50 protein-coding genes (1 of these 50 cut by a window edge) are annotated in these 51,119 nt (G+C 61.4%); 26 read left to right on the plus strand and 24 right to left on the minus strand.

From position 1 onward, the window contains the following. From ACYUCQ_RS12795 to efp, 10 genes are all read right to left on the minus strand, one after another. Positions 1-729: the 5' portion of a class I SAM-dependent methyltransferase gene (locus ACYUCQ_RS12795; protein WP_460254926.1), read on the minus strand. Its footprint begins 60 nt before the window's first position; only the first 729 of its 789 coding nucleotides appear in the window; its start codon is at positions 727-729; its stop codon lies beyond the left edge, outside the window. A 121-nt stretch (positions 730-850) separates the two neighbouring features. Then, positions 851-1,180 (minus strand): hypothetical protein, encoded by a 330-nt coding sequence (locus tag ACYUCQ_RS12800; RefSeq protein ID WP_460254927.1) that lies wholly within the window; start codon positions 1,178-1,180, stop codon positions 851-853. 55 nt (positions 1,181-1,235) lie between these two features. After that, positions 1,236-1,961 (minus strand): N-acetylmuramoyl-L-alanine amidase, encoded by a 726-nt coding sequence (locus ACYUCQ_RS12805; protein ID WP_460254928.1) that lies wholly within the window; start codon positions 1,959-1,961, stop codon positions 1,236-1,238. Next, entirely contained in the window at positions 1,948-2,724 is a 777-nt protein-coding gene (locus ACYUCQ_RS12810) for a TerB family tellurite resistance protein (protein ID WP_460254929.1), read from the minus strand. Before ACYUCQ_RS12810 ends, ACYUCQ_RS12805 begins: the two co-directional genes overlap by 14 nt. A 45-nt stretch (positions 2,725-2,769) precedes the next feature. Further along, positions 2,770-3,498 (minus strand): transcriptional repressor LexA, encoded by a 729-nt coding sequence (gene lexA, locus ACYUCQ_RS12815; RefSeq protein WP_460254930.1) that lies wholly within the window; start codon positions 3,496-3,498, stop codon positions 2,770-2,772. 164 nt (positions 3,499-3,662) lie between these two features. After that, the gene (locus ACYUCQ_RS12820; protein ID WP_460254931.1) at positions 3,663-4,610 is read right to left on the minus strand and encodes a peptidoglycan-binding protein; all 948 of its coding nucleotides are present in this window, start codon (positions 4,608-4,610) and stop codon (positions 3,663-3,665) included. 1 nt (position 4,611) lies between these two features. After that, on the minus strand, positions 4,612-5,757 hold the full coding sequence (locus ACYUCQ_RS12825; protein WP_460254932.1) for a flagellar motor protein MotA: 1,146 nt from the start codon (positions 5,755-5,757) through the stop codon (positions 4,612-4,614). A gap of 9 nt (positions 5,758-5,766) precedes the next feature. Beyond that, complete coding sequence (locus ACYUCQ_RS12830; protein ID WP_460254933.1) at positions 5,767-6,444, minus strand: hypothetical protein; 678 nt, start codon at positions 6,442-6,444, stop codon at positions 5,767-5,769. A gap of 32 nt (positions 6,445-6,476) precedes the next feature. Next, positions 6,477-7,307 carry an inositol monophosphatase family protein gene (locus tag ACYUCQ_RS12835; protein ID WP_460254934.1) on the minus strand — a complete coding sequence of 277 codons (831 nt, stop codon included), beginning with the start codon at positions 7,305-7,307 and terminating at the stop codon, positions 6,477-6,479. 6 nt (positions 7,308-7,313) lie between these two features. Continuing rightward, positions 7,314-7,880 (minus strand): elongation factor P, encoded by a 567-nt coding sequence (gene efp / locus ACYUCQ_RS12840; RefSeq protein ID WP_460254935.1) that lies wholly within the window; start codon positions 7,878-7,880, stop codon positions 7,314-7,316. Positions 7,881-8,245: 365 nt separating this feature from the next. On the opposite strand from efp, the gene ACYUCQ_RS12845 reads away from it, so the two are divergent. The 9 genes from ACYUCQ_RS12845 to ACYUCQ_RS12885 all read left to right on the plus strand — a co-directional run bounded on the left by ACYUCQ_RS12845 (position 8,246) and on the right by ACYUCQ_RS12885 (position 15,395). Continuing rightward, positions 8,246-9,022, plus strand: coding sequence for a heme ABC transporter permease (locus ACYUCQ_RS12845; protein ID WP_460254978.1), 777 nt, complete (start codon positions 8,246-8,248; stop codon positions 9,020-9,022). Beyond that, the gene (locus ACYUCQ_RS12850) at positions 9,019-9,171 is read left to right on the plus strand and encodes a heme exporter protein CcmD (protein WP_460254936.1); all 153 of its coding nucleotides are present in this window, start codon (positions 9,019-9,021) and stop codon (positions 9,169-9,171) included. Before ACYUCQ_RS12845 ends, ACYUCQ_RS12850 begins: the two co-directional genes overlap by 4 nt. Beyond that, the gene (gene ccmE / locus ACYUCQ_RS12855; protein WP_460254937.1) at positions 9,168-9,686 is read left to right on the plus strand and encodes a cytochrome c maturation protein CcmE; all 519 of its coding nucleotides are present in this window, start codon (positions 9,168-9,170) and stop codon (positions 9,684-9,686) included. Before ACYUCQ_RS12850 ends, ccmE begins: the two co-directional genes overlap by 4 nt. A 6-nt stretch (positions 9,687-9,692) precedes the next feature. Further along, positions 9,693-11,675, plus strand: coding sequence for a heme lyase CcmF/NrfE family subunit (locus tag ACYUCQ_RS12860; RefSeq protein WP_460254938.1), 1,983 nt, complete (start codon positions 9,693-9,695; stop codon positions 11,673-11,675). Between the two features lie 9 nt (positions 11,676-11,684). Continuing rightward, positions 11,685-12,248, plus strand: coding sequence for a DsbE family thiol:disulfide interchange protein (locus ACYUCQ_RS12865; protein WP_460254939.1), 564 nt, complete (start codon positions 11,685-11,687; stop codon positions 12,246-12,248). Continuing rightward, positions 12,245-12,769, plus strand: a complete 525-nt coding sequence (locus tag ACYUCQ_RS12870; RefSeq protein ID WP_460254940.1) for a cytochrome c-type biogenesis protein — start codon at positions 12,245-12,247, stop codon at positions 12,767-12,769. The genes ACYUCQ_RS12865 and ACYUCQ_RS12870 overlap by 4 nt, the downstream gene beginning before the upstream one ends. Beyond that, the gene (gene ccmI / locus ACYUCQ_RS12875; RefSeq protein WP_460254941.1) at positions 12,766-13,527 is read left to right on the plus strand and encodes a c-type cytochrome biogenesis protein CcmI; all 762 of its coding nucleotides are present in this window, start codon (positions 12,766-12,768) and stop codon (positions 13,525-13,527) included. Before ACYUCQ_RS12870 ends, ccmI begins: the two co-directional genes overlap by 4 nt. Next, a complete protein-coding gene (locus ACYUCQ_RS12880) occupies positions 13,524-13,709 on the plus strand; it encodes a DUF1674 domain-containing protein (RefSeq protein WP_460254942.1) in 186 nt (61 codons plus the stop codon). The genes ccmI and ACYUCQ_RS12880 overlap by 4 nt, the downstream gene beginning before the upstream one ends. A gap of 66 nt (positions 13,710-13,775) precedes the next feature. Further along, positions 13,776-15,395 carry a GMC family oxidoreductase gene (locus ACYUCQ_RS12885; RefSeq protein ID WP_460254943.1) on the plus strand — a complete coding sequence of 540 codons (1,620 nt, stop codon included), beginning with the start codon at positions 13,776-13,778 and terminating at the stop codon, positions 15,393-15,395. Between the two features lie 2 nt (positions 15,396-15,397). Here the strand turns inward: ACYUCQ_RS12885 and pcaDC are convergent, their stop codons facing one another. The 5 genes from pcaDC to ACYUCQ_RS12910 form a co-directional block, all read right to left on the minus strand. Further along, positions 15,398-16,546 (minus strand): bifunctional 3-oxoadipate enol-lactonase/4-carboxymuconolactone decarboxylase PcaDC, encoded by a 1,149-nt coding sequence (pcaDC, locus tag ACYUCQ_RS12890; protein WP_460254944.1) that lies wholly within the window; start codon positions 16,544-16,546, stop codon positions 15,398-15,400. Positions 16,547-16,606: 60 nt separating this feature from the next. Beyond that, on the minus strand, positions 16,607-17,797 hold the full coding sequence (locus tag ACYUCQ_RS12895; RefSeq protein ID WP_460254945.1) for a phosphoglycerate kinase: 1,191 nt from the start codon (positions 17,795-17,797) through the stop codon (positions 16,607-16,609). After that, the gene (gene gap / locus ACYUCQ_RS12900; RefSeq protein ID WP_460254946.1) at positions 17,798-18,811 is read right to left on the minus strand and encodes a type I glyceraldehyde-3-phosphate dehydrogenase; all 1,014 of its coding nucleotides are present in this window, start codon (positions 18,809-18,811) and stop codon (positions 17,798-17,800) included. A gap of 40 nt (positions 18,812-18,851) precedes the next feature. Further along, positions 18,852-20,888: a transketolase gene (tkt, locus tag ACYUCQ_RS12905; protein WP_460254947.1), complete on the minus strand. Its 2,037-nt coding sequence runs from the start codon at positions 20,886-20,888 to the stop codon at positions 18,852-18,854. 160 nt (positions 20,889-21,048) lie between these two features. Next, entirely contained in the window at positions 21,049-23,775 is a 2,727-nt protein-coding gene (locus ACYUCQ_RS12910; protein ID WP_460254948.1) for a glycosyltransferase, read from the minus strand. Between the two features lie 168 nt (positions 23,776-23,943). On the opposite strand from ACYUCQ_RS12910, the gene ACYUCQ_RS12915 reads away from it, so the two are divergent. Continuing rightward, the gene (locus tag ACYUCQ_RS12915) at positions 23,944-25,242 is read left to right on the plus strand and encodes a hemolysin family protein (RefSeq protein WP_460254949.1); all 1,299 of its coding nucleotides are present in this window, start codon (positions 23,944-23,946) and stop codon (positions 25,240-25,242) included. Here the strand turns inward: ACYUCQ_RS12915 and ACYUCQ_RS12920 are convergent. The 3 genes from ACYUCQ_RS12920 to ACYUCQ_RS12930 form a co-directional block, all read right to left on the minus strand. After that, positions 25,214-26,692 carry an MFS transporter gene (locus ACYUCQ_RS12920; protein ID WP_460254950.1) on the minus strand — a complete coding sequence of 493 codons (1,479 nt, stop codon included), beginning with the start codon at positions 26,690-26,692 and terminating at the stop codon, positions 25,214-25,216. The two genes, ACYUCQ_RS12915 and ACYUCQ_RS12920, sit on opposite strands and share 29 nt — an antisense overlap. Positions 26,693-26,784: 92 nt before the next feature. Next, positions 26,785-27,936, minus strand: coding sequence for a DUF2125 domain-containing protein (locus ACYUCQ_RS12925; RefSeq protein ID WP_460254951.1), 1,152 nt, complete (start codon positions 27,934-27,936; stop codon positions 26,785-26,787). Positions 27,937-28,036: 100 nt separating this feature from the next. Further along, positions 28,037-29,356, minus strand: coding sequence for a serine hydrolase (locus tag ACYUCQ_RS12930; RefSeq protein ID WP_460254952.1), 1,320 nt, complete (start codon positions 29,354-29,356; stop codon positions 28,037-28,039). 483 nt (positions 29,357-29,839) lie between these two features. Here ACYUCQ_RS12930 and ACYUCQ_RS12935 point away from each other — a divergent pair, with 483 nt between their 5' ends. From ACYUCQ_RS12935 to rpsI, 7 genes are all read left to right on the plus strand, one after another. Then, positions 29,840-30,337, plus strand: a complete 498-nt coding sequence (locus ACYUCQ_RS12935; RefSeq protein WP_460254953.1) for a phasin family protein — start codon at positions 29,840-29,842, stop codon at positions 30,335-30,337. Between the two features lie 88 nt (positions 30,338-30,425). Then, the gene (locus ACYUCQ_RS12940; RefSeq protein ID WP_460254954.1) at positions 30,426-33,473 is read left to right on the plus strand and encodes a glycosyltransferase; all 3,048 of its coding nucleotides are present in this window, start codon (positions 30,426-30,428) and stop codon (positions 33,471-33,473) included. Further along, positions 33,470-35,002 (plus strand): acyl--CoA ligase, encoded by a 1,533-nt coding sequence (locus tag ACYUCQ_RS12945; RefSeq protein WP_460254955.1) that lies wholly within the window; start codon positions 33,470-33,472, stop codon positions 35,000-35,002. Before ACYUCQ_RS12940 ends, ACYUCQ_RS12945 begins: the two co-directional genes overlap by 4 nt. Before the next feature lies 1 nt (position 35,003). Beyond that, the gene (locus ACYUCQ_RS12950; protein WP_460254956.1) at positions 35,004-35,981 is read left to right on the plus strand and encodes a 2-dehydropantoate 2-reductase; all 978 of its coding nucleotides are present in this window, start codon (positions 35,004-35,006) and stop codon (positions 35,979-35,981) included. 4 nt (positions 35,982-35,985) lie between these two features. Further along, positions 35,986-36,939 carry an NAD-dependent epimerase/dehydratase family protein gene (locus tag ACYUCQ_RS12955; protein WP_460254957.1) on the plus strand — a complete coding sequence of 318 codons (954 nt, stop codon included), beginning with the start codon at positions 35,986-35,988 and terminating at the stop codon, positions 36,937-36,939. An 81-nt stretch (positions 36,940-37,020) separates the two neighbouring features. Next, entirely contained in the window at positions 37,021-37,488 is a 468-nt protein-coding gene (gene rplM / locus ACYUCQ_RS12960; protein WP_460254958.1) for a 50S ribosomal protein L13, read from the plus strand. Between the two features lie 2 nt (positions 37,489-37,490). Next, entirely contained in the window at positions 37,491-37,976 is a 486-nt protein-coding gene (rpsI, locus tag ACYUCQ_RS12965) for a 30S ribosomal protein S9 (RefSeq protein WP_460254959.1), read from the plus strand. A gap of 68 nt (positions 37,977-38,044) precedes the next feature. Here rpsI and ACYUCQ_RS12970 read toward each other — a convergent pair whose 3' ends face one another. The 5 genes from ACYUCQ_RS12970 to paaA are packed head-to-tail and all read right to left on the minus strand — an operon-like array spanning position 38,045 to position 41,680. Continuing rightward, positions 38,045-39,121, minus strand: coding sequence for a 2Fe-2S iron-sulfur cluster-binding protein (locus ACYUCQ_RS12970; RefSeq protein WP_460254960.1), 1,077 nt, complete (start codon positions 39,119-39,121; stop codon positions 38,045-38,047). A 24-nt stretch (positions 39,122-39,145) separates the two neighbouring features. Further along, positions 39,146-39,610: a 1,2-phenylacetyl-CoA epoxidase subunit PaaD gene (paaD, locus tag ACYUCQ_RS12975; RefSeq protein ID WP_460254961.1), complete on the minus strand. Its 465-nt coding sequence runs from the start codon at positions 39,608-39,610 to the stop codon at positions 39,146-39,148. After that, complete coding sequence (gene paaC, locus ACYUCQ_RS12980) at positions 39,604-40,395, minus strand: 1,2-phenylacetyl-CoA epoxidase subunit PaaC (RefSeq protein WP_460254962.1); 792 nt, start codon at positions 40,393-40,395, stop codon at positions 39,604-39,606. Before paaC ends, paaD begins: the two co-directional genes overlap by 7 nt. Position 40,396: 1 nt before the next feature. Then, the gene (gene paaB / locus ACYUCQ_RS12985) at positions 40,397-40,690 is read right to left on the minus strand and encodes a 1,2-phenylacetyl-CoA epoxidase subunit PaaB (RefSeq protein WP_460254963.1); all 294 of its coding nucleotides are present in this window, start codon (positions 40,688-40,690) and stop codon (positions 40,397-40,399) included. Positions 40,691-40,696: 6 nt separating this feature from the next. Next, positions 40,697-41,680 carry a 1,2-phenylacetyl-CoA epoxidase subunit PaaA gene (paaA, locus tag ACYUCQ_RS12990; RefSeq protein WP_460254964.1) on the minus strand — a complete coding sequence of 328 codons (984 nt, stop codon included), beginning with the start codon at positions 41,678-41,680 and terminating at the stop codon, positions 40,697-40,699. 181 nt (positions 41,681-41,861) lie between these two features. Here paaA and ACYUCQ_RS12995 point away from each other — a divergent pair, with 181 nt between their 5' ends. The 6 genes from ACYUCQ_RS12995 (at position 41,862) to ACYUCQ_RS13020 (ending at position 48,022) form a co-directional block, all read left to right on the plus strand. Beyond that, positions 41,862-42,203 (plus strand): hypothetical protein, encoded by a 342-nt coding sequence (locus ACYUCQ_RS12995; protein ID WP_460254965.1) that lies wholly within the window; start codon positions 41,862-41,864, stop codon positions 42,201-42,203. A gap of 125 nt (positions 42,204-42,328) precedes the next feature. Next, a complete protein-coding gene (guaB, locus tag ACYUCQ_RS13000) occupies positions 42,329-43,870 on the plus strand; it encodes an IMP dehydrogenase (RefSeq protein ID WP_460254966.1) in 1,542 nt (513 codons plus the stop codon). A 3-nt stretch (positions 43,871-43,873) separates the two neighbouring features. Further along, a complete protein-coding gene (locus tag ACYUCQ_RS13005) occupies positions 43,874-45,154 on the plus strand; it encodes an RsmB/NOP family class I SAM-dependent RNA methyltransferase (protein WP_460254967.1) in 1,281 nt (426 codons plus the stop codon). Then, complete coding sequence (locus tag ACYUCQ_RS13010; RefSeq protein WP_460254968.1) at positions 45,151-46,446, plus strand: MFS transporter; 1,296 nt, start codon at positions 45,151-45,153, stop codon at positions 46,444-46,446. Before ACYUCQ_RS13005 ends, ACYUCQ_RS13010 begins: the two co-directional genes overlap by 4 nt. 2 nt (positions 46,447-46,448) lie before the next feature. Further along, positions 46,449-47,222, plus strand: coding sequence for a TatD family hydrolase (locus ACYUCQ_RS13015; RefSeq protein WP_460254969.1), 774 nt, complete (start codon positions 46,449-46,451; stop codon positions 47,220-47,222). Next, positions 47,219-48,022: an MBL fold metallo-hydrolase gene (locus ACYUCQ_RS13020; RefSeq protein WP_460254970.1), complete on the plus strand. Its 804-nt coding sequence runs from the start codon at positions 47,219-47,221 to the stop codon at positions 48,020-48,022. The genes ACYUCQ_RS13015 and ACYUCQ_RS13020 overlap by 4 nt, the downstream gene beginning before the upstream one ends. A 45-nt stretch (positions 48,023-48,067) precedes the next feature. Here the strand turns inward: ACYUCQ_RS13020 and ACYUCQ_RS13025 are convergent, their stop codons facing one another. Further along, entirely contained in the window at positions 48,068-48,682 is a 615-nt protein-coding gene (locus tag ACYUCQ_RS13025; protein ID WP_460254971.1) for a hypothetical protein, read from the minus strand. Between the two features lie 206 nt (positions 48,683-48,888). Here ACYUCQ_RS13025 and ACYUCQ_RS13030 point away from each other — a divergent pair, with 206 nt between their 5' ends. From ACYUCQ_RS13030 to ACYUCQ_RS13040, 3 genes are all read left to right on the plus strand, one after another. Then, positions 48,889-49,500 (plus strand): hypothetical protein, encoded by a 612-nt coding sequence (locus ACYUCQ_RS13030; protein ID WP_460254972.1) that lies wholly within the window; start codon positions 48,889-48,891, stop codon positions 49,498-49,500. Between the two features lie 149 nt (positions 49,501-49,649). Further along, positions 49,650-49,967, plus strand: a complete 318-nt coding sequence (locus ACYUCQ_RS13035) for a DUF167 domain-containing protein (protein WP_460254973.1) — start codon at positions 49,650-49,652, stop codon at positions 49,965-49,967. Positions 49,968-50,357: 390 nt separating this feature from the next. Then, the coding region (locus ACYUCQ_RS13040; protein ID WP_460254974.1) for a DNA cytosine methyltransferase at positions 50,358-51,119 on the plus strand (762 nt) is incomplete at its 3' end.

Below are 51,119 nucleotides of genomic sequence, written 5' to 3' on the forward strand. Positions count from 1 at the left end.
CGCCCAGGCGGGTAGGTTCTTGAAAAATATGTGGAAATTATCGCTGAGGCTGACATAGTTGAATTGCGCGCGGGCGGCGAGGCGCGCGAGGCTCTGGCGTGAAAACAGGCTGATATGCCCATTGCGCGGGGCAGCATACCACCAATCGAGCCGCTTGGTTGGGTGAATATGGCCATCGGACAGGGCGGTGGAAAAAAAGATCAAGCTATGATCGGTGGATAGAAGCGAGAGGTTATCCATCAGCCCGGCAATGTCGGGCACATGCTCGAAAACCTCGAACGCGGTGATCAGATCGAAGCTGCCGAGCGTGGTGATCGATGGGGTTTGCTCGCTAAACGGGTCCCACGCCGTTGATGCCCAGCCATGGGCGCGCAGGCGTGATGATAATGATCCATTGCCGCTGCCATAATCCAAATGGGTTCGGTGTGGTGCGATGTCCTGGAAATTGGTGAGCAGCAGATTGGCCTGGGCGTTCGGGCGAATTTCGCGATAATCGGGATCGAAAATGATGTACTCATCGTTATAAACATGGCGTTTGAAATCTTCGGGAGTCCATTGATGCATCGCCGGGGCAAAGCAAAAATGGCATGATTGGCAGAGTGCGTAATAGATCGCGAGGCCGATCGGCACATAATATTTGCCTCTCAATTCCTCGCAGGATTTGGTGAAATCAACAACGTCGAGCAGCCGCGTTGCGGACTGACAGACCGGGCAAGGCGGGGTGTGCATCCGTGGTTCATTCCTCATCGGCGTGATCGCTGTTGGCGGGCCAGGAGAGATTACAAAAGTTTTGAAGATGTGTCGAAAAATTTATGGCGCGCGGAGATGCACAGTGCCAAATGATGATGCCTCAAGGCGCTTTGAGCACAACAATGGGATCAAGCGGCGGCGGGCCGGGTAAAGGAAGATCGTCTGGTTCACGGCGAATTTTTATCAGGGTAACCATCAGAAAGATTTCCATGCCGACCAAAAGCAGACAATAGCCGGAGACGACGCTCCAGATCACTAATAATTCAAGGTGGCTGGCATGGTTATGCTGCAGCGAGGGGGTGATGAGTTGAAACAGCCGTAGCACCCCAAAAGAAAGCCCACCCAGCACCGCAGCACAGGCACCGAGCGACGTCAGCCGTCGGCGCTTTGACGCTTTCGGAAGGTTGGGGAATTTTTCGCCAGCGGCCATCCCACTAACATAGTGGATTCATCACTCAAAGACAATGATAAAAAACTGTCACGGTTCAGCGTTGGTTGCCAAGGTCGTTGAACAGCGCGCCAAGCTGCTGCGCCCGCGCGCGGGTGAATGGATCGGGCTGGCTGGTGATCGTGGTTGGTGCAAACCGGCGCTGGAAGGCGGTGATGCGGGCGTCAAGCGGGGCGGCGGGATCATAGCCGATGGCGGTGAGGATTGGGTTGAGGTCAGGTTCAAGGTCCGGGATCAGATCGGGCGCGTCGGGCTGTGTGCTCGGATACAGGCCGATGCCGTGGGCGGCGAGGGTGGGCCAGGGGAATAATTCGCCAGGGTCGGTCTTGCGGGTGGGGGCGATGTCCGAATGCGCGACGATGTTTCGCGCCGGGATCGGATGGCGGGCGAGGATTGCTTGGCACAGGCCGATCAGGGCGGTGATTTGCCGGGCCGGGAACGGGCGGTAGCCGTGCTCATGGCCGGGATTGACGATTTCGATGCCGATGGAGCGATCATTCAGGTGCGATACGCCGCGCCAATAGCTGAGGCCGGCGTGCCAGGCGCGGTATCGCTCGGGCACCAATTGTTCAATCGTGCCATCTTCATCGATCAGATAATGGGCGGAAACTTTCGCTGCGGGGTCGCACAGCCGGGCGCGGGCGGCCTGCGCGCTGTCCATGCCGGTGTAATGCAGCACCAGATGATCAAGGGGCGCGTTGGCGGGGCGATGATCGAAATTGGGCGAGAGTGAGTGCCCCAGATCGGCATCAAGGTGGGGCATGATCGCGCTTGATGCGGTCATAGGCGGCGTTGATCCGGGCCACGCGCTCGGTGGCGCGGGTGATGAAATCCCCTGGCACGCCACGGGCGGCGAGCTGATCGGGGTGGTTCTCGCGCATCAGCTGCTTCCAGCGGGTGCGAATATCCTCAAAGCTGGCATTCGGATCGATGCCGAGCACGCTATACGCGTCCTCCTCATCGAGGGCGAAGCGCGAGGGGTTGGCGGCGCGCGCGCGTTCAACTTCGTTCAAATCGAACAGCACGCCGATGCGGGTGAGCATGTCGGTCTCGCGGCCATTGATCGGCCCGTCGGCGCGGGCAATGGCGTAGAGCGCGCTGAGCACCTGTTCGAGGGTGGCGCGATTATCGGCAAAGCTGGCGGCGAGCTGGCGGGCATATGGCTCAAAGCCGGTGGCCTCGTTGCGGGCTTGATCGAAAAGCTGGCCGATGGTGGGCACGGCGGCGTCATCAATGCGGAATTGGCGGCGGAACGCATCGATCTCCGGTCGGGTGACCGTGCCATCGCATTTGGCGAGTTTGGCGGCGAGCACGGTGACGGCAATGGCGAACACTTGATCGCGCCGACCGATCAGCGCGGCGAGGCGGGCGCTATCGAGCGGCAGCGCCCGGCCAAGCTTGGCGCCGACATTGCCGAGATCACCGCGATCCGCCGCGTGGCCCACCGCGATGCCGGCCATGGCACCCACCGGCCCGCCCATGACGAACCCGGCCGCACCGCCAATGATTTTACCCCATAAGGCCATAATGACTATATCGGGCGTGCGACGCGCAACGTCAAAGGGGGCGGATTAATATCGCCGCAACAGCCCGACCAGACGGCCTTGGACTTTGACCCGCTCGGCGGGCACGATGCGGGTTTCATAGCGGGTATTGGCGGGTTCGAGGGCGATGGAATTGCCTCGGCGGCGCAGGCGCTTGAGCGTGACTTCGCCATCATCGATCAGGGCAACGACGATCTGGCCGCCCTCCGCAGTGTCACCTTTGCGAATGATTGCGGTGTCACCATCGAAAATCCCGGCCTCGATCATGGAATCGCCCACGACTTCGAGCGCGTAATGCTCACCGGGGCCGATCAGGGCGGCGGGAACCGCGATTTCGGCATGGGCCTCGCGCAGCGCCTCAATTGGCTGGCCCGCGGCGATGCGGCCATAGAGCGGCAAGGTGATCGCGGCGGCTTCGGCGGCGGCGTGCGCCCCGGTGAAGCGGGTGGAAAAATCACCCCGGATCACGTTGGGGGCGAAACGCGATGCCGTGGGGCGCGGGGTTGGCTCAACCTCGATCGGGCGCGATTGCGGCACGGCATCGGCGGGTAGGCGCACCACTTCGAGGGCGCGCGCGCGATGGCGGTGCCGGCGCAGAAAGCCGCGCTCTTCGAGGGCGCTGATCAGCCGGTGAATGCCGGATTTCGATTTCAGGCCAATCGCGTCTTTCATTTCCTCGAAACTCGGCGAGCAGCCGGTTTGGCGGAGATGCTGGTCGATGAAGGCGAGCAGATCGTGCTGTTTGCGGGTGAGCATGGGCAACCTTGTTAAGGTGAGCGTGTTTTGGGGGGTGAGACGAGCGCCGATAAACCAGAACAAAAGGACAACGATGTTCTAGATATGTTTTCCGCGTCGCGTCAAATGATTTCGAACAGCGCGGTCAAACGGCTTGTCCGAACCGCCTGTCTCATCTCAGCTTTCTAATCCGCCGAGGTGAGGCGGAATTCGATGCGGCGGTTTTGCGCCATGGCGGTTGGCGAGGTGCCTTGCGCGATCGGGTGAGCGGCGCCGAAACCAGCGGCAATGACCCGATTTTTCGGCACGCCATCTTGCACCAGCACATGCAGCACGGCGAGGGCGCGCGCGGTCGAGAGGTCGAAATTATCTTTATACGGGCCGCCGGTGATCGCTTCCTGATCGGCAAAGCCATCGACGCTGAGCACCCAATGCAGGCCGGGCGGGATTTTTTTGGAAATATCCTTGATCGCTTTGGCGACCACGGCGATTTTCTGTTGCCCATCTGGCGAGAGTTTGGCGGAATCAGAGGGAAACAGCACAGCGCTTTCAAACACGAAGCGATCACCGACGATTTTGATGTCTTGCTGGCCAGCGAGGGCTTTGCGCAGCTCGCCAAAGAAGTCGCTCCGATATTGCTGCAGTTTTTGCACCTGCCGGGCCAGCGCCGCGTTGAGCTTTTTGCCCAGATTGACGATTTGCACGTGCTGGGCTTGGTCTTTTTTGGCCGAGGCATCAAGGGCGGCGGCCAACCCATCAAGTTGCAGGCGCAGGGCTGCGATTTGCTCATCAAGGTTGGTGACTTGGTTTAATTCGGCGGCGTTGAGCTGTTCCTGGCCCGCCTCCTGCGCGCGCACGCTGGCGAGGCTGGCTTGCAGCCCGGTGATTTTGGTCTCCAGCGAGGCATTTTTGGTTTGTTCGAGCGAGAGAATATTCGCCAATTGCGACACATCGCCGCGCAGCGAATCGATGGTTTTATTGCTGCCCGACAAGGCGGCGGAGAGAAACGCTTCGGCGAGCACAAAGACCAGCAAGACAAAAATGGTGACCATCAGCAAGGTGGACAGCGCATCCACATAGCCGGGCCAGATTTCGAGGCCGTTGCCGCCGCGCCTGCGCGAGAGGAGGGACATGTCAGCGCGCTTCGTCGAACCGGGCGGCGATGGTGCGGGTGAGGATTTTCAAATCCTGCCGTAAATCGCTGAGGCTTTGGGTGCGGCCTTGCTCGCTCTCGGTGATCAGGCGCGCCAGCAGCAATTCGATGTTGCGCAGATGGGCATTCGCGATTTCATCATCCGGGCCGATATTCGCGCGCTGCGCGCTGGCTTGCTCGGCAAGTTTGGTGAGAATTTGCTGACTTTCGCCGATTTTGAGCATGATCCGGTGCGAATTATGGATCGCCTCGGTCAGGGTGGTGATCCGCTCGGTCAGGGTTTGGGTGCTTTGCGCGGTGACGGCGCGGGCTTCTTCGCCGCGCGTCATCACCCGTTGCAGGGCTTCGAGATTTTCTGCACTTTGCTCAAGCAGGGCTTGGACGTAAGCGGGCATCGAGCCTTCGCCCTCCGCGCCGAGCAGGCCGGAGGACACCCGGGTCAGGCCGGCGAGCCATTCTTCCAGATCATTGAAAAACCGGCTCATCGCCTGACCGGCGGTGAGATCGAGAAAGCCGAGGATCAAGGCGCCGGACAGGCCAAAGAGCGAGGAGGAAAACGCGGTGCCCATGCCCTCCAGCGGGCCGGCCAGACCGGCTTTGAGCTGGGTGAACATGGCATTCACATCGCCGCCGGTGAGGTTCATCCCCTGGATCACCGCCGCGACCGCATGGACGGTTTTCAGCAGGCCCCAGAACGTGCCGAGCAGGCCCAGGAAGATCATCACGCCGGTGACATAGCGCGAGGTCTCGCGGCTTTCATCGAGCCGGCTGGCGATGCCATCGAGCATGGTGCGCATGCCCTGTACCGAGAGCGATACCCGGCCCGGATGATCGCTGCGCACGCCGAGCATGCGCGCCATCGGCAGCAATAATTTCGGCTTGGTGGCCTGCTCGATCGAGGCGCGCGAGCGCTGATAATGCTCGACCCAATCGACTTCGGGAGACAGGCGCAGCACCTGGCGCAGATTCCAGCCGACGCCGAAAATTTCGACCAGCACGATCACGCTATTGATCACCGGATTGGCGAGATAGAATTTAGCCAGGGTCGGCGCGAGCAAGGCGGCGAGGCCATAGACCAAGACCAAAAACACGATCATGCGGATCAGATAGGCGGTGGGACGGGTCATGCGTTGGGCCTATGGGGTTAGGGTCAAGATCGCACGCTGGTCGGAGGCTTGGCTGCCGGGGGGCAGAATTTGGCTTTGCACGATGATGCGCGTGAGGGGAATACCGGCCTTGATCAAGCTGTCGCGCACGGCATGGCCGCGTGCGAAGGCGAGGCGATAGGCGCGGCTGGGATGCTGTGCTGTGCCGATGGCGGCGGCGGCAATGGTGATCCGCCGGGTGGACACGGTTTTTTGTGCGGCAAATTGGCGGATTTTGGCGATATTTATCGCACTCAGCGTGGCGCTATGGCTTGCGAAATCGAGCGCAAGCGTTGGTATTATGGGAGGCGTAGGCGGGTGTGCGGTGGCCGGGTTGGCAACGGGTGGTGGTGCGCCGGGTGCGGTCGATTGCGGGGGCGTTGGCGCGGGGGGTGGCGGCAAGGGCAGGGCGATCCGCCGCTGGAGCGGCAGTCTGGGTGGGTTGGGTGCTGGTTTTGGGTGCGGGATTGGTGCCGCTTGGGGTGTTTGTGGACCTGCGAGCTGTTGCAGCGCGTTTTGATTGACGCTCACACCCGGCGCTGCGCCATCAGCCACGTTGATCAGAGCAAAACTGGCCAGAGCAAAACTGGCCAGAGCAAAACGGGCCAGCACAATATGGGCCAACGCCAAGCGGGCGAGCAGGCGCGAACGAGATGGGCGCGGCGTCATGGGCTGGTTTTAGCCCGGATTGGCGTGAAGTCTCAATCGGTCGGCGCGGTGTCGCGCGCTGCGGCCACCAATTCGCGCAGGCGGGCATGAAAATGCGGGTTGGCCGCGACAATCTCACCCTCGATATGCTCATGGCCTGCCGGGTCGGTCACGAAGCCACCGGCTTCGCGCACCAGCAATTCGCCCGCCGCGACATCCCATTTATTAATCCCCAGCTCCCAATAGCCGTCATAGCGCCCGGCTGCGGTCCAAGCGAGGTCGAGGGCGGCGGAGCCAAAGCGGCGCACGCCTGCGACATCGGGCATCATCGCGCCGAGCACGCGGGCGAAAGCCAGCCGGTTGCGCGGCGCGGTGCGGGCGAAGGGAATGCCGGTTGCGAACAAGCCGGTGGACCAGTCCCGCCGGGCGGAGACGCGCAGGCGTTTATCGTTCAAATAGGCGCCGACCCCTTTTTCCGCCCAATAAAATTCATCGAGCGCCGGGGCATAAACCAGCCCGGCGACGATTTCGCTCTGGCCTTCCGGCAGGCGCTTCTCAAGGGCGATCGAGATCGCCCAGTTCGGAATCGCGTGCAGAAAGTTGGTGGTGCCGTCCAGCGGATCGACGATCCAGCGCCACGCCCAGTTGGCCGAGCCGGAAGCGCCGCTTTCTTCCATCAGGAACCCGTAGCCGGGCCGCGCGCGGTCCAGATCCTCGCGGATGCTTTGCTCGGCGCGCAAATCGGCCTGGCTGACGAAATCGGACGGTCCCTTGATCGAAACCTGGAGATGTTCGACCTCGTTGAAGTCACGGATCAGCCGCTTCGCCGCCTTTTGGGCGGCGGCGACCATGATGGTCATGTGGGCAGAGCGGCGCGGGACCATGGGGGATTAGCCTTTGGCGCGTTCGACGTAGCTCGCGTCTTCGGTGCGAACCACCACCCGTTCGCCCGCTTCAACGAAGGGCGGCACCATGGTTTTCACGCCATTGGAGAGTTTTGCGGGCTTGTATGAGGAGGATGCGGTCTGGCCTTTGACCACCGGATCGGCCTCGACGATTTCGAGGGTTACGGTCGCAGGCAGGTGAATCCCCACCGCCTCGCCTTCGACCAGATCGACGATCACGGGCATGTTATCTTGCAGGAACGGCGCCATATCGCCGAGCAGATCAGAAGGCACCATGAATTGCTCGAAGCTCTCGGCTTCCATCAGCACCAGATTATCGCCATCGGTGTAGCTATAGATATAGTCTTTATTATCGGTCATCAGCCGCTCGACCGTATCGGCGGTGCGCCACCGCTCGTTGGTCTTGTTGCCGGTTTTCAGGTCGCGCATTTCCACCTGAATGAAGGCGCCGCCTTTGCCAGGGGTGATGATTTGCTGCTTGAGCACGGTCCAACGGCGGCCGTCATGCTCGATGACTTGCCCGGCGCGGATCAAATTCGCCTGCTGTTTCATGAAAGGTACCATCCGGATTGGCGTTGAGATGGCGCGGCATAGACCCTGGATCGCATCTCGGCAAGGCTCGGTGCCCCCCCAGCGCGCTGGCGGCGCGCGTCAAAACATATCCAAGCGCTGGCGGCGCGCGTCAAAACATATCCAAGCGCTGGCGGCGCGCGTCAAAACATATCCAAGCGCTGGCGGCGCGCGTCAAATCATATCCCAGCGCGCTGGCGGCGCACGCCAAGATGTGATTAGTTTGCACAGTTATTAAGGCAGGATTGGCGTCGAGAGGGCTGGTAAAACGACATATTCCGATTAGACTAAGAGTGATGGAAACGCCGATGACACAGGACTACCCGAACGAGGCGCCGCTGGGCGCGATGGGCGAACCGCCGCTTGAGGTGATGCGGTCGAAATCTGGCGCTTGGCTGCATCAATTCGCCAATCCGGGGCGGTTTCAGCGATTCGTCCAGCCGATCATCCCCTGGCTGAGCGGTGTGGCGCTGGTTTTGACCGTGGTGGGGCTGGTTTGGGGCTTTTATTTTGCGCCGCCCGATTGGCAGCAAGGTGTCACCGCCCGGATCATGGATGTGCATGTGCCTGCCGCCTGGGTGGCGATGAATGGCTATGCGGCTTTGGCGATTTGCTCGCTGCTCTCCATCGTGTGGCGTCATCCACTCGCCGATATCGCGGCGCGCGAAATCGGGCCGGTGGGGGCGGGGTTCACGGCGCTGTGCCTGATTACCGGCTCGCTCTGGGGCCGGCCCGATTGGGGCACCTATTGGGTTTGGGATGCACGGCTGACCTCGGTGCTGATATTGTTGTTCCTTTATCTCGGTCATATCGCGCTGCTGCGCGCCTTTGATAATCCCCAGCACGGCTACCGCGCGGCGGCGATTTTGGGGCTGGTGGGTGCGATTAATCTGCCGATCATCGTGTTTTCGGTCTATTGGTGGAATTCGCTGCATCAGGGCAATTCCATTTCGCTCACCGGCCCGTCAAAGATTTACATCACCATGCTGCTGCCGCTGCTGGTCTGCACGATTGCGTTTTATCTGGCGTTTTTGGCGATGGTGCTGGCGCGAATCTCAAGCTTTATCATGGAGACCAAGGCGCGCAGCCTGTTGCTGGCGGCGGCGGAAGGGGGCCGGTCATGATTAAGGATGTGATGCCCTTCGTCGAAGGGGCGTATGGCGCGACGGTGCTGATTATCGGTTTTCTCGGGTTGGGCGCGTTTCTGCGCTATCGGGCGGCGCGCAAGCGTTTGGCGCAGGTTGAAGCGCAATATGGGCGGGTGCGGTCATGATGACACGAAAGGCGCGGCGTTTATGGATTGTGGTGGTGTGCGGGCTGTTTGCCTCGACCGCGACGGCCTTGATGCTGGTCGCGTTCCGCTCCAGCCTGTCCTATTTTTTATCGCCGCAGGAAGTGCTGGTGAAGCATCCGCGACCGGGTGAAGTATTTCGTCTGGGCGGGGTGGTGCAGGTGGGCACGGTGGTGATGTCGCACCGCGACGGTAAACCCTTGACGCGGTTTCGGATTACCGACGGCCAAGCCTCGATCCCGGTGGTGTTTACCGGCATTTTGCCGGATTTGTTCCGCCAGGGGCAGGGGGTGGTGACGATTGGCAGCATGACCAGCCATGGCGAGGTGTTTCGCGCCGATACGGTGCTGGCCAAGCACGGGGCGAGCTATATGCCCGCTGATGTGGAGCAGGCGTTGCGCGCTTCGGGCAAATGGAACCCAAAATTTGGCCCCGCGCCGAATGCCGCAACCTGGGATGATAAAACACCGCAGCAAATTGCCGCTGCGAAAGGATAAGTCAGCATGATTCCGACATTAGGCCATTTCGCGTTGGCATTGGGGTTCGCGATTGCGGTGGCGCAGGCGATGATCGGGCTGTTTGGGCCGAATTTGCGCAACCCTTCGGTGCTGCGCGCCGCACCCGCTTTGGCCATTGGGCAATTTGGCATGCTGGCGGCGAGTTTCGCGGCTTTGGTATGGGCGGGCGTCGTGTCCGATTACACGGTGAAAAACGTCGCCCAATTTTCCTCCAGCACCACGCCGCTCTTATACCGGATCACCGGAACCTGGGGCAATCATGCCGGCTCGATGCTGTTATGGTGCTTGATCCTGGCGCTGTGCGGGGGCGTGGTTGGGGTATTTGGCCGCACCATCCCGACGAGTTTGCGCGCCCGGGTGTTGGGGGTGCTGGGATTGATATCAGCGGGGTTTTTGCTGTTCACCCTGACCGTCTCGGACCCGTTCGTGCGGCTGTGGCCGCCGCCGTTGCATGGGGCAGGCGTCAACCCGATTTTGCAAGACCCTGGCCTCGCGGTGCATCCGCCGATTCTCTATACCGGCTATGTCGGGTTTTCGATTGCGTTCGCTTTTGCCGTCGCAGCCCTGATCGAAGGGCGGGTGGATGCGGCTTGGGGGCGCTGGGTGCGGCCTTGGACCATCGTTTCCTGGTGTTTTCTGACGGCGGGCATCTGTTTTGGCTCGCTCTGGTCTTATTACACGCTGGGCTGGGGCGGGTTTTGGTTTTGGGACCCGGTGGAGAATGTTGCACTCCTGCCCTGGCTGACCGGGACCGCGCTGATCCATTCGGCGATTGTGGTGGAAAAGCGGGAGGCGTTGAAAACTTGGTCGGTGCTGCTAGCGATTGCGACATTTTCGCTGAGCCTGTCCGGCACCTTCCTGGTGCGTTCGGGCCTGCTCAATTCGGTGCATGCTTTTGCGGTGTCGCCCAATCAGGGCTTGTTCATTCTGGTGCTGCTCGCCCTCACCGTCGGCGGGTCGCTGCTGCTATTTGCCATTCGCGCGCCGGTGTTGGCGGCATCGGGCGTGTTCGCGCCGGTCTCGCGCGAGGGCGCGTTGATTTTGAACAATGTGTTTTTGTGCATGATCGCGGCGGTGGTGTTCACCGGCACGATGTATCCGCCCTTTGTTGATTTGTTGTTTGGGTTGCAGCTCTCGGTGGGCGCGCCGTTTTACGATCAGGCGGCATTGCCGCTGGTCGCGCCGTTGATTTTGGCAATGGCGGTGGGGCCGTTGCTGGCCTGGAAGCGGGCGGCGATCATGCCGGCATTGATGAAGCTGTGGGCGGTCGGTTTGGTGTCCTTGGTGGTGCTGGCGGTGGTTTTGCTGCGCGGCCACGCCATTGCGGCGCTGGGTCTCGCCGGTGGGGCCTGGGTGGTGCTGGGCGCGCTGGTCGATTTGGGTGAGCGGGTGCGGCTGTTCCGGGTGCCGGTGCGCCAGTCATTCTCGCGGCTATTCAGCGTGCCGCGCGCGGCCTATGGCGCGATGATGGGGCATTTGGGCTTTGGCGTGACCGTGCTCGGAATCGCGGGCATGGCGACGCAGGTTCACGTGATTACCGTGCTGCATCCGGGGCAGGGGGTTAATCTGGCCGGCTATCGCTGGACCTTGGAGCGGGTGCAGGATGCGCCTGGCACGGCGGCCTATGCGGCGCGGCAGGCGGTGATCGATGTGACCCGCCATGGCAAGCATGTGATGACCATGCTGCCGGAGCGGCGGTTTTTCACCGCCCAGCATGTCACCACCGAGCATGCGGCGATTCGCACCAATATGTTGTGGGATATGTTCGCGACCTTTGCCGGCGAGGATAAATCCGGCGGTGCGGAATTCCGGTTCAATGTGCATCCGCTGGCGCCGGAGATTTGGCTGGGCGGGCTGATCATGGCGCTGGGCGGTGGCATTTCGCTCACCGATCGGCGGTTCAGGATCGGGGCGCCAGCGCGCAAGCGGGCGGCGGTGCCCAAGCCGGCAGGCACCGAGACGGCTTGAGGATTGCGGATGGATCGGTCTTTGTTATCCCGGCGCTTGCTGCTGGCAGCGCCGCTGGGACTTGCGGTTGCCGGGGGTGTGGGGGCCTATGCGCTGATCGAGCGGGCCAAGCGCGGCACCTATAATCCGCAGGATTTCAACAATCCGTTGGTTGGCCACCGCGTGCCTGGCTTTGCGCTGGATGGGCTGCCGGGGCATCAGGGCTTCGATCAGGCCGATTTGCTGGCGATCCGCCGCCCGGTGCTGGTCAATTTTTTTGCCTCCTGGTGCGTGCCGTGCGTGCAGGAGGCGCCGTTTCTCGATGGGCTGGCGAAGGCGGGGCTGGATATTTGGGGCATCGCCTATCAGGACAAGCCGGAGGCGGCGGCGCTGTATCTTGCCGCGCATGGCAATCCGTATCGGCGTCTGGCGATGGACCCGACCGGGCGAACCGCGATTAATTGGGGCGTGTATGGCGTGCCGGAAAGTTTTCTGATTGCGCCGGGTGGGATGGTGCGCTGGCATGCCGCCTCGCCGCTATTTCCCGATGTGATCGATACTCAATTGGAGCCGGCTTTGCGGAAAATCACATGAGCATGATCTGGCGCCGGGCGGCGTTGGCCCTGTTATTCAGTCTGGCGGTGGGGTTTGGCATCGCCCGTGCCACCGGGGCGGCGGGGGCTGTGGCGGGAATGGCGGCGGCACCGGCGCAAGATACACCGAACATGATCCGGCGCGACGGGGTGAACCTGACCTTGCCGCAAGAGCGCCGGGCTGAGGCAATTGGCAATCAATTGCGCTGTCTGGTCTGTCAGAACGAGACGGTCGAGAATTCGCAAGCGGGTCTGGCCAAGCAGTTTCGTGGCATTATCCGTCGGCGTGTGGTGCGCGGCGAGAGCAACAGGCAAATCATCGCGTTCATGGTGCATCGCTACGGGATTTTCGTGCTGCTCAAACCGCCGCTGATCCCGCTGACGATGGTGCTGTGGGGCTCGCCGGTCCTGGCCCTGTTGATCGGGCTTGGGGTGTTGGCCTTGGCGCGGCGGCGGCGGCAAAAGCCGGTGGCTAATCTCGATCCGGCGGAACAAGCGCGACTGAAGGAATTATTGCAGTGAATATTTGGCTGATTGTCGGCATGGTGCTGCTCGCGCTGCTCGGGCTGGCACCGCTTGTGTTTGCGGCGGTGCGGCCAGGGCTGGTGCGTTATCGGCGCGAGACCGCGATGGCGCTGCATCGGGCGCAGTTGCAGGAAATCGATCGTGATCGCGCAGAGGGGCGGCTGGCGGAGTCGGAATATGAGGGAGCGAAGTTGGAGGTCGAGCGGCGGCTTCTGGCCGCTGACCGGCTAGAAGAGCCACCGGCGGATCGGCGCGCCAGCGCCTTGCTGATCGCAACGGCGGTGCTGGTGCCGCTCGGCGCGGTCGCGCTGTTTTTGCCGGGCGTGTTGCCGATTGTCCCCTCCGAGCCGCACGCGCAATTGCTGCGCAAAGTGGATTTGGCGGCCAAGCGCGATGATCAATTGATTGCGCAGCTTGAAGCCAAGCTCGCCGTGATGAACCCTAAGAGCGAGGAGGCGCGTGAGGGCTATTTGCTGCTCGGCCAAGCCTTGGCTGCGCGGGAAAATCCCGCCGGGGCGGCGAAGGCGTGGAGCATTGCGCTCCAGGCCAAGTTTGATCCGACTTTGGCCGCCGAGACCGCCGAGGCGGAAACCGAGGCGGCGGGGCGTGTTACGCCGGAGGCGGCAAAATTATTCCAGGAGGCTTTGGCGAAAGGGCCGAAATCCGCACCCTGGCGCAAGCTTGCGCATCAGAGATTGCGCGAAGCCGCCGTGACCTTGCCAACCCCATCCGCCAACGCCACATCCAACCCATGACAAAGCAAATTGCGGTTGATGACGCGGTTGATAATTCGGAGGCGAATGCCGAGGCGCTGACGCGCAAGCCCGATCCGGCGGCATCGAGCCAAGCAGGGCAAAAAGAAATTGGTGGCCCCAAAGGGCCGGAGCCGACCCGGTTTGGCGATTGGGAGCGTAATGGCCGCTGCATTGATTTTTGACTTTATGGGTTGCCGTAAGCGTCAATGAGTGGTTCTATTCCCCGATAAAAATAGAGGGGGGTGGTCATGGCGGAATTCGATTATATCATCGTGGGCGCAGGATCGGCCGGTGCGGTGCTGGCGAACCGGCTTTCGGCGGACCCGGCCAATCGGGTTTGCCTGCTGGAGGCGGGCAAGCCGGATCATTCGGCGATGATCCATACGCCGCTGGGTATTGTCGGGCTGCTCGGCACCAAGACCTATAATTGGTATTTCAACACCGAGCCGCAGCGCCATTTGAACAATCGCAGCCTCTATTGGCCGCGCGGCAAAACGCTCGGTGGATCATCTTCGATCAATGCGATGATTTATATTCGCGGCGTGCCATCCGATTATGATCGGTGGGAGCAGGCGGGCAATCCGGGTTGGGGCTGGTCGAGTGTCGCGCCGATTTTCAAGGCGCTTGAGCATAATGAGCGCGGCGGTGATGATTTACATGGCGATTCCGGCGAGCTGAACGTCGCGGATGTGGCGCGCCCTCATCCGCTCGGGGCGGTGTTTTTGCAGGCGGCGGTTGAGGCCGGCTTGGCCGCGAACCCGGATTTCAACGGCCCGGTGCAGGAAGGCTCTGGCCCGTATCAGGTAACGCAAAAGGCCGGGCGGCGGTTTTCATCGGCGCGGGCGTTTCTGGATGCGATCAAAAGCCGGCCAAACTTGACCATCATGACCGAAACCCGCGCGCGGCGCGTTTTGCTCGCGGATAAGCGGGCGATTGGCGTTGAGGTGCAAAACCCGCGCGGCATTGAGCGGATCATGGCGCGCGCCGAGGTGATTTTGGCCGGCGGGTCGATCAATTCGCCGCATTTATTGCTGCTTTCCGGCATTGGCCCGCGCGATGAGGTGGAGCGTGCGGGCATACAATTGCGCCATGAATTGCCGGGGGTCGGGCGCAATATGCAGGATCATTTGGATTACGCCGTTTTGATCAAGGATTTATCCAAACAAGGGATTGGCGTGGCCCCCGGCATGGTGCCGCGCTTGGTCAAGGCGTTCATGGAATATCGGCGCGATAAAACCGGCCTGTTCGCCTCGAATGTTGCCGAAGTTGGCGGGTTCGCCCGGCTGACGCCCGAAAGTGCCGAGCCGGAAATCCAGTTTCATTTCTTGCCCTCTTATTTGCGCGATCATGGGCGCAAACGATCGCTGGGCTATGGGATGACGCTGCATGTGTGCCAGTTGCGGCCCAAAAGCCGAGGCCGGATCGGCCTGAAAAATGCCGACCCGATGGCCGATCCGCTGATTGATCCCGATTATCTGTCCGATCCGGACGATCTCGGTGAATTGATGGCCGGGGTGAAATTGGGACGCCGGATCATGGCTGCCCCCTCGATGGCGGCGATTTCGGGCGGCGAGGTTGAGCCGGGGGCCGCGATTACCGACGATGCGGCGCTGGAGGCACGGATTCGTGCGCAGGCCGAGACGATTTATCACCCGGTTGGCAGTTGCAAAATGGGCCATGATCCGATGGCGGTGGTCGATGATCGGCTGCGGGTGCATGGCATTGTTGGGCTGCGGGTGGTCGATGCCTCGATCATGCCGACGCTGATTGGCGGCAATACCAATGCACCGACCATGATGATCGGCGAAAAAGCCTCGCGGATGATCCTGGCCGATCGCAACGCGCCGCCGTCGGAGGCGGCTGCGTAATCTTACGTCGGCGGCTCGGCGAATATTTCTTTCGCCATCCGGAACGCGGCATTGGCGGCGGGCACCCCGGCATAGATCGCGGCATGCATCAGCGCTTCGGCAACCTCGCTCTGGGTGGCGCCGGTCTGGCGGGTGGCGCGCAGATGCAGTTTGAACTCTTCCTCACGGCCAAGGGCGGCGGTGATCACCAAGGTGAGCAGCGAGCGGGTGCGGTGATCAAGGCCGGGCCGGGTCCAGATTTTGCCCCAGGCCATTTCAGTGATGAAATGCTGGAAATCCCGGTCGAAATCGGTGGCGCGCGCAAGCGAACGATTGACATGCGCCTCGCCGAGCACGCGCTTGCGGGTCGCGAGACCGGCTTCAAATGCATCCTCAGCCGGCGGCAGCAGAAAATGCCGGAGCGCGTCGGTGACCTGCTCAGGGCGTTCAATGGTGGGGATATGGGCGGCATTCTCGATGATGGCGAGGCTCGACCCGGCAATGGCCTGGTGCAAGGCTTGCGCCGAGGCCACCGGGGTCGCCATGTCCTCGCGCCCCACCAGCACCAGGGTCGGGTGGCGCAGCATGCGGGTGGCCTCGGTCAAATCGGCATCGGCAACGGCTGCAGCGGCACCCGCATAGCCCTCTGGGCTGGTGCCCATCAGCATCGACCGCAATGATTTGGCGGCGGGCAGCAACGTTGAGGACGCTGTGAGCCAGCGCGCGAGCACGGCATCGGCGATGCTGGCAATGCCACCCGCTTGCACCTGCGCAATCCGGTCGCGCCAAAGTGTGGCGGGCGGGATGACCATCGCGGTATCGACTAGCATGAGCGAGGCCACGCGCTCTGGATGGCGGGCAGCGAAATGCTGGGCAATCATCCCGCCAATTGAAATGCCGCCCAAATGCGCTTGACCCAGGCCGAGCGCCTCGAACAAGGCGGCTACATCGTCGGCCAGCAGATCCATGCTGTACGCGCCTGATGTCGCCTCGGTCAGGCCATGGCCGCGCATATCGGGGCGGATCACCCGAAAAGAGCGGGCCAGCTCGGCGGCTTGCGGTCCCCAGACCTCAGCGCAGGTGCCGAGCGAGTGCAGCAACACCACAGGCGGTGCGGCGGCGGGGCCATCGATCCGGACATGGACATTCAAATTGCGGGTGCTGATGAACATTTTCGCTCCAATCGGCAGGGGTTGCGCTAAAGCAAGTCCGTGCCGAACGATTTCATTAATTTAAGCGGCGAGTGCGGCAACGCCGGGCAGGGTTTTGCCCTCCATCCATTCCAGGAAAGCGCCGCCCGCCGAGGATACATAGGTGAGCTGATCGGTAATGCCCGCTTGCTTCAGGGCGGCAACCGTATCGCCGCCCCCGGCCACCGAAATCAGCCCGGCTTGGGTTGCCGCCGCGACGGCGGCGGCGAGCCGCATGGTTGCGGTATCGAACGGCTTGGTCTCAAAAGCACCCAGCGGGCCATTCCAGATCAGGGTTTTCAGCGTGTTCACCGCCGCAATGATCGCATCGGTGCTGGCGGGGCCAAGATCAAGCGCCATGCAATTGGCGGGCACCGCGTCCGCCGGGACGATGCGGGTGGGCGGATTGGCGGCAAAAACCTCGCTCACCACGAAATCACTCGGCAGCACGATCCGGCAGCCAGCGGCTTGCGCATCATGCATGATCTGCCGGGCAGTGGCGTGCAATCCCGGTTCTTGCAGCGACTTGCCGAGTTCCGCACCTTGCGCGGCGAGGAATGTGTTGGCCATCGCGCCGCCAATCACCAGCACATCAACCTTGGTGATCAAATTGGTCAGCAAATCGAGCTTGGTGGAGACTTTCGAGCCGCCGACAATCGCGCCGACCGGGCGTTGCGGCGTGCCGAGGGCGGCGCTGAGCGCATTCAACTCGGCCTGCATCAGCCGCCCAGCATAAGACGGCAGCAATCGGGCCAGCGCCTCGGTGGTGGCATGGGCGCGATGCGCGGCGGAGAACGCATCATTAACGAACACATCACCCAGCGTTGCCATGTGCCGGGCCAGGGCTTGGTCATTGGCTTCTTCGCCCGGATGAAACCGGGTGTTTTCCAGCACCAGCACATCGCCCTCCGCCATGGCGGCAACGGCGCCCGTTACGGCCTCGCCGATGCAATCATCAGCGAACCCAACCGGGCGGGCCAGCACCTTACCGAGCGCCTCGGCCACCGGGCGGAGCGACATGCTCTCCACCCGCTTGCCGTTCGGACGGTCGAAATGCGAGAGAATAATCACCTTCGCGCCCTTGCCGGCCAGTTCGGCGATGGTGGTGGAAAGCCGCTCCAGGCGGGTCAGATCGGTGATCCGCCCGTCGCGCAGCGGCACGTTGAGATCGGCGCGCACCAGTACGCGCTTGCCCGCAACATCCAACCCGTCAAGGGTGCGATAGGTCGCCACTTACAGCGATCCGAACAAGGCGACCGTGTCGCACATGCGGTTGGAGAAGCCCCATTCATTATCATACCAACCCATCACCCGGGCCAGCGCGTGATCGACCACGGTGGTCTGCGGGGCATCGAAGCTGCAAGAATAAGGCACATGGTTGAAATCGGAGCTGACCAGCGCCTCGGTCGAATAATCGAGAATGCCTTTCAGCTTGCCTTGGCTCGCCACATGCATGGCGTGGTTAATCTCGTCCTTGGTCGCGTGTTTTTTCAGGTTCACATCAAGCGAGACCAGCGAGACATTGGGCGTCGGCACCCGGATCGCGGTGCCATCGAGCTTGCCTTTCAGCTCCGGCAGCACGAGCCCAACGGCCTTGGCCGCGCCGGTTGAGGTCGGGATCATCGAGAGGGCGGCGGCGCGGGCGCGATGGCGGTCTTTATGCAGCGTATCCACCGTTTTCTGGTCGCCGGTATAAGAATGGATGGTGACCATATAGCCGCGCTCGATGCCGAAGGCTTCGTGCAGCACCATCGCCATCGGGGCCAAGCAATTGGTGGTGCAGGAGGCATTGGAAATGATGGTCATATCGCGGGTCAATGTATGATGGTTGACGCCGTAAACGATGGTGGCGTCCACGCCATCCGCCGGGGCTGAAATCAGCACCTTACGCGCACCCGCCTCGATCAGCTTGGCGGCGGCCTCACGCTTGGTGAACAAGCCGGTGCATTCCATCGCGACATCAACGCCGTCGAGCGGCACTTTGGCCGGATCGCGCTCGGCGGAAACCCGGATCGGTGCGTACTGCCGACCATGATGGGAAATCACCAGACTATCGCCTTTGACCTCGACATGACCGGGGAAACGGCCATGCACGGAGTCATAGCGGAGCAAATGGGCGTTATCCTCGACGCTGCCGAGATCATTGATCAGAACCGGTTCGATATCGGTGCGGCCACTTTCGATCATGGCGCGCAGCAATAAACGCCCGATTCGACCAAAACCGTTGATCGCGACTTTAACAGCCATTGGAAACTCCCCGTTGTTGAGTGAATAAGGTTGCGCGCGGTTATAGCTTGGCTTTGACGGCGGTAACGATGGCTTCTGGCGTAATGCCGAATTGCGCGTAAAGCTGCTTATAGGGCGCGCTGGCACCAAACCCGTGCATGCCGATGAAGGTGCCGTTATCGCCGATCAGCCGTTCCCAACCAAACCCGACCGCCGCTTCGATGCCGATGCGCGGGGCGGTGCCCAGCACGCCAGCGCGATACAGCGCGTCTTGCTGCGCGAATAATTCAAAGCTCGGCACCGACACCACCGCGACGCTGATGCCTTGAGCGGCCAGGGTGTCGCGCGCGGTGATCGCGAGCGCCACTTCCGAGCCGGTGGCGATCAAGGTTGCCCGGCGTGGCCCCTCGGCCTCGGCCACCACATAGGCGCCGCGGGCGGAGAGATTATCCGCCCCATGCGGTCGCGGCAGGCTCGGCATGTTCTGGCGGCTCAGCACCAGCAGCGATGGGCCATCCTTGTGATGCAGCGCGATGTCCCAGCATTCTGCCGTCTCCAGCGCATCGGCCGGGCGCAGCACCAGCACATTGGGCATGGCGCGGAACGAGGCGAGATGTTCAATCGGCTGATGGGTTGGCCCGTCTTCACCCAGCCCGATCGAATCATGGGTGAGCACGAAAATGGGCCGCGCTTTCATCAGCGCGGCAAGGCGGATCGCCGGGCGGCAATAATCCGAGAAAATAAAGAAGGTGCCGCCATACGGGATCAACCCGCCATGCAGCGCCAGCCCGTTCAGGCAGGCCCCCATGCCATGCTCGCGCACGCCATAATGCACATAGCGCCCGGCATAATCGCCCGGCACCGCCGTGCCCATCGATTTGACGAACGTATTGTTCGAGGGGGTGAGATCGGCGGAGCCGCCGATCATTTCAGGCACCACCGGCACCACGGCATCAAGCGCCATTTGGCTGGCCTGACGGGTCGCGATGTTGGGTTTGTCAGCGGCAATTTTCTCACGCAACGCCGTCATCGCCTCGGCATAGGCGGCGGGCAGATCACCGGCCAAGGCGCGGTCGAAATCGGCCTTGTGCGGGCTGGTGGCGTGGCGTTTCAGCCAGGCGCGGCGCGGCGCTTCACCGCGCGCACCGGCGGCGCGCCAGGGCTTGAGAATATCATCCGGCACGCTGAAGGGCGGCGCGGTCCAGCCGAGCAGTTTTTTGGCGCCCGCCAGTTCCGCAGCGCCGAGCGGGCTGCCATGGCTGCCGGATGTGCCCGCTTTGTGCGGCGCGCCGAAGCCGATAATGGTGCGGCACGCAATCAAAGTGGGTTTGCGGCTGCGCGTGGCGAAAGCCAACGCCTGCTCAATCGCGACCGGGTCATGCCCGTCAATCCGCTTGGTGGCCCAGCCATAGGCGGCGAAGCGCTTGAGCACGTCTTCGGTCATCGAAATGCCGGTACTGCCGTCAATCGAGATCGAATTATCATCATACAGCACGGTCAGCTTGTTCAGCGCCATATGTCCGGCAATGGCGCATGCCTCGTGGCTGATCCCCTCCATCATGTCGCCGTCCGAGGCGATCACCCAGGTGCGGTGATCGACCAGCGATTTGCCGAAGCGCGCGGCCAGCATCCGTTCAGCGAGGGCAAAGCCAACGGCGGTGGAAATACCCTGGCCCAGCGGGCCGGTGGTCATTTCAATGGCCGGGTGCTCACCGCGTTCGGGGTGACCCGCGCAAACGGCGTGGAGTTGGCGGAAATTCTGCAAATCCTCCATGGTCATCCCGGCAAAGCCGGTCAAATGCAGTAAGGCATAGAGCAGCATCGACCCATGGCCGGCGGAGAGAATGAACCGGTCACGATCCGGCCAAGTCGGGTCGGCAGCGTCATATTTCAGGGTGCGCGTCCAGAGCGCTGTTGCCACGTCGGCCATGCCCATCGGCATGCCCGGATGGCCGGAATTGGCTTTTTCCACCGCATCAATCGCCAGGGCGCGGATGGCGTTCGCCATCATCCGCGCCTCCGTCATCGGCTCGGCGAGGATGGCCGATTGGCGCGCGAGCGCCGCTTCATTGCCTCCGGAATCGTGGGCTCCAGCCATGGACCGTCTCCTTGTGTTTCGTCACACATAAGGGGCGGCGTCGAAAGACGCAAGAATTGGCATATATTCAATTAATCGGTTTTTGCATTTGGTCATAATATGTCGCAACGCGACGCCCGGCTCCTGGTTTGATGCCAGAAGCCGGGCGCTATCGGTCCGATTAATCGCCAGCGGCTGAACGGGCCGCGAGGCTCTGGTGGGCCGGATTCACCTTGGCGCTGCTGACCGCTTTCACGGTCTTGGGCGCTGCGGCGGGCAGGGCGGCGATGATCGAAACGCCAACCGAGGCGAGGTAGGGCAAAGACTGGGTGAACAGCACCGCGCACCATAGCTTGGTCTCCGGCGTTGCCCAATGATGGCTGAAACCAACACCGAGCAAGGCCGCCCAGGTGAGGGCCAGCAGCACCAGCTCTTCGCGCGCCATCACCAAGCCTTGCACCAGCGCCGGGGCGTCCTTCATTTTCGGCGTGCGCAGGAACGGCAGCGATTTGGTGAACAAGCCTTTCCACACCGCTTTGCCAATCGCATGCGAAAGTGCAAGGCCGGTGACCGCCGCACCAATCCGGTCGCCCCAGGAGCAGCGCACCCGTGCGCCATACAGCGCCATGATTTGCACAATCTTGAAGGCGAACAACCCAATCGAGGGCAGCATGAACAGGATGATCGGGAACTCAAACCGCACCGGATCGATAATCAGCGCTGCCGACCAGGCAAGGCCGAGCAACAGGAAGCCCAGGCCGAGCGCATCGCCAATCCAGGGCAGCCAGCCGGTGATGAAGTGCCAGCGTTGGCCAAGGGTTAGGCTACGATCAAACGGCGAGAACAGGCTGCGCCAATGGGCGCGGGTGATGCGCATCGCGCCATAGGCCCACCGATACCGCTGCTTGCGGAAGGCGTTGAAATCATCAGGCATCACGCCACGGCCAAAGCTACGCTTGGAATAGACCGCCTGATAGCCGCGCTCGAACAAATTAATGCCAAGCTCGCTATCTTCGGTGATGCACCATTCGGCCCAGCCGCCCTCGGCGGTCAGCGCGTCCCGGCGGATCAAGGTCATGGTGCCGTGCTGGATGATCGCGTTGCGCTCGTTGCGATTGACCATGCCGATTTGGAAGAACCCGGCATATTCCCAGAACATCATGCGCTTGAACAATGAGCCGTCATTGTCGCGATAATCCTGCGGGCTTTGGGTAAAGCCGACTTTCGGATCATCGAACGCCGGCGCCATGCTGCGCAGCCAGTCCGGATCGACGATGTAATCACTATCGAGCACACCGATAATATCGGCATCCGGGCTGGTTTCGCGCAGCGCGAAATTGAGCGCGCCCGCTTTGAAGCCCGGATATTTGCCGAGGGTGAAGAAGCGGAATTTCGGCCCCAACCGGGCGCAATGCTCCGCCACCGGCTCCCACACGCGCGGATCGGCAGTGTTGTTATCGATCACCAGCACTTCGAAATTGCCGTAATCGAGCGCGGCCAGCGCGTTCAGGGTCAGTTTCACCATCTCCGGTGGCTCATTGCAGATCGGCAGATGCAGCGAGACTTTAGGCAGGATCGCCCCTTGCGGCGCGGGCACCGGCTCGAAATGGCGCTTGCGCACCCGCCCGAACAAGGTTTCCACCAGCTCGAAACTATCAGCGATCAGCAGGAACAATAGCAAGCCCTGACCGGCGGCGAGCGTGGCCCATACCGCAGCGGCGGTCCAGGAGAGATAGGTCTCGCCCATGGTCAGCAGCAGCGCGCCGATAGCCGCAACGAACCCCTGCACCAAACCCGCGAACAGCAGCTTGCCTTGCCAGCGCAAATCCGGGCGGCGCGACAGCAGGGCCATGCTGATGAGCAACGCGAGCGCAATGCTGCCCGCCGCCCAGGCGCGCCAAGCGCGATTCGGCGTCACCGGGCCGGTCAACGACCATTTCGCATGGCGCGCCAGCGACCACATACCCCAATAACCGGCGGCACGGCCCTCGAAGCTGGTTTTCCAAGGCTGGTCGAACGCCTCCATCACAAAATACTGCAAATGCTGCTGGCGGGCGACATTAAAGAATTGGCGCATGAATTGGGCTTGCAGCACCCGCGAGGCGCGCGCACCGCCAATATCAATCCCGTCCGACGGCCAGCCAATTTCACCAATCACGATCCGCTTGCCCGGATAGGCGCGCTGAACCTGATGTAGGCGATGCAACGCATAGGCAACCGCCTTGTCTTCCGGCACGCCCTCCCAATAAGGCAGCAAATGCACGGTGATGAAATCAACCGATTTCGCCAAGGCCGGGTGATGCAGCCAGACATGCCAAGGCTCAGCGGTCGAGACCGGCACATGCACGCGGGTTTTCACATAGCGGATATCCGCCGCAAGCTGTGCGACGGTCAGGTTGCGGCGGAGAATAACCTCATTGCCCACCATCACCGCTTTGACGTCCGGATTCGCGTTGGCGACCTGCACCACCTTGGTCAATTCGCGCTGATTGGCGCGCGGATGTTGATCGATCCAGGCGCCGAGCGTGACATTCAAATGATAGCGGGCGGCCAGTGCCGGAATCTCGCCCAGATCATTCTGCACCGTGTAGGTGCGGATATTATGGGTTTTGGTCGCGACCAGCGCGAGGTCTGATTTGATTTGCGCGACGCTGGGATAGACATTGCTTTGCGGATTTTCGCCCGCATGGAACGGCGAGAAGGCAAAACCGCCAATATCGCCCCGATAAGGCGGGATATTGGTCACCGGCCGGTCGATCCACGCCCAAAGGCCGAACGCCACCGCAGCGGTGGCCAGAGCGGCAAGCCATGAACCCAAGCTCAGCCAGCCGGACTGGGTCCGAACGAGGCTGGGTCCGGTGCTGAACCGGCGCGGCGAGAGAGGACGCAATTTGGCGTGATAGGTCATTGTTTCGAAACCCGGCTGATGGCGGCGTGATCACCGCGCCAGGGTGTTTTGACAGTGCAGTGCGGCATAGGGTGGACGGGATTGCGGCGGAACCATGGCAAAATCGCTGCATTCAAGGCGGGGAAAATCGGCTATGATGCTGGTCCAATGTTGGGTTTTTAGATCAAGATGGTTACGCAACTTATTCTGGATATTGGGCTTTTAGTCGGTCTGATCGTGCTGAATGCGGGGTTCGCCCTGGCCGAAATGGCCTTGGTGTCAGCGCGGCGGGCGTCTTTGGCCTTGATGGCGCGGCGTGGCGTTGCCGGGGCGGCGCGCGCCCGCGCCCTCGCCGAGGCGCCAGAGCGGTTTCTGCCGACCGTGCAAATCGGCATCACGGTGATCAGCGTGCTCGCCGGTGTGCTGGGCGGCGCGCGGTTCGCGGTGCTGCTGACCCCGGTTTTGGCCAAAATTCCCGCCATCGCCCCGGCGGCGGGAACCATCGCGCTGGCGCTGACCGTGCTCGGCGTCACGTTTCTGACCCTGGTATTCGGCGAATTGGTACCCAAACAGCTGGCGCTGCGCCATGCCGAGCGCATTGCCTGCCTGGTGGCGTGGCCGCTCGATATTTTTGCCCGCACCGCCGCCCCGCTGGTTTGGCTGCTGGGCATGACTTCGGCCCTGGTGTTGCGCGCCTTTGGCCCGCCCGGTCCGGATCGCCGGGCGGTGAGCGAGGAGGAGCTGAAAGCGATTCTGGCCGAGGGCACCGAATCGGGCATGCTGGAATTCGAAGAGCGCGACATGATGGAGCGGATCATGCGCCTCGCCGATAAGCCGGTGCGCGCGATCATGACGCCGCGCCAAGACATCGCCTGGCTTGATCGTTCCGCCCCGCGCAGCGCGGTGATCGCGGCCCTGAAAGCCGCCCCGCATTCGCGCTTTGTCGTGTGTGAGCGTGATATTGATAATGTCGTGGGCATCGTGCAGGCGAAGGATATTCTGGATCGCATGCTCGATGGCAAAGAGATTTCGCTCTCCACCGCCCTGCGCCAGCCCCTCGCCGTGCCCGATACGATCAGCGCGCTGGATGCGTTGGAGCGGCTGAAGGCGGATCCGATGGGGGCGGCCTTCGTGCTCGATGAATATGGCAGTTTCGAAGGGTTGATCACGGTTGGTGATTTGCTGGAAGCCATCGTCGGCGATGCCGAGGATGATGCCGATGTCCCCGAACAGCCGGGCGAGGGCCAGAGCTTGGAATTAGACGGGCTGGAGCCGATCGATGACGTGGCGCATCGCTTGGGCTTGGAGCAATTGCCGGCCCAAGGCTCGTATCACACGTTGGGCGGGTTTGTGCTGGCCTTGCTCAAGCGGGTGCCGCGCGCGGGTGACGTGATTGCCTTTGGCGGCTGGCGCTTTGAGGTGCTGGCGATGAATGGAAGGCGCGTCGAGCGGGTGCGGATTATCCGCGATCCGGCGGTGGTGCTGTAACCAGAGGCGGCGCGGGGGACGCAGGCGAGGCGTGATGGCCGCTAATCTCATCGCCCGCTTGAGGCGAGAGCCGCGCCGAAATCGGCACCGCGATGGCGCCGATCAGGCTGACCAGAATGAAAGCGATAGAAAAATCACTCACCGTCGGGCTGGTATGGCCGGTGATCGCGCTGGCCGCATCCAGCGTGCCGGCGGCCAGTGAAATGCCCAAAGTCAGCGTAATTTGCTGGAAAGTGGCATAAAAGCTGGTCGCGGCGGACATGCGCGCGCGCGGCACATCGGCATAGGCGATGGTGTTGAGCGCGGTAAATTGCAGCGAGCGAAACACCCCGCCGAACAGCAGCACCAGATCGATCCAGATAATCGGTGAATCCGGGCGAAACGCCGCGCAGGCGGCGGTAAAAATCACCGAGAGCGCGCCAAAGCCGATCATCGAGGCGCGAAAGCCAAAGCGGCGCAAAATCGGCTGCGCCAGCGGCTTCATCGCAATCGCCCCCACCGCCGCGACGAAGGTGATGGTGCCGCTTTTCGCCGCCGTATCGCCAAAGCCGAGCTGCAACATCAGCGGCAGCAAAAACGGGATCGCGCCGGCGAGAATCCGAAAAAAACTGCCCGCGAGCGTGGAATTGGCGAATGTGTGGATCCGCAGCAGCGTCAAATCAAGCACCGGATGCGGATGCCGGTGCGCATGGCGCCAATAGGCATAGGCCGCGAGGCTGCCCGCGATGAAGCAGCCAAGACTTGCATCCACCGGGATCAACCCATTGCCGATGGTCTCAAAGCCGGTCATCAGCAACGCCATCGCGCAGCCGCTCCAGAACAGGCCGAGCAAATCAAGCTTGCCCGCCTCTTCAGTGTCTTTGACCTCGGCGACGAATAGGCTGACGGCGATAATCCCGATAATGCCAATCGGCACATTGATGCCAAAGGTCCAACGCCAGGAAATATAGGTCACGATGAAACCGCCGACCGGTGGGCCGATGATCGGGCCGATCAAAGCGGGCATGGTGAACCAAGAGGTCGCGGCGATCATATCGGCGCGCCGGACGGATTTGAGCAGCAGCAACCGGCCCACCGGCACCATCATCGCGCCGCCAATCCCTTGCACAATCCGTGCGCCAATCAGCATGCCGAGCGAATCGGCAAGACCGCAAAACACCGAGCCGATGGTGAAAATCAAAATCGCGGCCCGAAACACGGTGCGGCTGCCAAAGCGATCCGCGAACCAGCCGGAGGCGGGAATGAAAATGGCGAGCGAGAGCAAGTATGAGGTGAGCGCCAAGCTCATATGAATCGGATCGGCGTGAAAGCTTTTCGCCATCGCGGGCAAGGCGGTCGCGACAATCGTGCCGTCCAGATTTTGCATCAGCAACGCGGTCGCCACGATCAGAGCGGTCACCCGCATGCGCCCGGTGCTGAGGCCGGACAAGTCAGGCTCGGCGTCGCTCATGATGCTGATTTGCCTCCCATCCGCCCTATGATGGGGGCAAATACGGTGGCCTTAAACCACCGCCTTGTCATGGCTTCACTGCGCTGAGAGCATTATTTGCTCGGTGCAGACGCTGCCGGTGGCCAATTCACCAAGGGGAAAGTCGTGGTCGGCTTGCCATTGAGCGAGAGGCTGCGATTTTTCAGCGCCAGCGCGATGCTGAGTTTTTGATGACCATCGGCCCCTTTGACCATATAGGGCGCGGTTGCCGCCGTCGCCGCCGCCAAGCCATTGGCAAAGCGCGGTTGGGCCGTCGCGATGTCGGCAAAAAACGCGTGCAGCCCGGTTGCGCTCACCGTGCCAGTGCCTTCGGGTTGCAGCGCGTGATCGAACGTGAAGGCGGTATCGATCTTGGCGTTCAGCGGGCCGATGATCAGGCCAACGGCGAGTGTGCCATGACCACCATGGCTCGCCCAAGGGCGCAGCAGCGCCCCGATGGCGGCGAGTTGATGGGCAAATGCTGTGTTCGGATCAGAATTGGCCGTCACCGGCGCCGCAATCTGGCCGGTCAAAATCGGCTTCAAATCCGGGCCAGAGACAGTCAACGCGGTCGTGTATTTCTCGATCTCGCCATTGAACGGCAGATGGATCAAGGTCACGAACATCGGCGATACCGCGATATTGCTGAAGCTTTCGTTGAGGCGAACCGCCGTTTCGGTGGCATCGGCATCCTGGTTGAGCCGCATATGCGTCCGGATCGCGCCGATGGTGACAATCGGGAAATTGCTGTTGGCCACGCTGGCGCGCAGATTATTGATCCGCACGCTGCCGCCGATCAGCACGCGTTTCGCGTTCGGCATAAAATCATGACCCGAAATATAGAGATTATCCTCGATCAAATCAGCATCGATGGCAATTTGGGTGCCGTTCGCGGCGTGGACGGTAAAATGATGCGGCAAATTCATCGCCACCGTGAATGGTGACGTCGCATCGATCCGCTCATTAAAGCTGGGCAAATCGATGGTCGGGCGGGTGCCGGGCGCGCCGGGCAGCGTCAATTTCAGGTTCGGCACCGTCGCGCTCGCCGCCAGGGGCGAGCTACCGCGCGTGATTGGGCCGTGGGTAATCGTCCAGCCGGCCTCGCGCAATTTGGCCTCCTCGCGCTGGAAGCCGACAACCAATTGGCTTTGCGCATACCACCAAATGCCAATCCAAATCAGCGCAAAAACCAGCAGCAGCGGCAGAATGAAGCGAAGTGCGCGCATCGGGCAGCCTTTCAAATTGTTCGCAGGCAGCTCTAACCCGAAACCGGCAGGTGCCGCAAACCCGCGTCAGCGCGGCTTACCGCGTCGTGCGCGGCCGCACTTACCGCATCGCGAGGCTTTCGCGCGCTGGGGCGATCACAAAGCAGGATAAATGCCGGCGCGCGAGTAGGCTGCAGGTCTGTTTGGCCGCGACGCGGTCAAGCCCGGCAAGCTGCGCGCGCCACATCCGCCGGCCACGCACGAGTGCTGGCAATATCAGCACCCGGCCCTGATTGCCGCGCAGGTGATGCACCGCAAGCGCCTGACGGCGGGCTGCAGGATAATTATCATAGGAGCCGACTTGGGCAATCCATTGACCCCCGCGCACCGGGCGGGCCCGCAGCTTGGCCACATCCGCCACCCGCAGCACCGGCGCCATGGGATGCACCGTCCGGCTCGCGATGCGGGTGATCACCGGCGCGGCACTTGGCTGATTGGCCGCCAGCGTGAGCGGCGGGCTGCCCGCGCCCTCCGCCGCAAATCCTTGATCGAGCAGTTGCGCCATCGTCGAATAGGCAACCCGCCAGGAATGGGCATGCAATTCAACGCCAATCAATAAATGACCATTGCGCACAGCGGCGGTGACCAAATTGAACCGGGCGAGATTGGTGTAGCCGGTTTTCATGCCAATGGCGCCGGGATAGCGCTTCAACATACCATCGATATTCGGGATCACCCGGCCCTCGAAGGTGAAATGCGGCACCGAGAATAAATAGCGATATTGCGGATAATCGAGCAGCAAATGCCGCGCCAGAATCGCCATGTCATACGCATCGGTCACTTGCGTCGGGTTCGGCAAGCCGGATGGGTTGGCGAACTGGGTGCGAAGCATGCCAAGCTGATGGGCGCGCGCGGTCATCATGCCGGCGAATCGGCTGATGCTGCCGCCCCCCAGATATTGGCCCAGGGCGGTCGCGGCATCATTGGCGGAGAGAGTCGTCATGCCCAGCACCGCCTGGCGCACCGATACGGTTTGGCCGGGCACCAGATCGAGCTTGACCGGCTGTACGCGAGCCGCCGCCCGGCTGACCGGCAAATCGGTGGCGAAACTCAGCCGATGGGCGCGCAGCGCGGCGAACGCCAAATCAAGCGTCATTAATTTGGTTAGGCTGGCTGGGTAGCGCAGGGTATAGGCTTGATTTTGGCCAAGAATACGCCCGGTATTGGCATCCATCACAATCCAGCTGATCCCAGGGCTGGTCGGCTCGCCGCCCGCACCCGCGAACGCCACAGGGGAGAGCGCGCAGACGCTGGCGACGGCCAGCCCCACGCCCAGCAGGCGGGCGCTCAGGCGTATATTGGGACGAGCGTTGATGCATTGTGTCGGCGTTCGCACTGGCGCTTTGGCAAAGAATCGTTGACAAAACGCAGAGAAACGCATGGCAGCCCCGTGCATGACAGCTCCAAAATAAATCTTGTGTCATTTCGGTGATAAAGCAGACGATTCGCTGTGTCTAGCCAAAATTGATGAATTAATCAGAAAACCAACATGTTACAGGAATATCTTCCGTGTTGGTTCGCAGTGCTCAGCGTCTTTTGCGGCGCGTTGATGACCTGAGGTTGATTGTGCGCCGCACAAAAACCGCTTGACGCCCGGCATTTGGCGGCTTAAACCCAAATTGTTGCACCGCACCATGACGGGGTCGAATGATTGAGAATGTTTTGGCACATCGCGCCAAGCCAAACGTCGTTTGGCGCATCGCGTCGGGCCAGAAATATCGATTGGATCACCAGACAGGGATTGGCGGTGTGCGGGTCAAGGGTTTTCGCCGGCCTATTCCGGGTGCGCCGTTGATCCGACCATGACTGCCGGGCTGATCCGGACGACCATTATCACACTGGCTACGAGCAGAGGACCAAACCAATGACCACCAAAGGCAAGATTGTTGACGTGACCACCGAGACCACCAAGGGCTTCGAGGCGACCCTCGAATCCATGAAGGAAGGCATTGCGAAGGCAACCCACGGGTTCGAAGCCTCGCAAGCCAAAATGAAGGAACAAATGGCCAAAGCGATGAAGACCACCGAAGATTTCGTGGCGTTCAGCCAGGGCAATGTCGAGGCGATGATCAAGGCTTCGCAAATCTTCACCACCGGCATGCAGGATCTGAGCAAGCATTTCGCCGCCAGCACCCAGGCCTCGGTTGAAGAGAGCATGGCGACCGCGAAGGCGCTTTCGGGCGTCAAGTCGGTGAAGGAAGCGGTTGAGCTGCAAACCGGTTTCGCCCGCACCCTGGTCGAGAAAATGGTTGCCGAGACCAGCAAGCTGACCGATGCCTCGCTCAAAATCACCGAGCAGGCGATTGCGCCGCTGACCGCGCGGATGACCAAAGCCGTCGAGACCTTCAGCACGAAGCTCTAATCATTAGCTTCTAACTGATTGACCCGGCGCACGCGCCGGGGCATGGGGGGCGTTTTCCGGTCACACGGAAAGCGCCCTTTTTGCATGGATGAGGCAGGCAATGGTCGGCACGGCGGCGGAAATCTTGCGCGCAGCGTTGGGAGCGCCGCCAGCATGGGCGGTGTTTGACCCGGTTTGGTATTGCCAAACCTATCCCGAAGCCGCTCGCGCCTGCGCCGACCCGATGAGCGACTCGCTCACCTATTATTTGCAATCCGGCGCCGCCGCCGGCCATAGCCCCACGCTGTATTTCGATGAACAGTTTTACCGCCGCACCTACCCCGATATCGCTTCACTGATCGCGCAGAGCGAATATCAATCCGGCTTTGATCATTATTGCCAGCGCGGCTATCGCCAATTATCGCCGCATTTATTGTTCGATGACGCTCATTACGCCGCTTTGTATGAGGATATGAGTATCGAGAATTTAGAACGTCATCATTGCTACGGCCGCTATGATCACTGGCTGAAATCAGGGCAATTTGAGAACCGTCAGGCGCATTTTCTGTTCGATCCCGGCTATTACCGCGCCCGCGCCGAAGCGGCAGGGGCCGACAAAGCCGACCTTGAGCGCCTCGGTCCGTACGGGTTTTATCTGCACGCTTTGGATAGTGGATCGGCCTTTGCGCATTTGCCGCCATCGCTCTATTTCGATCCGCTGTGGTATCTCGAAACCTATCCCCCGGCGCGTGAGGCGCTGGAGCAAGGCCGGGTTCGTGCCGCCTTGGAGCATTATCTGACCTTGCCGATTGCTGGTGGGTATGATCCGGTGCCGGAATTTGTTGAGCATTTCTATCTGGAAACCTACCCGGATATCAGGCTCGCGGTCGAAGCGGGCCATTTGCCCTCCGGCTACCGGCATTTCGTCCAGCATGGCGCGTTTGAATTGCGCCGCCCGCGCGTTGACATCGATTTACTATACTACCGCGATGTTAATCCCCGCGTGGTGCATGATCTCAATAGCGGGCGGGTGCGCGATGCGTTTGCCCATTTGCGCAGCATCGGCCTGCCCCTGCAATTGGCCTATTGCCCGCCCGAGCGCGCGCCGGATTTATCCGAAGCCACCGGCAAAACGTTATTTTCGATGCGTGCGCGCAATCAAATTGCGTTGTTTGCCCGCCACACGCTCGATTTTTCGTTGAATGGGCAAGAGCCGCTGGTCAGCGTGGTCATGGTGTTGTTCAACCAGTTTGAACTCACCCTGCAAGCTCTGGCCTCGCTGCGGCAAAATTTTGCCGGCCCCATCGAACTCATTCTGGTTGATAATGCATCAACGGACGATACCACGCGGATTGCCAGCTACGTGCAGGGCGCCCTGGTGCTGCGCAACCAACAAAATCTCGGCTTCGTGCTCGCTTGTAACCAAGCCTTGGCACAGGTGCGCGCCCCTGCCTTGTTGCTTCTCAATAACGATATTGAATTGGGCTATGGCGCCATCGCCCATGCGTTAGCACGGCTCGCATGCGACCCACTGATTGCCTCGGTCGGCGGTAAAATTCTGCGCAGCCATGGCCGCTTGCAAGAGGCAGGGTCGATCATCTGGCAAGACGGCACCACAACCGGCTATTTGCGCGATGAACCGGCCTTGTTGCCCGAGGCGAATTTCGTCCGGGATGTCGATTATTGTTCCGGAGTGTTTTTACTCTGCCGCACCGATCTTGTTCGTGATCTGGGCGGCTTTGATGCTGATTACGCACCGGCCTATTATGAAGAGGTTGATTTATCGGTGCGGTTTCTGCGCGCGGGCTATCGCAATGTCTATGATCCCAGCGTGATCATTTATCATTTGGAATTCGGCTCGGCGCGCAATGCGCAAGACTCGCTCGCGCTGATGCGCCAAAATCGGGCATTATTCCGCAGCAAGCACGCGGAATTTTTGGCGGCACAGCCTGCAATGGTCAAGGGCGCCCAGCCAAGCGCTTCGGTGCGCGCCCGAAGCCGGGGCGATGCAGGCCGACGCTTGCTGTTCATCGAGGATACTGTGCCGGTGCGCCGCCTTGGTTCGGGCTTTGTGCGCGCCAATGATGTGCTGCACGCCATTGTCGCGGCAGGCTGGCATGTTTCGGTTTTACCGGTCAATGGCACGCGCCTTGATGTGATGAGCCTGCTGGGCGATGCGCCGGACACGGCTGAAATTCTCTATGACCGCACGATCTTGACCCTGCCGCAGCTCCTCGCCGAGCGCGCTGATTATTACGATATGATCTGGATTTCGCGCACCCATAATCTTGATCGAACCCTGCCCATTTTCCGCGCCGCTGGCATTGATCCGGCGATAACGCCGTTCATTCTCGATACCGAAGCCATCGAAGCCGCACGTGCAGCCGAGTTGGCATCAATCCGTGGCGATGATTTTGATCTCAATGCCGCAATAACAGCGGAATTTACCAATGCGAGCCATTGCCGCGCGGTCACGGCGGTCAATCAGGCTGAGGCCGATTTGCTGAGGGCTCATGGTCTTGCGTCGGTCTCGGTGTTAGGCACCATCGGCCCGGTTCGTCCCACGCCGCGCGGCTTTGATCAGCGCACGGGCTTGTTGTTCGTCGCGAGCATGCACCAATCAGACAGCCCTAACCTTGATGCGCTGCGTTGGTATGCCACCGAGATCATGCCCGCGTTAGCAGCCCTGATGGGCGCGCCAACGCCAACACTCTCTGTCGTGGGATATCGCGCGCCAGAGCTTGATCTGAGTGAATTTTCAGCATTGCCGCACATCAAGCTGCTCGGCGCGATTGATGATTTGCAGCCCCTGTATGATGCCCATCGCTTGGTGGTCGCACCCACCCGCTTTGCTGCGGGCACACCCTATAAAATTTACGAGGCCGCCGGATTCGGCGTGCCGTGCGTGGTCACCGATTTGCTGGCGCGCCAATTAGGCTGGCACCATGGGGTGGAGCTGATGAGTGCGCCAGTGGGGGATGCAGGCACGTTTGCCGCGCGCATCGCGTTCCTTTATCAATCGGGTCCGGCATGGTCTGCGGTGCGCAAGGACGCTCTGGCGCGGCTCGCGGCGGAAAATAATGCCAAATTGTTTGAGGAAACGGTTCGCCGCGTGCTGGCGCAAGCAGAGCGAGAAAGACAAGGGGAGCGGAAATGACATTGAACCACACATCGTCAAACCCAAACAGCCTGCCAGCCCTTCTCGCCGCCCATCATGGCGCGCGGGCCATGGGTGCGCCGGGTGAGCCATGGTTGGATGGCGCAGGATTGCAAAACTTGGCGCGCATGATCGCCGCTGGCCTGAATGAGCATGGTATCGGCAGGGGCGATCGGGTGGCGTTGGTGTTGCCCAACGGCCCGTGCGCCGCAACCGCATTTTTGGCCGTCGCTTATGGTGCCTCCGCCGCACCGCTCAACCCCGCCTACACCGAAGCCGAGTTTGAATTTTACCTGAGCGATTTGCGCCCCCACGCCATCATCATCGCCGAGGGTGAAACCGGGCCGGTGCTGGCGGTCGCGGCATCCTTGGCCATTAAACTCATCGTGCTCCGCCCGGTGACCGGCGGACCTGCCGGGCAATTCACCTTGGATTTCGCAGCGATGGCGTCAACCCCAGCGCGCCTGCCCGGTATCGCACAGCCGAATGACGAAGCCTTGGTGCTGCACACATCCGGTACCACCGCCCGCCCGAAAATCGTGCCGCTCAGCCAGGCTAATCTCGCCGCGTCAGCGCGTCACATCGCAACCAGCCTCGCGTTAGGGCCGAATGATATTTGTCTGAACGTGATGCCGCTGTTTCATATTCATGGGCTGGTGGCAGCCTGTTTGGCGTCACTGGCCGGGCAAGCCAGTGTGAGTTGCACGCCCGGCTTTAACGCCTTCAAGTTTTTCGGCTGGCTCGATGTCGTCAAGCCGAGCTGGTATACGGCGGTGCCCACGATGCATCAGGCGATTTTGCTGCGCGCCCGCGAGACCGCACCGCCGGTTACGCTGCGCTTCATCCGCTCCTCCTCAGCCTCGCTACCGCCACAAGTGATGGCGGCGCTGGAGCAAAAATTCGCCTGTCCGGTGATCGAAGCGTACGGCATGACCGAGGCTGCGCATCAAATGGCATCCAACCGCCTGCCGCCGGGGGCGCGCAAACCCGGCTCGGTGGGCGTTGCCGCCGGGCCGGAAATCGCCATTCGCGGCCGTGATGGTTTTCTCGCGGTCGGGCAGGCGGGCGAGGTGGTGATTCGCGGCCCTAACGTCACGGCGGGCTACGCCAACAACCCAAGCGCCAATCAATCCGCCTTCATCGAGGGTTGGTTTCGCACCGGCGATGAAGGCATGTTAGATGACGATGGTTATCTTTTTCTCACTGGTCGGCTCAAGGAAATGATCAATCGCGGCGGTGAAAAAGTCAGCCCGTTAGAGATTGATGTGGCGTTGCTCGATCATCCATCGGTCGCCGAAGCGTGCTGTTTTGCAATCCCCCATGCCGTGCTCGGCGAGGAGGTTGCGGCGGTGGTGGTGCTGCGCGAGGGCATGGCGGCGACGGCGCTTGATTTGCGGGAATTTCTAGCGGCCAAGCTCGCACCCTTCAAAGTGCCGCGCCAAATCGTGATCAATGACGCGATTCCCAAAGGGGCAACCGGCAAGGTTCAGCGCATCGGCATGGCGCAGCGTTTGGGATTGGGCGGCTGAGATGCCATCAATTTGCATTTTCGGCGCCGGTGCCATTGGCGGGCTGATGGCAGCGCGGCTTGAGCGGGTCGGGGTGAAAACCGCCATTGTTGCCCGCGGTGCGCATCGTGCCGCCATCGAAGCGCGCGGCTTGGTGCTGCGCGATGCCACCGGCGAATATGTGACCCATCCGCGCGTGGGTGATGCTAGCGCGTTAGGCGTGCAGGATTATCTGCTGATCACGCTGAAGGCGCAGGGGATCGAGCCGGCCTTGCCGCAACTCGCCCCCTTGATCGGGCCGAACACCGTGATTGTCGCAGCGGTGAATGGCGTGCCCTGGTGGTATGGCTATGGGCTGCCCGCACCGTTTGCGGAGCGGCGGGTCCACGCGGTCGATCCGACGGGCGCAGTCTGGGCGGCGTTGCCGCCCGCGCAGGTGCTGGGCTGCGTGGTGTATCCGGCCGCTGAAATTGCCGAACCCGGCGTGATTGCCCATAGCTATGGCGATCGGTTCGTGCTGGGTGAGCCTGATGGCACGCGCAGCGACCGCGCCGAGACGCTGGCGAAATTGTTAGTATCCGCCGGGCTGAAAGCGCCGGTGCGTCCCCGCATTCGCGATGATATCTGGGTGAAGCTCTGGGGCAACATGGCCTTCAACCCAATCAGCGCACTCACCGGTGCCACGCTGGATCGGATCGTGGCCGATGCCGGCACGCGCGGCGTGGCGGCGGCGATGATGGCGGAAGGCCAAGCGGTCGCCGAGCGCCTAGGCGTGCGCTTTGCCATCGGCATCGACCAACGCATTGCCGGTGCCGCCGAAGTCGGCGCGCATAAAACCTCGATGCTGCAAGATTTGGAGCGTGGCCGCCCGATTGAAATCGAAGCGCTGCTCGGCGCCGTCGTCGAAATGGCCGGCTGGGTCGATGTGCCAATGCCGATCAGCAGCGCAGTCCTCGCCCTCGTGCGCCAGCGTGCGGGTTCATCCGGTATGGCCAGTTAAAATCATGGAAGTCACGCCACTATCCGGTCCGGTCTTGGTCAGCGGCGCCGCCGGGTTCGTCGGTCGCGCCGTCACCCAGGCGCTCGGTGCGGCGGGCTGCTCGGTGGTGGTCGCGCTGCGCCGGTCGGGCGCGGCGTTACCAGGTGCGGCGCGCGCTATCGATGCGGGGGATTTGGCCGCGCCAACCCCGGCGCTCTCAGCGGCGATGCGCGGTGTTTCGGTGGTGGTGCATGCGGCAGGCTTGGCGCACCGCACCGGCGTTGATCCAGCTTCACTGGCAGCAGCGAACGTGACGGCGGCAGCGCGGGTGGCCGAAATCGCCGCTGCACGCGGCGCTAAACGATTCATTCTCGTCTCCTCGGCGGCGGTGCATGGCAAGGCCCCGCCCGGCGTGGTAACCGAAGCTTCCGAGCCTGATCCAGATGACGCCTATGCCGCGAGCAAGCTCGATGGTGAGCAGGCGGTCCAGCGCGTGCTGGCGGGCACCGGCACTGAACTGGTCATCATCCGCCCGTGCGCGGTGATCGGGCCGGGCTGCGCGGGCAATATTCCGCGCCTCGTGCGTCTGGTCGCTCGCACACGGCTATTGCCGTTCGGGGCCATCGGTAATCAGCGCAGCTTCATCGCAATCGATGATCTCGCCGCCCTGATCGTTGCGGCGGCGCAGGCCCCACATTCCGTGCCCGAAATTCTCCTGGCCGCGCATCCCGACCCGATTGCCACGCCGGACCTCATTCGCGCCTTGGCCGCCGGGCTGCAACGACAATTATTTCTCGCCCCCGTGCCCGCCTCGTGGCTCGGCCTCGCCGCTCGCGCCGCAGGGCAGGGGACCGCTTGGCGCAGCTTTGCCGGCTCGTTTCGCGCCCACCCGATCCTGGCGCAGCAAAGCCTTGGTTTTACGGCACAAACGCCCCTGGAAACCGCCTTCGCGGCAACGGCGCGATCTGTGGTATTATAATACCATCGCCCCGATCTCTTGACTATATCCCCGCTTTCCCCCATACGCCGCCGCGAGACATAATCTGTTGATGAGGTTCCGATGTTAAAGACCACAATCTCGCTGAAACCATCCGAGGTTCAGCGAAACTGGGTGCTGATCGATGCCGAAGGGCTGGTGCTGGGCCGCTTGGCCGCCCTGATCGCCACGCGCCTGCGCGGCAAGCACAAGCCGCAATTCACCCCGCATGTCGATTGCGGCGACCATATCGTTGTGGTCAATGCCGAAAAAGTGCGCGTGACCGGCAAAAAGCTCGATCAGGACGTGTTTTACTACCACACCGGCTATCCGGGTGGCATCAAAGGCCGCACGCTGGGTCAGCGCCTCGCCGGCGCGCATCCTGAGCGGGTGATCGAAAAGGCGGTCGAGCGGATGATCACGCGCGGTCCGCTGCAGCGTCAGCAAATGAAAAATCTTCATATTTACGCAGGTGCCGCGCACCCGCACACCGCACAGCAGCCGGTCGCATTGGATGTCGGCGCACTTAACCGCAAGAATCGGAGGGTTTGAGTATGTCGGGGACCGCAACGCTCGCCGATCTGAAATCAGTGGTCACCACTGAAACCACAGCGCCGGCCACCGGGCCGAAATATGAAGTCAAGCGCGATGCGCTGGGCCGCTCCTACGCCACGGGTCGCCGCAAGGATGCCGTCGCACGGGTATGGATCAAGCCGGGCAAGGGCGAAATCATCATCAATGGCCGCAAAGCCGCGCAATATTTCGCGCGTCCGGTGCTGCGCATGTTGATCACCCAGCCCTTTCTGGTCGCTGATCGCTATAACCAGTTTGACGTGATGGCAACCGTCACCGGCGGCGGCCTATCGGGCCAAGCCGGCGCCGTGCGCCACGGCATTTCACGCGCTCTCACCTATTACGAGCCGGATTTGCGCGGCATTCTGAAGGTCGCCGGGTTCCTCACCCGCGATCCGCGCACGGTCGAGCGTAAAAAATACGGCAAGGCGAAAGCCCGCCGGAGCTTCCAGTTCAGCAAGCGCTGATCATCGCAGCGTTTCTGCGCCAAGCAACCCCGGGCCTCTGGTCCGGGGTTTTTTGTTGGCTGCACCGATCACTGCGCGTCGTAATCAACCACCACGCCAGCACCATCGATGCGGGCCTGACAGGTCAGCACAAAGCCGGCTTTGATTTCCCAATCGGCGAGCGAATAATTCACCGCCATCGTTGCCTGCCCAGCAATAATCCGCGCCCGGCACGTCGCGCACATGCCGCCCTTGCACGCATAGGGCAAATCAAGCCCGGCGCGCAGTGCCGCATCCAGAATCGCCTCCTCAGGCCCAATCGGGATCGTATGGTGCTTGCCATCAGCGATCAGCGTGATCGTTACGGCATCGTTATCCATCGCGGGTGATGCCAGCGCGGGTGCGCGCGGCGTGCCGCCATGGCTGGACACAAAGCGCTCAATGTGGATCGCCTCGGCGGCAACCCCATGCGCGCGCGCCGTGCTGTCCACACTCTCGATCATCGGCTCCGGCCCGCAGATAAATAAATCATCAATTCGGCCCGGTGCAGCGCGGCTCAGCAAATTTTCGATCCGCGCCGCATCCAGCCGCCCATGCAGGATCGGAATATCCTGCTCCTCGCGCGACAGAATATTGAACAGCGCGAACCGGCCCAAATGACGATTTTTGAGCGCTTCCAGCGTCTCGCGAAACATGATCTCGTCTGTGGTGCGATTAGCGTAGAATAAGGTGCAGCGACTCTCCGTCTCGCGCCCCAACACGCTGCGCAAAATCGACAGGATCGGCGTAATGCCTGAGCCGGCGGCAAACGCGACCAACTGGCGCGCCCGCGCTGGGTCCGGCGTCAGGCCAAACCGTCCGGTCGGCGTCATCACCTCCATGACATCGCCAACCCGGGCCTGATCGCACAGATAGCTCGACATCACACCATCGGCGACGCGCTTGACCGCAATCCGCAGCTCAGCATCCTCAGGGGCCGCACAAATCGAATAAGCGCGCCGTTGCTCGGCGCCATCAATCACCTGGCGCAACGTCAAATATTGCCCCGGCGTGAATTGATAGGCAGCGCGCAACGCCTCCGGCACGTCAAAACAAAGCGAAACCGCATGCTTCGCCTCCGGCGTGATGGCGCTGATGGTCAAAGGATGAAACCGGGGTGAGGCCATCAGGCGGCGATCATCAGGCGGCGATCAATGGCATTTGAAATGATCGAACGGTTCGCGGCAGGCGATGCAGCGCCACAGCGATTTGCACGGCGTCGAGCCAAAACCGGCAATCTGCTCAACCTGTGCCGACCCACATTGCGGACAATGGGGCGCCTGGCCACGGCGCGGCGGGGCAATGCCCTCGGCGCGCAATTTTTCCAGCGTCGCCGCACTGAGCGTATCGGTGGTCCAGGCCGGGCTATGGGTCAAGCGCACGGCAATGGCCGAAAATCCAGCCTCGCGCAGCGCCGTTTCAATATCAGCCTTGATCATTTCAGTGGCCGGACAACCCGAATAGGTCGGGGTAATGGTCACAATCATCACCCCGTCAATCATCTCCACGCTCCGCAAAATGCCCAATTCCGCAATGGTGAGCGCTGGAATTTCCGGATCGGGCAAGGCGGACGCAATCGCCCAGGCCACGTCCCGCGGCGCAACCGGGGCTACCATGACGCGCCGGGATAGGCGCGGGGCAAAAACTGCAATTCGGCCAGCAAATGGCCCAAATGCTCCCCATGCCGCCCTTGTCGGCCTCCGGTTTGGTGCCAACGCGGCCAAGTGAGCCGCAGCGTCGCTTGCGCGCAAACCTGCTCAATCCGGCGCTGATAGGCCTCACGCAACCCGGCCGGATCAACCACCGCGCGCGCGGCGATCAACGGCGCTTGATCAGGCGAGGTCTCGAATAATTCATCAGCAAAGGGCAGCAATAATTCCAAAGCATCCTGCGCCCGCTGATGACTTTCCGCCGTGCCATCGCCCAGCCGGATCACCCAATCGTGGGCGTGGCGCACATGATAGGCGGTTTCTTTTTCACTCCGCGCCGCAAATGCCGCAATAGCAGGGTCCGTCACCGTCAAACTCGCGCGCCAATACAGATCGGCAAAGCTCGCATAGAGCAAATGCCGCACCATAGTCACCGCGAAATCACCATTTGGTTGTTCAACCAGCAGCGCATTGCGAAATTGCGGCGCATCGCGCCGATAGGCGTAATCATCCTCGCTGCGTTGACGCTCCGGCTGTGCGGCATTCTCTAACGTGGCTGCGTGGCTATAGAGAAATCGCGCCTGCCCTAACAAATCCAGCCCCAGATTGGCCAGCGCCATATCCTCTTCCATGCTCGGCGCGCGGCTGCACCATTCGGATAATCGATGGCCGAGGATCAGCGCATCATCGGCATAGGCCAACACCCAGCGCAGCATCGGGGTTTCCGCCACTGCAATATTGCCGCCCGGCATTTCACATATGGCCGACATCATCAGGCACCGAATAAAAGCTGGGATGGCGATAAATTTTGCTCTCGGCCGGCTCGAACAACATGGCCTGATCATCCGGATCGGAGGCAATGATTGCGCTGGAGGGCACAATCCAAATCGAAATCGCCTCACCACGGCGAGTAAATAAATCGCGGGCGGCGGCGAGGGCCAAGGTCGCGTCCGGCGCGTGCAGCGAACCGGCATGTTTATGCGCCAACCCGTTGCGGCTGCGTAAAAAAACTTCCCAGAGCGGATCGGCAGGCGTTGCTTCAGTCATGATTAATCACGCCGCCTCGCGCTGATGTTGCTTTGCCGCATAAGCAGCGGCGGCGGCGCGCACCCATTCGCCCTCGTCGTGCGCTTGGTTGCGCCGAGCCAGCCGATCACGATTGCACGGGCCTTCGCCCCGCAGCACCGCCCGGAACTCCGCCCAATCAATCGCGCCATAGCGCCAATGGCCGCTCGCCGTATCAAAATGCAAATCCGGGTCCGGCAGCGTCAATCCCAGCCGATGCGCTTGCGGCACCGTGGCATCGACGAAATTCTGCCGCAAATCATCATTGGAAAACCGCTTGATTTTCCAGCGTGTTGACTGATCCGAATGCTGGCTTTCGGCATCGGGCGGACCAAACATCATCAAACAGGGCCACCACCAGCGATTAAGCGCGTCCTGCACCATCGCACGCTGCGCCGCCGTGCCTTCGGCCAATGTGCAAATAATCTCATAGCCCTGCCGCTGATGAAAACTCTCTTCCTTGCACACGCGGATCATCGCGCGCGCATAGGGCCCGTAGGAACACCGGCAGAGCGGAATTTGGTTCATAATCGCCGCGCCATCCACCAGCCAACCAATCGCGCCAATATCCGCCCAACTCAGCGTGGGATAATTGAAAATCGACGAATATTTCGCGGTTCCGGCCAAAAGCTGATCCACCAGCGCCTCACGCGAGACGCCGAGCGTCTCGGCAGCCGCATATAAATACAGCCCATGCCCGCATTCATCCTGCACCTTGGCCAGCAGCGCTACTTTGCGCCGGAGCGAGGGGGCGCGGGTAATCCAATTGCCTTCTGGCTGCATGCCAATGATTTCAGAATGGGCATGCTGCGCAATCTGGCGGATCAGCGTGCGCCGATAGGCTTCGGGCATCCAATGATTGGGCTCGATTTTCTGCTCGGCATCAATCCGCGCCTGAAACGCGGCCAATCGCGCCGGATCATCGAGCGGGGCAGGGCGGGTTTCGGTCTGGTCAAGCGCCTGAGCATACATGGGTGCAATCCTGTTTTTCGCGAATATATTACAAAAAAATCGGATGTCAAATATTTTTGTAATATATTATCGGGAGGGAGGTTCTCCAACCTTTCCTTACAATTTGTCATCGCTTTGCTCTGGAATCGACTCGGCTGCGTTCGTATCTCTAGGACGAACAAATGGGGCGAGGAGACTGAACATGACCTATCGATCGATGCTGGCCACCGGGATTTTCTCTCTGCTCCTGATGGGCGTGATTTTCGCACATGATATCGGTGCGTTGAATGGGTCATCTGCGCCAAACGCGCGGGTCGCGGCGCTGCCGTTCGCGCCCATCGAAGGCGTTGATGTCGCCTCGCCGATCAGCCGGGTGCGCAGCCTGGTGCAATTAGCCGCTCAGCCGGTGACGAGACGTCGCGCCACCCTCATGCCCGCGCAACCCATCATCTGGGCGGTGCCCGATCACAGCCAGCAGCGCCCGTTGGTGGTGGTGGTGCCGATGCGTGAAGTGATCATTCTGAAGACGCCAGCGATGTCCTGATCGGGGCGCAGCGCGCAACCTGATCAGCGTCGGGGTTGCGGCGTTGCACTGGGGCGATTAGGTAAAACCGGACATGCTGCGCCGTCATAAGCTGTCGGCGGTCCCCTAAACCCCAAGGATCAATCATGGTTCCCGCCGATCACCCCGCACAACCCACCCTCCCCCCATCCGGGCAGCCAGCCGCCCTGTCAGCCAAGCGCGGCGCCGACCGGATTTCCGAGGCCTTGGCGTTCGATGATGTGCTGCTGGTGCCGGGCTATTCGCAGGTGCTGCCGGCCCTGGCGGCCACCCGCACCCGCCTGACCCGCACCATCACCTTGAACATCCCGCTGATCTCCGCCGCGATGGACACGGTCACCGAGGCCGCGATGGCGATTGCGATGGCGCAGCAAGGTGGTATCGGCGTGATTCATAAAAACCTGACCATTGAGGAACAGGCCGCCCAGGTCCGGCGCGTGAAAAAATATGAAAGCGGCATGGTGGTCAACCCGCTGACCATCCACCCGGATCAAACCTTGGCCGAAGCGCAGACCTTGATGGCGCAGTTTCGCATTTCCGGCGTGCCCGTCGTTGAGCGCGATACCCAGCGGCTGGTGGGTATTTTAACCCATCGTGATGTGCGCTTCGCGACCGACCCGACCGCCCGGGTCTATGAGCTGATGACGCGGGAAAATCTGGTCACCGCCCCCGCCGATGTCGGGCCGGACCGGGCGCGGCATTTGCTGCATAAGCACCGGATCGAGAAATTGCTGGTGGTCGATGAAGCCTATCGCTGCGTCGGGCTGATTACCGTGAAGGATATGGACAAGGCCGAAGCGCATCCGCTGGCCAATAAAGATGAGCTGGGCCGTCTGCGCGTCGCGGCGGCAACCGGCGTGGGGGATGATGGGCTGGCGCGCGCCGAGGCGCTGATCGATGCCGGGGTCGATGTGATCGTGGTCGACACGGCGCATGGTCATTCGGATGGGGTGCTGCGCGCGGTTGAACGGGTCAAGCGCGCCTCGAACGCGGTGCAACTGATCGCGGGCAATGTCGCGACGCCCGAGGGCGCTGAAGCCTTGATCGCGGCGGGGGCGGATGCGGTGAAAATCGGCATCGGGCCGGGTAGCATTTGTACTACGCGGGTGGTCGCGGGCGTGGGTGTGCCACAATTCTCGGCGGTGCTGGAAACCTCCGCCGCCTGCCGCGCGCATGACGTGCCGGCCATCGCGGATGGGGGTGTGCGCAACTCCGGTGACATCGTCAAAGCCATCGCCGCCGGGGCCGATTGTGTGATGGTCGGCTCGCTGCTCGCGGGCACCGATGAAGCGCCGGGCGAGGTGTTTTTATATCAAGGAAGGTCCTACAAATCCTATCGTGGCATGGGCAGCCTGGGGGCGATGGCGCGTGGGTCGGCGGATCGGTATTTCCAGCAGGAAATCAAGGATCAACTAAAATTGGTGCCCGAAGGGATCGAAGGCCGCGTGGGCTATAAAGGCCCGATGAATGCGGTGGTGCATCAAATGGTCGGTGGGCTGCGCGCCGGCATGGGCTATACCGGCTGTGCCACCATCGCCGCCCTGCAAACCGAGGCGCGCTTCCGGCGCATCACCGGGGCGGGTCTGCGCGAAAGCCATGTCCATGACGTCGCGATCACCCGCGAAGCGCCGAATTACCGTCAGGATTGATCCATGACCCCGGCGGGACGGCTGGACGCGGCCATTGAGCTGCTCGGCGCCATTGAGACGGACCCTCGCCCTGCCGATGCGGTGGCCAATGCGTTTTTGCGCACCCGGCGCTTTATTGGCGGTGGTGATCGGCGGGAGATTAGTGAAATCACCTGGTCGGTGCTGCGCGCACGGCGGCGTTTGGGTTGGTGGCTGGAGCGGATTGGCGCGCCGGTTACGCCGCGTCTGCTCTCGCTTGCGATGATGGTGCTGGGCGGCATGACTGCGCATCGCGCTGAGTCGGCGTTTGGCGGCTCGCGCTTCGCCCCGGCGCCGCTCGATGAGGCAGAAAAGCGGGCGCTGGCGCAGCTGGCCACCCACACGCTCGATCATCCGGGGATGCCGGATGGGGTGCGGCTGGAGATCCCCGATTTTGTGGTGGAAAAATTTCGCGCACGCTTTGGTGCGCGGTTGGATGCCGAATGCGCGGCAATGCTCACCCAGGCGCCGCTCGATCTGCGGGCGAATTTGCTGAAAACCACGCGCGAGGCGGCCATTGAGGCGCTCGCGCGCGATGGGCTGCGGGCGGAAGCGACCCGGCTGAGCCCTTGGGGTCTGCGCCTGCCCAGCCGCCAGAATGTCATCGCGAGTGCGGCATTCCGCGATGGGTTGGTTGAAATCCAAGATGAGGGTAGCCAGCTCGTCGCATTGCTGGCCGATGTGCGGCCCGGTATGCGGGTGGTTGATTATTGCGCGGGTGCGGGCGGCAAAACGCTGGCTCTCGCGATGATGATGGCGAATAAGGGCCATCTGGTCGCTTGCGATGTTTCGGCACCGCGCTTGGATGCGGCGATTAAGCGGCTGCGGCGGGCCGGGGTGCATAATGCCGAGAGGCATTTATTTGCGCCGGGCGATAAATGGGCCAAGCGCCAGGAGCAGAAATGCGATGTCGTGCTGGTCGATGCGCCTTGCACCGGCACGGGGACCTGGCGGCGCAATCCGGATGCGCGGTTACGCCTGACCGAGCAGGATTTGGCGGAGTTGACGGTCAAGCAAGCGCGGATCCTGGATGAGGCGCAGCGTTTGGTGAAGCCGGGTGGGCATTTGGTTTATGCGACCTGTTCGGTGTTGACCGAGGAAAACGACGCCCAGGTTGATGGGTTTTTGGCACGGCATGCCGGGTTCCGGGTGGTGCCGCTCGCTGAGCCGTGGCCTGATTATTTGCGCGGTGATGCACTTCGGCTCTCGCCGGCGCGTGATCAGACGGATGGTTTTTTTGCCTGCAGGTTCGAGCGGGTGGGATGATCGCGATCCGCTGGTGTCGCACCGATAGTTTTAATTTCTTTTCGTTTGCGCTCGGCATGCTGGCTGAGGCCTATGCGTTCGGTGCCGCCTCGGTGGCGTCGGGCTGGTTTGTGATGCCGAAATTCATGGTGTCGCTCTTGCTGGTATGGGCGCCGATTTGGCTGATGGTGGGGATTGCGATTGCGGGTCCGTTATCGGACCGGATTGGGCGGCGGCGGATGTTTTATTTGACGATGGCGGCCTATGCGCTCGGGGCGCTGGGGCTGGCCTTTAGCTTTGGCTATGCGGCGGTGTTAGCGGCGCTGGCGGTTATGCTGCTCGCCGCCGGCGGTGAGATGAATACGATTTTGATCTCCGCGCAGGAATTGATGCCGCCGGCGCATCGCGGCAAAGCGACGATGGCGGCGGTGAATTTTGTTTCGCTGGGGGGTTTGGTGCTGGCGCTGGCCGCGTATTCGACGGCGTATCAACAGGTCGCGGTGCAGCGCGCCGTGGTGGGGCTGGTCGGGTTTGGCATTGTGGTCTCGTTGTTAGTGGTGCGCGGCCACACGCCGGAATCGCTGCGCTGGCTGAGCTTGCGTGATCAGGCGCAGGCCGAGGCGGAGGCGGTGGCCTATTATGGCGCGCAAGCCGAGGCGCGGCTGGCGGTGATTGCGGCGGAGCCGATCATGCCTGGCTCCGCCATTGCGTGGGGTGAGCGGTTGGTGTGGCTCAAGCTTGGATGCAGCATTGCGATGGCGTTTGGCGATGTCGCGGGGTTTGGGATGATTACCTATGTGGTGGGGCCGTATTTTTTCAAATCGCTGACGGCGGGGATTTTGCTGGTGGCGAGTGTGGCGGCAGTGCTTTCGGGATTGGCGTTTTTGCTTGGTGATCGGGTCGGGCGGCGGATTTTGCTCCTGGGCGGGTATGCGGGCTGCACGGCGATCAGTTTGGGGATTTGGTTTGCGCAGCCTTGGTGGCTTGGGCATAGTGCCCGGTTTTTGGCGTTGGTGTTTGGGCTGAATATTGTGATCAACTTAGCTTATATGGCCGAGGATACGTTCAAGGCGGAGATTTGGCCCACTGCGTTGCGCGGGCGGATGACGGCGTTGGTGCGGTTTACCTCGATTGGGCTGTATGCGGCGATGGTGCTGCTGACGCAGCATTTGGCGATCACGGATTTTCTGGCGCTTAACACGGTGTTTTGGGGCGTGGGGTTGCTGGGCGCTGCGGTGTGGTTTGGGTTTGGGCGGGAGACCGGGGCGGGTGTGTCGCTCGGCGTTGCGTCCGGCGAGGTTGGGAGGGGCTGAGCATGTTCATTGATAGCCATTGCCATTTGGATTATTTTTCGCCGGAGGAGCGGCCTCTGGTGGTGGCGCGCGCGCTGGCGGCGGGGGTCAGCGAGATGGTGACCATTGGGGTGACACTTGCACAATCGCAGCAGGCGATTGCGATGGCCGAGGCGTTAGAGCGGGTTTGGGCCTGTGTGGGCGTGCATCCGCATCATGCGGGATCGGAAGGTCCGGTGCCGACGCCTGAGATGATTGCGGCGATGACCCTGCATCCAAAAGTGATTGGCATTGGGGAGTCGGGGCTTGATTATTTTTATGACAAGGCCCCGCGCGCGGTGCAGGCGCGCAATTTTGCCGCCCATATTAAGGCCGCGCAAATCACGGGGTTACCGCTTGCGATTCATGCGCGGGATGCGGATGAGGATATCGCTGTGATGTTAGAAACCGCGTATCGTGAGCAGCCTTTTTCGTTTTTGCTGCATTGTTTTTCATCGGGTGCCGCGTTGGCGGAGCGGGCGTTAGCGATTGGGGGGTATGTTTCGTTTTCGGGGATTTTGACGTTTCCGCGTTCGGAGGCCTTGCGGGCGATTGCGCGGGAGGTGCCGATGGAGCGGCTGCTGCTGGAGACCGATTCGCCCTATTTGGCGCCGGTGCCGTTGCGCGGCAAGCGCAATGAGCCGGGCAATACGGTGTTGACGGCGCGGGTGTTGGCGGGGGTGAAGGGTGTTAGCGAGGCTGAGTTGGCCGCGCAGACCACGGCGAATTTCCGGCGGTTATTTGGCAAGGCGGCATGAAGTTTTCGCTCACCGTGTTGGGCACTGGCGGATCGGCGGGGTTGCCGCAGATTGGCGGTGCGGACGGGGCGGGGGATTGGGGTTTGTGCGATCCGGCGGAGCCGCGCAATCGGCGCTCGCGCGCGAGTGTGGTGATTGGCGCGCCGGCGGGGAATTTATTGATTGATACTGCGCCGGAGTTACGGTTGCAGCTGACGGCGCAGCGCATGGCGCGGATTGACGCGGTGTTATTTACCCATGCCCATGCCGATCATATTGCCGGGTTCGATGAAATTCGGATTTTGAACCGGCTGCTGGGTGGCCCGATGCCGACTTATGCGGATGCGGCCTGTTGGGCGGAGTTGCATCAGCGTTTTTCCTATGCGTTTGGGCCGTGGAATGGGGAGGGGTTTTACCGACCGGTGCTGGTGGAGCGGGTGGTTGCGCCGGGGGAGATGGTGGAGATTCTGGGGCTGCCCGTGCAGTTATTGGATCAGGATCATGGGTTTATTCGCTCATTGGGACTGCGGATTGGGGATGTGGCGTATTGCACTGATGTGGTGCGGTTTGGGGCGGAGGCGTTTGCGGCGCTCGCTGGTGTGCGGATTTTGATTATTGATTGTTTTACCCAAGGGGCGCCGCACCCGACTCATGCGAATTTGGCGCAGGTGTTGGCGTGGGTCGCGGCGCTGGGGCCGGAGCGGACGATTCTGACGCATATGGGGCCGGATATGGATTATGGCCGCTTGCGGGCTAGCCTGCCTGCGGGGATTGAGCCGGGTTATGATGGTTTGGTGATTGAGGGCGTGGTGGGTGCGTAATTATATCGATAACGTAACGAAATAGACGTGCCAAGGTGGGCGGACTTAGGCGCGATTTTTGCAGATGGGCGCTGGAGGGATTGTGGGCGCATCGAGGCCCCAGAGGGGGCGGCGGGCAAATTTTGGGCGCGGTGGTGGTTTGCTGCGGGTGGGTTGGGGCGGTTTGCGCCGATGGGTGATTGCCGGTTTTTGGGGCGTGGCTTTGGGCGGGAGCGCGAGATAAAGCGGGGGTTTGAGCCGCAGCATGTGGCAGAGCGGGCGGAGGATGCGCGCGAGGCTGGGGTGCGCGTTGATGAGGGCGATCATATCGGGCTCGGTGAGCAGGTGCGCGAGTTGCCCTCCCGCGCCGGGGATTTGGTGGCCGGGATAGAGGCGGGGCAGCCAGCCGAAGCGGGTGGGCAGTTTGACGGCGCTGGGGGCGGGTTTGGGCCGTTGCGCGCGCGGGCGCGGGGTGGATTGGGGCCGGGCGGGGCGTGCGGGCTGGGCGAGGATTTGGGCGAAGCGGCGGGCGAAGACGCCGAGGCGCTTATAGACGGCGAGGTTGAGCGGCGGATCGACCGCGCGATAGCCGACGATGCCGACGATTTCGCGCAGGAGCGCGATGATTGCGGCGAAACGCTCGGCGGGGGGCCGACGCCAGATGTCGGAGAGAAACAACATGACGTTAGTATGGCATAGGGGCGGGGGGTTGCGAAAGGGGTTTGCGCGGTGGTGCGGGATATGGTTTATTTGAATCTCGCGTTGTTTGTCAGGGTGCGGAGAATGGTCCGGTGAAGCGCGTTATGCATGGTTCGGCTAATGTGCGGCAACCGGTGCGCAGACCCTATGGGGTGCCGCGTTGCGTCAGCAGAATGTTGGGCGGGTCGATGGGTTTGTCGGTGCTGCTCTGGGTCAATTGGGCGACGACGATTTACGAATTTGAGACCACTCATTTTGTGAATGAGGGCGGTATATTTCGAGCGCCTGACCCTTTAGTATCGACTTTTGTTATTTTGGCAATATTCTTGGTGTTGGTATGGATCCTTAATCGGGGGTCTGAGTGGGCGATAGTATCTTTTAATATTATATTTGACGTGATATTTTATTTTTATTTATTATCAATAATTGCTTTTTTGGCTATGAGTGTTTTTGTCAGCGTTAGCAATTTGGGTACAGTTTTATTCTTTTTAATATTTTTACCGTTTGGATTTTACTTGCGATCGATCCGAAAGAATTGTCGATGGTTGGATTTAACGTCGTCGCCGGAGGAGTGGGAGTTGCCGGCTGCGTTGAAACATCGGGAACGGGTTTTGGCTGCGCGGGGGATTGAGTTGCCGCCTGGGGTTGGGGGGAGTTCGCGAGAGAAGGTGTCGGCGGAGGTGTTAAGGGCGACGGGTTGGGATGGGCCGGCTGATGCTGGGTTTATTGTGCTGTTGATTGTGGCTTGTGTGATTATTGCGGTTATTTTGATTTTTTTGGAGGCGGCTTTGTCGGCATAGGCATAGGCATAGGCATAGGCATAGGCATAGGCATAGGCATAGGCATAGGCATAGGCATAGGCATAGGCATAGGCATAGGCATCGGTTTGGCTTGGTTGGGCGGCGCGGTGGATGGGTTATGCAGCTTGGGATGGGTGAGGGGGGTTGGGATGGGCGATGGTGGCGCGAGGGGGTTTTTTTGGTGGGAGGGGGATGTGTTGGTGGTGAATATTTTGGGCAAGCCGCAGGCGTCGCGGGATGCGATTGGCAAGCCTCGGGGGGATCAGCTTAAGGTGAGTGTGACGGCGGTGCCGGAGGATGGAAGGGCGACCGATCATATGGTGCGATTTTTGGCGCGGGAGTTTGGGGTTGCGGCGGCGGCGATTGAGGTGGTGTTTGGGCAGATGAGCGTGAATAAGCAGCTGCGGATTACGCGCCCGACGCGACTGCCGCCGGTGTTTGGCGCGCGGGCGGGTGGGGCGGGGTGAGGGTTTGTTGGCAGGTCCGCCGATGAGTGCTGGGATGTCAGCCGAATGTTGCACTGGTTTATCGCGCTTGTCAGGGGTTGGTTTGGTCGGATAAACTGATAGACTGCCTGGAAATCCATTGCTTGCTCGTCCGTTCGGTCGGTCGGTCGCTCGCCGATTTTGGTCATTTGTTGGCTGCGGAGCAAAAATTGCTCGCGGTGGTCAGGCGGGGGAGCGTGCCATTATCGGGGAAAAGCGCCTTGAGAAGGCCCTTATTGGTGGCCCTCTTGGGCTTGATCATGCCTGCTAGGTCTGAGTAGCTTGGATGTGCTGTTTGATTTGTTTAAGATTGTGGGATCATCGCTCCTGTGTGAGCTATTTCAATTTTCAAACAGAGCCTAAAGTCCGCATATGTCGAGTCCCAATATCATTTCCCTTTTTTCCGGTGCGGGGGGCCTCTCACGAGGATTCTCGGATGCGGGTTTGTGTCCTACTCTTGCCGCTGAGCTTGATGAGGACGCGGTTGCAACATACAGATCAAATGTATCTGATGCGGTTATTCGTGCCGACATTGGCGCTGAAACAGAGCGCATCGTGCGCGAAGTTGACGCGAGAAAAGGACGAAAAGACGTATTTGCAGTGATAGGTGGGCCACCTTGCCAAGGGTTTAGCACGGCGGGTGCGCGTGACCATAGTGATCCGCGGAATCGTTTAGTATTCTCGTATTTGGAGATCGTCTCTCGCCTGCGCCCCTCATGGTTCCTATTCGAAAACGTCGAGGGCATTTTGACGAGTGGGGGCGGGGATGCCATCGTTGGATTAGCTGAGAAGTTAACGGAGCTTGGCTATTCGTTCCGTATTGACAAGATAAATTTCGCGCAGTGGGGCTTGCCACAGTCTCGCAAGAGGGTTTTGATTGTTGGTAATCGGCATGGCATCAACTGCCATCTACCAGAGGCCACACACTCCTTCGATGGCAAAAAACATCGTGGAAACACGGGTGTCGGATCAGTAACACTGGGCGAGGCCCTCGCTGGCCTACCGCCAACTCCAGCGGCATCCCATTTGCAGTATGTGGCATATGCCACAGACGTTCCGGTCACAGACTACGTAAGCGTCGTTTCTCTGACCTTGTTGAAAGACGCGTGTAGCGCGACTATGCGGCGGCTTGAA

Source organism: Acidiphilium sp. MT5, assembly GCF_054767495.1.

Coding starts and splice junctions, on each gene's coding strand:
- ACYUCQ_RS12800 (WP_460254927.1), bottom strand. CDS start 1,180: ATGGCCGCTGGCGAAAAATTCCCCAACCTTCCGAAAGCGTCAAAGCGC.
- ACYUCQ_RS12805 (WP_460254928.1), bottom strand. CDS start 1,961: ATGCCCCACCTTGATGCCGATCTGGGGCACTCACTCTCGCCCAATTTC.
- ACYUCQ_RS12810 (WP_460254929.1), bottom strand. CDS start 2,724: ATGGCCTTATGGGGTAAAATCATTGGCGGTGCGGCCGGGTTCGTCATG.
- lexA (WP_460254930.1), bottom strand. CDS start 3,498: ATGCTCACCCGCAAACAGCACGATCTGCTCGCCTTCATCGACCAGCAT.
- ACYUCQ_RS12820 (WP_460254931.1), bottom strand. CDS start 4,610: ATGTCCCTCCTCTCGCGCAGGCGCGGCGGCAACGGCCTCGAAATCTGG.
- ACYUCQ_RS12825 (WP_460254932.1), bottom strand. CDS start 5,757: ATGACCCGTCCCACCGCCTATCTGATCCGCATGATCGTGTTTTTGGTC.
- ACYUCQ_RS12830 (WP_460254933.1), bottom strand. CDS start 6,444: ATGACGCCGCGCCCATCTCGTTCGCGCCTGCTCGCCCGCTTGGCGTTG.
- ACYUCQ_RS12835 (WP_460254934.1), bottom strand. CDS start 7,307: ATGGTCCCGCGCCGCTCTGCCCACATGACCATCATGGTCGCCGCCGCC.
- efp (WP_460254935.1), bottom strand. CDS start 7,880: ATGAAACAGCAGGCGAATTTGATCCGCGCCGGGCAAGTCATCGAGCAT.
- ACYUCQ_RS12845 (WP_460254978.1), top strand. CDS start 8,246: ATGGGCGAACCGCCGCTTGAGGTGATGCGGTCGAAATCTGGCGCTTGG.
- ACYUCQ_RS12850 (WP_460254936.1), top strand. CDS start 9,019: ATGATTAAGGATGTGATGCCCTTCGTCGAAGGGGCGTATGGCGCGACG.
- ccmE (WP_460254937.1), top strand. CDS start 9,168: ATGATGACACGAAAGGCGCGGCGTTTATGGATTGTGGTGGTGTGCGGG.
- ACYUCQ_RS12860 (WP_460254938.1), top strand. CDS start 9,693: ATGATTCCGACATTAGGCCATTTCGCGTTGGCATTGGGGTTCGCGATT.
- ACYUCQ_RS12865 (WP_460254939.1), top strand. CDS start 11,685: ATGGATCGGTCTTTGTTATCCCGGCGCTTGCTGCTGGCAGCGCCGCTG.
- ACYUCQ_RS12870 (WP_460254940.1), top strand. CDS start 12,245: ATGAGCATGATCTGGCGCCGGGCGGCGTTGGCCCTGTTATTCAGTCTG.
- ACYUCQ_RS12880 (WP_460254942.1), top strand. CDS start 13,524: ATGACAAAGCAAATTGCGGTTGATGACGCGGTTGATAATTCGGAGGCG.
- ACYUCQ_RS12885 (WP_460254943.1), top strand. CDS start 13,776: ATGGCGGAATTCGATTATATCATCGTGGGCGCAGGATCGGCCGGTGCG.
- pcaDC (WP_460254944.1), bottom strand. CDS start 16,546: ATGTTCATCAGCACCCGCAATTTGAATGTCCATGTCCGGATCGATGGC.
- gap (WP_460254946.1), bottom strand. CDS start 18,811: ATGGCTGTTAAAGTCGCGATCAACGGTTTTGGTCGAATCGGGCGTTTA.
- tkt (WP_460254947.1), bottom strand. CDS start 20,888: ATGGCTGGAGCCCACGATTCCGGAGGCAATGAAGCGGCGCTCGCGCGC.
- ACYUCQ_RS12910 (WP_460254948.1), bottom strand. CDS start 23,775: ATGACCTATCACGCCAAATTGCGTCCTCTCTCGCCGCGCCGGTTCAGC.
- ACYUCQ_RS12915 (WP_460254949.1), top strand. CDS start 23,944: ATGGTTACGCAACTTATTCTGGATATTGGGCTTTTAGTCGGTCTGATC.
- ACYUCQ_RS12920 (WP_460254950.1), bottom strand. CDS start 26,692: ATGAGCGACGCCGAGCCTGACTTGTCCGGCCTCAGCACCGGGCGCATG.
- ACYUCQ_RS12925 (WP_460254951.1), bottom strand. CDS start 27,936: ATGCGCGCACTTCGCTTCATTCTGCCGCTGCTGCTGGTTTTTGCGCTG.
- ACYUCQ_RS12930 (WP_460254952.1), bottom strand. CDS start 29,356: ATGCGTTTCTCTGCGTTTTGTCAACGATTCTTTGCCAAAGCGCCAGTG.
- ACYUCQ_RS12935 (WP_460254953.1), top strand. CDS start 29,840: ATGACCACCAAAGGCAAGATTGTTGACGTGACCACCGAGACCACCAAG.
- ACYUCQ_RS12940 (WP_460254954.1), top strand. CDS start 30,426: ATGAGGCAGGCAATGGTCGGCACGGCGGCGGAAATCTTGCGCGCAGCG.
- ACYUCQ_RS12945 (WP_460254955.1), top strand. CDS start 33,470: ATGACATTGAACCACACATCGTCAAACCCAAACAGCCTGCCAGCCCTT.
- ACYUCQ_RS12950 (WP_460254956.1), top strand. CDS start 35,004: ATGCCATCAATTTGCATTTTCGGCGCCGGTGCCATTGGCGGGCTGATG.
- ACYUCQ_RS12955 (WP_460254957.1), top strand. CDS start 35,986: ATGGAAGTCACGCCACTATCCGGTCCGGTCTTGGTCAGCGGCGCCGCC.
- rplM (WP_460254958.1), top strand. CDS start 37,021: ATGTTAAAGACCACAATCTCGCTGAAACCATCCGAGGTTCAGCGAAAC.
- rpsI (WP_460254959.1), top strand. CDS start 37,491: ATGTCGGGGACCGCAACGCTCGCCGATCTGAAATCAGTGGTCACCACT.
- ACYUCQ_RS12970 (WP_460254960.1), bottom strand. CDS start 39,121: ATGGCCTCACCCCGGTTTCATCCTTTGACCATCAGCGCCATCACGCCG.
- paaD (WP_460254961.1), bottom strand. CDS start 39,610: ATGGTAGCCCCGGTTGCGCCGCGGGACGTGGCCTGGGCGATTGCGTCC.
- paaC (WP_460254962.1), bottom strand. CDS start 40,395: ATGCCGGGCGGCAATATTGCAGTGGCGGAAACCCCGATGCTGCGCTGG.
- paaB (WP_460254963.1), bottom strand. CDS start 40,690: ATGACTGAAGCAACGCCTGCCGATCCGCTCTGGGAAGTTTTTTTACGC.
- paaA (WP_460254964.1), bottom strand. CDS start 41,680: ATGTATGCTCAGGCGCTTGACCAGACCGAAACCCGCCCTGCCCCGCTC.
- ACYUCQ_RS12995 (WP_460254965.1), top strand. CDS start 41,862: ATGACCTATCGATCGATGCTGGCCACCGGGATTTTCTCTCTGCTCCTG.
- guaB (WP_460254966.1), top strand. CDS start 42,329: ATGGTTCCCGCCGATCACCCCGCACAACCCACCCTCCCCCCATCCGGG.
- ACYUCQ_RS13005 (WP_460254967.1), top strand. CDS start 43,874: ATGACCCCGGCGGGACGGCTGGACGCGGCCATTGAGCTGCTCGGCGCC.
- ACYUCQ_RS13010 (WP_460254968.1), top strand. CDS start 45,151: ATGATCGCGATCCGCTGGTGTCGCACCGATAGTTTTAATTTCTTTTCG.
- ACYUCQ_RS13015 (WP_460254969.1), top strand. CDS start 46,449: ATGTTCATTGATAGCCATTGCCATTTGGATTATTTTTCGCCGGAGGAG.
- ACYUCQ_RS13020 (WP_460254970.1), top strand. CDS start 47,219: ATGAAGTTTTCGCTCACCGTGTTGGGCACTGGCGGATCGGCGGGGTTG.
- ACYUCQ_RS13025 (WP_460254971.1), bottom strand. CDS start 48,682: ATGTTGTTTCTCTCCGACATCTGGCGTCGGCCCCCCGCCGAGCGTTTC.
- ACYUCQ_RS13030 (WP_460254972.1), top strand. CDS start 48,889: ATGGGTTTGTCGGTGCTGCTCTGGGTCAATTGGGCGACGACGATTTAC.
- ACYUCQ_RS13035 (WP_460254973.1), top strand. CDS start 49,650: ATGGGCGATGGTGGCGCGAGGGGGTTTTTTTGGTGGGAGGGGGATGTG.